At 41.8% G+C, this 57671-nt stretch carries 57 protein-coding genes (1 of these 57 cut by a window edge); 51 read left to right on the plus strand and 6 right to left on the minus strand.

The features are described 5' to 3' along the window. Window positions 1-497 precede the first annotated feature (497 nt). The 5 genes from H9631_RS05020 to H9631_RS05040 all read left to right on the plus strand — a co-directional run bounded on the left by H9631_RS05020 (window position 498) and on the right by H9631_RS05040 (window position 7701). Window positions 498-1145, plus strand: coding sequence for a TetR/AcrR family transcriptional regulator (locus H9631_RS05020; RefSeq protein WP_191810538.1), 648 nt, complete (start codon window positions 498-500; stop codon window positions 1143-1145). Next, entirely contained in the window at window positions 1142-4405 is a 3264-nt protein-coding gene (gene icmF / locus H9631_RS05025) for a fused isobutyryl-CoA mutase/GTPase IcmF (protein ID WP_225220871.1), read from the plus strand. Before H9631_RS05020 ends, icmF begins: the two co-directional genes overlap by 4 nt. Window positions 4406-4477: 72 nt before the next feature. Further along, on the plus strand, window positions 4478-4657 hold the full coding sequence (locus H9631_RS05030) for a hypothetical protein (RefSeq protein WP_160707025.1): 180 nt from the start codon (window positions 4478-4480) through the stop codon (window positions 4655-4657). A gap of 622 nt (window positions 4658-5279) precedes the next feature. Beyond that, a complete protein-coding gene (gene rpoE, locus H9631_RS05035; RefSeq protein WP_318246773.1) occupies window positions 5280-5831 on the plus strand; it encodes a DNA-directed RNA polymerase subunit delta in 552 nt (183 codons plus the stop codon). Between the two features lie 268 nt (window positions 5832-6099). Then, a complete protein-coding gene (locus H9631_RS05040; RefSeq protein WP_191810542.1) occupies window positions 6100-7701 on the plus strand; it encodes a CTP synthase in 1602 nt (533 codons plus the stop codon). 67 nt (window positions 7702-7768) lie between these two features. Here the strand turns inward: H9631_RS05040 and H9631_RS05045 are convergent, their stop codons facing one another. After that, entirely contained in the window at window positions 7769-8290 is a 522-nt protein-coding gene (locus H9631_RS05045) for a DUF2529 domain-containing protein (protein WP_191810544.1), read from the minus strand. Window positions 8291-8512: 222 nt separating this feature from the next. Here H9631_RS05045 and H9631_RS05050 point away from each other — a divergent pair, with 222 nt between their 5' ends. The 41 genes from H9631_RS05050 to H9631_RS05250 all read left to right on the plus strand — a co-directional run bounded on the left by H9631_RS05050 (window position 8513) and on the right by H9631_RS05250 (window position 45950). Next, the gene (locus tag H9631_RS05050; RefSeq protein ID WP_191810546.1) at window positions 8513-8896 is read left to right on the plus strand and encodes a response regulator; all 384 of its coding nucleotides are present in this window, start codon (window positions 8513-8515) and stop codon (window positions 8894-8896) included. 122 nt (window positions 8897-9018) lie between these two features. Next, window positions 9019-9882: a class II fructose-1,6-bisphosphate aldolase gene (fba, locus tag H9631_RS05055; RefSeq protein WP_191810548.1), complete on the plus strand. Its 864-nt coding sequence runs from the start codon at window positions 9019-9021 to the stop codon at window positions 9880-9882. A gap of 134 nt (window positions 9883-10016) precedes the next feature. Beyond that, window positions 10017-10664 carry a fructose-6-phosphate aldolase gene (gene fsa / locus H9631_RS05060; RefSeq protein ID WP_191810550.1) on the plus strand — a complete coding sequence of 216 codons (648 nt, stop codon included), beginning with the start codon at window positions 10017-10019 and terminating at the stop codon, window positions 10662-10664. Between the two features lie 119 nt (window positions 10665-10783). After that, window positions 10784-12070 (plus strand): UDP-N-acetylglucosamine 1-carboxyvinyltransferase, encoded by a 1287-nt coding sequence (locus H9631_RS05065; RefSeq protein ID WP_191810552.1) that lies wholly within the window; start codon window positions 10784-10786, stop codon window positions 12068-12070. A gap of 129 nt (window positions 12071-12199) precedes the next feature. After that, window positions 12200-13165 (plus strand): class II fructose-bisphosphatase, encoded by a 966-nt coding sequence (gene glpX / locus H9631_RS05070; RefSeq protein WP_191810554.1) that lies wholly within the window; start codon window positions 12200-12202, stop codon window positions 13163-13165. Between the two features lie 247 nt (window positions 13166-13412). Next, on the plus strand, window positions 13413-14663 hold the full coding sequence (gene rho, locus H9631_RS05075; protein ID WP_191810572.1) for a transcription termination factor Rho: 1251 nt from the start codon (window positions 13413-13415) through the stop codon (window positions 14661-14663). Between the two features lie 329 nt (window positions 14664-14992). Further along, complete coding sequence (rpmE, locus tag H9631_RS05080; protein WP_018708415.1) at window positions 14993-15193, plus strand: 50S ribosomal protein L31; 201 nt, start codon at window positions 14993-14995, stop codon at window positions 15191-15193. A 116-nt stretch (window positions 15194-15309) separates the two neighbouring features. After that, window positions 15310-15927: a thymidine kinase gene (locus H9631_RS05085; RefSeq protein WP_191810574.1), complete on the plus strand. Its 618-nt coding sequence runs from the start codon at window positions 15310-15312 to the stop codon at window positions 15925-15927. Between the two features lie 351 nt (window positions 15928-16278). Continuing rightward, entirely contained in the window at window positions 16279-17349 is a 1071-nt protein-coding gene (gene prfA / locus H9631_RS05090; RefSeq protein ID WP_191810576.1) for a peptide chain release factor 1, read from the plus strand. Beyond that, window positions 17350-18207, plus strand: coding sequence for a peptide chain release factor N(5)-glutamine methyltransferase (gene prmC / locus H9631_RS05095; protein WP_191810578.1), 858 nt, complete (start codon window positions 17350-17352; stop codon window positions 18205-18207). It begins immediately after the preceding gene. A 72-nt stretch (window positions 18208-18279) separates the two neighbouring features. Continuing rightward, window positions 18280-18999, plus strand: coding sequence for a stage II sporulation protein R (spoIIR, locus tag H9631_RS05100; protein WP_191810580.1), 720 nt, complete (start codon window positions 18280-18282; stop codon window positions 18997-18999). A gap of 470 nt (window positions 19000-19469) precedes the next feature. Further along, complete coding sequence (locus H9631_RS05105) at window positions 19470-20528, plus strand: L-threonylcarbamoyladenylate synthase (protein WP_191810582.1); 1059 nt, start codon at window positions 19470-19472, stop codon at window positions 20526-20528. A gap of 555 nt (window positions 20529-21083) precedes the next feature. Further along, window positions 21084-21632, plus strand: a complete 549-nt coding sequence (locus H9631_RS05110; protein WP_191810584.1) for a manganese efflux pump MntP — start codon at window positions 21084-21086, stop codon at window positions 21630-21632. 250 nt (window positions 21633-21882) lie between these two features. After that, window positions 21883-22317, plus strand: coding sequence for a low molecular weight protein arginine phosphatase (locus H9631_RS05115; RefSeq protein ID WP_191810586.1), 435 nt, complete (start codon window positions 21883-21885; stop codon window positions 22315-22317). Window positions 22318-22409: 92 nt separating this feature from the next. Then, complete coding sequence (rpiB, locus tag H9631_RS05120; protein WP_191810588.1) at window positions 22410-22856, plus strand: ribose 5-phosphate isomerase B; 447 nt, start codon at window positions 22410-22412, stop codon at window positions 22854-22856. Window positions 22857-22883: 27 nt separating this feature from the next. Next, window positions 22884-23456 carry a TIGR01440 family protein gene (locus H9631_RS05125; protein ID WP_191810590.1) on the plus strand — a complete coding sequence of 191 codons (573 nt, stop codon included), beginning with the start codon at window positions 22884-22886 and terminating at the stop codon, window positions 23454-23456. Window positions 23457-23566: 110 nt separating this feature from the next. Further along, on the plus strand, window positions 23567-24829 hold the full coding sequence (locus H9631_RS05130) for a serine hydroxymethyltransferase (RefSeq protein WP_191810592.1): 1263 nt from the start codon (window positions 23567-23569) through the stop codon (window positions 24827-24829). An 810-nt stretch (window positions 24830-25639) separates the two neighbouring features. Further along, window positions 25640-26269 carry a uracil phosphoribosyltransferase gene (gene upp, locus H9631_RS05135; protein WP_191810595.1) on the plus strand — a complete coding sequence of 210 codons (630 nt, stop codon included), beginning with the start codon at window positions 25640-25642 and terminating at the stop codon, window positions 26267-26269. Window positions 26270-26309: 40 nt separating this feature from the next. Then, the gene (gene wecB, locus H9631_RS05140; RefSeq protein ID WP_191810597.1) at window positions 26310-27461 is read left to right on the plus strand and encodes a non-hydrolyzing UDP-N-acetylglucosamine 2-epimerase; all 1152 of its coding nucleotides are present in this window, start codon (window positions 26310-26312) and stop codon (window positions 27459-27461) included. A 311-nt stretch (window positions 27462-27772) separates the two neighbouring features. Next, window positions 27773-27988 carry an AtpZ/AtpI family protein gene (locus H9631_RS05145; protein ID WP_191810599.1) on the plus strand — a complete coding sequence of 72 codons (216 nt, stop codon included), beginning with the start codon at window positions 27773-27775 and terminating at the stop codon, window positions 27986-27988. A gap of 6 nt (window positions 27989-27994) precedes the next feature. Continuing rightward, window positions 27995-28387, plus strand: coding sequence for an ATP synthase subunit I (locus tag H9631_RS05150; protein ID WP_191810601.1), 393 nt, complete (start codon window positions 27995-27997; stop codon window positions 28385-28387). A gap of 7 nt (window positions 28388-28394) precedes the next feature. After that, window positions 28395-29108: a F0F1 ATP synthase subunit A gene (gene atpB / locus H9631_RS05155; RefSeq protein WP_191810603.1), complete on the plus strand. Its 714-nt coding sequence runs from the start codon at window positions 28395-28397 to the stop codon at window positions 29106-29108. A gap of 76 nt (window positions 29109-29184) precedes the next feature. Continuing rightward, on the plus strand, window positions 29185-29397 hold the full coding sequence (gene atpE, locus H9631_RS05160) for a F0F1 ATP synthase subunit C (protein ID WP_018708433.1): 213 nt from the start codon (window positions 29185-29187) through the stop codon (window positions 29395-29397). Between the two features lie 324 nt (window positions 29398-29721). Further along, complete coding sequence (gene atpF, locus H9631_RS05165; protein WP_191810744.1) at window positions 29722-30249, plus strand: F0F1 ATP synthase subunit B; 528 nt, start codon at window positions 29722-29724, stop codon at window positions 30247-30249. Next, window positions 30246-30782, plus strand: coding sequence for a F0F1 ATP synthase subunit delta (locus tag H9631_RS05170; RefSeq protein WP_191810605.1), 537 nt, complete (start codon window positions 30246-30248; stop codon window positions 30780-30782). The genes atpF and H9631_RS05170 overlap by 4 nt, the downstream gene beginning before the upstream one ends. Before the next feature lie 29 nt (window positions 30783-30811). Then, window positions 30812-32323: a F0F1 ATP synthase subunit alpha gene (gene atpA, locus H9631_RS05175; RefSeq protein WP_191810607.1), complete on the plus strand. Its 1512-nt coding sequence runs from the start codon at window positions 30812-30814 to the stop codon at window positions 32321-32323. Between the two features lie 90 nt (window positions 32324-32413). Beyond that, complete coding sequence (locus H9631_RS05180) at window positions 32414-33271, plus strand: F0F1 ATP synthase subunit gamma (RefSeq protein ID WP_191810609.1); 858 nt, start codon at window positions 32414-32416, stop codon at window positions 33269-33271. Window positions 33272-33320: 49 nt separating this feature from the next. Beyond that, on the plus strand, window positions 33321-34742 hold the full coding sequence (atpD, locus tag H9631_RS05185; protein ID WP_191810611.1) for a F0F1 ATP synthase subunit beta: 1422 nt from the start codon (window positions 33321-33323) through the stop codon (window positions 34740-34742). Between the two features lie 22 nt (window positions 34743-34764). Further along, entirely contained in the window at window positions 34765-35166 is a 402-nt protein-coding gene (locus H9631_RS05190) for a F0F1 ATP synthase subunit epsilon (protein WP_191810613.1), read from the plus strand. A 101-nt stretch (window positions 35167-35267) separates the two neighbouring features. Beyond that, on the plus strand, window positions 35268-35510 hold the full coding sequence (locus tag H9631_RS05195; protein WP_191810615.1) for a DUF1146 family protein: 243 nt from the start codon (window positions 35268-35270) through the stop codon (window positions 35508-35510). 169 nt (window positions 35511-35679) lie between these two features. Continuing rightward, window positions 35680-36414: a YwmB family TATA-box binding protein gene (locus H9631_RS05200; protein ID WP_191810617.1), complete on the plus strand. Its 735-nt coding sequence runs from the start codon at window positions 35680-35682 to the stop codon at window positions 36412-36414. A 33-nt stretch (window positions 36415-36447) separates the two neighbouring features. Further along, entirely contained in the window at window positions 36448-37758 is a 1311-nt protein-coding gene (gene murA / locus H9631_RS05205; RefSeq protein WP_191810619.1) for a UDP-N-acetylglucosamine 1-carboxyvinyltransferase, read from the plus strand. 334 nt (window positions 37759-38092) lie between these two features. Next, entirely contained in the window at window positions 38093-39124 is a 1032-nt protein-coding gene (gene spoIID / locus H9631_RS05210; RefSeq protein WP_191810622.1) for a stage II sporulation protein D, read from the plus strand. Window positions 39125-39654: 530 nt separating this feature from the next. Beyond that, window positions 39655-40476 (plus strand): M23 family metallopeptidase, encoded by an 822-nt coding sequence (locus H9631_RS05215; RefSeq protein WP_225220872.1) that lies wholly within the window; start codon window positions 39655-39657, stop codon window positions 40474-40476. Window positions 40477-40874: 398 nt separating this feature from the next. Further along, window positions 40875-41135: a sporulation transcriptional regulator SpoIIID gene (gene spoIIID / locus H9631_RS05220; protein WP_120114817.1), complete on the plus strand. Its 261-nt coding sequence runs from the start codon at window positions 40875-40877 to the stop codon at window positions 41133-41135. Window positions 41136-41485: 350 nt separating this feature from the next. Continuing rightward, entirely contained in the window at window positions 41486-42487 is a 1002-nt protein-coding gene (mreB, locus tag H9631_RS05225) for a rod shape-determining protein (protein WP_191810624.1), read from the plus strand. A gap of 206 nt (window positions 42488-42693) precedes the next feature. Then, window positions 42694-43464 carry a flagellar hook-basal body protein gene (locus H9631_RS05230; RefSeq protein ID WP_191810625.1) on the plus strand — a complete coding sequence of 257 codons (771 nt, stop codon included), beginning with the start codon at window positions 42694-42696 and terminating at the stop codon, window positions 43462-43464. A gap of 13 nt (window positions 43465-43477) precedes the next feature. Continuing rightward, window positions 43478-44308, plus strand: coding sequence for a flagellar hook-basal body protein (locus tag H9631_RS05235; RefSeq protein WP_191810627.1), 831 nt, complete (start codon window positions 43478-43480; stop codon window positions 44306-44308). Between the two features lie 231 nt (window positions 44309-44539). Next, window positions 44540-44818 (plus strand): DNA-directed RNA polymerase subunit beta, encoded by a 279-nt coding sequence (locus H9631_RS05240; RefSeq protein ID WP_191810629.1) that lies wholly within the window; start codon window positions 44540-44542, stop codon window positions 44816-44818. Between the two features lie 259 nt (window positions 44819-45077). Then, complete coding sequence (gene fabZ / locus H9631_RS05245) at window positions 45078-45503, plus strand: 3-hydroxyacyl-ACP dehydratase FabZ (protein WP_120114812.1); 426 nt, start codon at window positions 45078-45080, stop codon at window positions 45501-45503. A gap of 180 nt (window positions 45504-45683) precedes the next feature. Further along, complete coding sequence (locus H9631_RS05250) at window positions 45684-45950, plus strand: hypothetical protein (protein WP_191810631.1); 267 nt, start codon at window positions 45684-45686, stop codon at window positions 45948-45950. A gap of 23 nt (window positions 45951-45973) precedes the next feature. Here H9631_RS05250 and H9631_RS05255 read toward each other — a convergent pair whose 3' ends face one another. Then, a complete protein-coding gene (locus tag H9631_RS05255) occupies window positions 45974-46402 on the minus strand; it encodes a YwpF family protein (protein ID WP_191810633.1) in 429 nt (142 codons plus the stop codon). Window positions 46403-46687: 285 nt separating this feature from the next. Between H9631_RS05255 and ssb the strand changes: the two genes are divergently transcribed. Further along, on the plus strand, window positions 46688-47050 hold the full coding sequence (gene ssb, locus H9631_RS05260) for a single-stranded DNA-binding protein (RefSeq protein ID WP_191810635.1): 363 nt from the start codon (window positions 46688-46690) through the stop codon (window positions 47048-47050). Between the two features lie 732 nt (window positions 47051-47782). On the opposite strand, the gene H9631_RS05265 is transcribed toward ssb, so the two are convergent. Beyond that, window positions 47783-49312 carry an alkaline phosphatase gene (locus H9631_RS05265; protein WP_318246774.1) on the minus strand — a complete coding sequence of 510 codons (1530 nt, stop codon included), beginning with the start codon at window positions 49310-49312 and terminating at the stop codon, window positions 47783-47785. Between the two features lie 108 nt (window positions 49313-49420). Then, entirely contained in the window at window positions 49421-50500 is a 1080-nt protein-coding gene (locus tag H9631_RS05270) for a C40 family peptidase (protein WP_191810639.1), read from the minus strand. 197 nt (window positions 50501-50697) lie between these two features. On the opposite strand from H9631_RS05270, the gene megL reads away from it, so the two are divergent. Both megL and nagB read left to right on the plus strand, forming a co-directional pair. After that, window positions 50698-51882 (plus strand): methionine gamma-lyase, encoded by a 1185-nt coding sequence (gene megL, locus H9631_RS05275; protein WP_191810641.1) that lies wholly within the window; start codon window positions 50698-50700, stop codon window positions 51880-51882. 505 nt (window positions 51883-52387) lie between these two features. Beyond that, the gene (gene nagB / locus H9631_RS05280; RefSeq protein WP_191810643.1) at window positions 52388-53101 is read left to right on the plus strand and encodes a glucosamine-6-phosphate deaminase; all 714 of its coding nucleotides are present in this window, start codon (window positions 52388-52390) and stop codon (window positions 53099-53101) included. A gap of 44 nt (window positions 53102-53145) precedes the next feature. On the opposite strand, the gene H9631_RS05285 is transcribed toward nagB, so the two are convergent. Both H9631_RS05285 and H9631_RS05290 read right to left on the minus strand, forming a co-directional pair. Next, window positions 53146-54405, minus strand: a complete 1260-nt coding sequence (locus H9631_RS05285; protein ID WP_191810645.1) for an efflux RND transporter periplasmic adaptor subunit — start codon at window positions 54403-54405, stop codon at window positions 53146-53148. A gap of 18 nt (window positions 54406-54423) precedes the next feature. Then, window positions 54424-55086: a hypothetical protein gene (locus H9631_RS05290; RefSeq protein WP_191810647.1), complete on the minus strand. Its 663-nt coding sequence runs from the start codon at window positions 55084-55086 to the stop codon at window positions 54424-54426. A 335-nt stretch (window positions 55087-55421) separates the two neighbouring features. Here H9631_RS05290 and ilvE point away from each other — a divergent pair, with 335 nt between their 5' ends. Both ilvE and ilvD read left to right on the plus strand, forming a co-directional pair. Next, window positions 55422-56321, plus strand: coding sequence for a branched-chain-amino-acid transaminase (gene ilvE / locus H9631_RS05295; protein WP_191810649.1), 900 nt, complete (start codon window positions 55422-55424; stop codon window positions 56319-56321). Window positions 56322-56339: 18 nt separating this feature from the next. Then, window positions 56340-57671 carry the 5' portion of a dihydroxy-acid dehydratase gene (gene ilvD / locus H9631_RS05300; protein ID WP_191810651.1) on the plus strand. 333 nt of this gene lie beyond the right edge of the window, so the window shows 1332 of its 1665 coding nt (coding positions 1-1332); the start codon lies at window positions 56340-56342; its stop codon lies off the right edge, out of view.

Genomic DNA, 57671 nt, shown 5'->3' on the forward strand with positions numbered 1-57671 from the left:
CAATCCAGTGAAGTCGTTCTTTGACTTCATAGGATTGACCGAAGCGACCTCGAGCCCCTGCCGTCTGCAACTAGACAGGAGCGTCTTCGACGAGATAAAGGAAATACGGCGACGCAGAAGCCGATGTTGACTTATCGTAGGAGGAGGCGGGAAGTCTGCTAGTCGCTGGAGCCCGTAGCTGGACAATAGAAAAGCGAAGGGCGACGTTTAGCGACGTACAAACTGAGCTGAAATGTGGAAGACGGCTGTTTAGGGGCGACAAGCGCTGGAGGGCAATCCAGTGAAGTCGTTCTTTGACTTCATAGGATTGACCGAAGCGACCTCGAGCCCCTGCCGTCTGCAACTAGACAAGAGCGTCTTCGATGAGATAAAGGAAACACGGCGACGAAGCAGGCTCAGGACGCGACGTACAGACTTGGAGCGTCTGAACAATAGAAAATGAAGGGTGACATTGCCCTGGAATTAGTAACTGGATAAATGAAAGAAGGTGAGTCATATTGACCATTAAAAGGGAGATTCAGGCATCAGTCAAAGACGAACAACTTGTAGAAAAACGCAGGAATCAAATGATCCGCGGAGCGGTGTCCCTTTTTAAAGAGAAAGGTTTCCATCGGACGACTACAAGGGAAATTGCGCGAGCTGCTGGTTTTAGCATTGGTACTTTATATGAATATATTAGGACGAAAGAGGATGTGCTTTTCCTCGTATGCGATAGCATTTATGAGCAGGTCAGGAACAGGCTCAGCAGTATGGACCTTGAAAGAGGAACGTTGGAAAGCTTGAGGCTTGGAATCGATCATTATTTTAGGATTATTGATGAGATGCAGGATGAAGTGCTTGTAATGTATCAGGAAGCGAAGGTTTTATCTAATGAAGCTTTACCTTATGTGTTAAAAAAAGAATTGGAAATGGTCGGCATGTTTGAAAAGCTAATCCGGCGCTGTGTGGAAAATGGCGAGCTTGATATCAGCAACGAGCACCAGCAGTTATTAGCGCATAATATTTTTGTACAGGGACAAATGTGGGGTTTCCGGAGATGGGCTCTGCAAAAGACATGCTCTATTGATGATTATATCTGCCTCCAGACGGATTTGCTTTTTTCAGGAATCCAAGGTTTTAAGAAACAAATGGAAGTAGGAGGATGAAAAAGGTGAATGAAATCTACATGCCTAAACACCATGTCCGCTTTATAACGGCCTCCAGTCTGTTTGACGGGCATGATGCTTCTATCAATATTATGCGAAGAATATTGCAAGCCAGTGGTGCAGAAGTGATTCATCTTGGACATAACCGATCGGTGGAGGAAGTGGTCAATGCGGCAATTCAGGAGGATGTGCAGGGAATTGCCATCTCCTCTTATCAAGGCGGACATGTAGAATATTTTAAATACATGCATGACTTGTTGAAGGAGAAGGGAGCGGCAAATATACGTCTTTATGGGGGAGGCGGAGGGGTAATTATCCCCCGTGAAATCAAGGAACTCCATCAATATGGGATTGCTCGCATTTTTTCTCCTGAGGATGGCCGAACGCTCGGGCTGCAAGGCATGATCAACCTGATGCTAGAGGAATGTGATTTTTCAACTGTTGGTCATTCTATCAACGAAGAAGTCGAGAGATTAAAAGAAGGCAATTTTTCAGCCGCCGCTAAATTGATCTCTTTAGCTGAAAACAGAGCAGGGGAAAGGGACAATAATCAATATTCGAAGGTTTTCGCTGAAATTCAGGAAATAAACAAAAAGGTACCGGTTTTGGGAATCACTGGAACAGGTGGAGCGGGTAAAAGTTCGTTAACTGATGAACTGATCCGCCGTTTTATCCATGAGATCCCGGAAAAGAAAGTGGCCATATTGTCAGTGGATCCGACTAAGCAAAAGACTGGTGGAGCGTTATTGGGAGACAGGATCCGGATGAATGCCATTTTTTCACCGCGTGTGTATATGAGAAGCTTGGCAACCAGAGGATCCAGAAACGAGCTTTCCGAAGCTATTCATGATGCTATCCAAATTGTCAAAGCAATGGGTGTTGACCTAGTGATTGTTGAAACAAGTGGAATCGGCCAGGGCGATGCTGAAATAAGGGAAGTAAGCGATGTTTCTATGTATGTGATGACAAGTGAATTCGGCGCTCCTACTCAATTGGAAAAAATCGATATGATCGATTTTGCTGATATTATCGCTATCAACAAGTTTGAGAAAAAAGGATCTGAGGATGCAAGGGACCAGGTCAGGAAGCAATACCAAAGAAGCCATGTGCTCTTTGATAAGGATTTGGAAAAAATGCCGGTGTACGGAACGATTGCCAGCCAGTTCAACGATCCTGGAACGAATACCTTATTTGCGTCCCTAATTGATCTATTGGATGAAAAATGCGGTACAGACTGGAGTGTTTCTTTTTCTAAGGATATAGGAGAAGGAAAGCAGAGTGTGATTATACCGGCTTCGCGTCAGCATTATTTGCGTGAAATTGCCGATACTGTCAAAAGGTACCATAAGCAGGCAGAGGAACAGGTTTACGTCGCAAGGCAGCTCTTTCAAATTGAAGGGACAATCAAAGTGGTGAAAAATAGAGGGGAACACGATCATATATTGACGACCCTCGAAGAATTGAAAAAAGAAACAGAAGAAAAGCTCACTCCCTATTCGAAGAAAGTATTGGCGGATTGGGAGGAAACGAAAAAGTCTTACGCAGAGGACCGGTTTGTTACAAGAATAAGAGGAAAAGAAATTGTAACAGAACTAAAGACAAAAAGCTTATCAGGCCTTGCCATCCCGAAAGTGTCTCTTCCATCATATAAAGATTATGGAGAAGTTTTAAATTGGATATATAAGGAGAACGTTCCGGGTTCCTACCCTTATACAGCAGGCGTATTTCCTTTTAAACGACAGGGTGAGGATCCGAAACGTCAGTTTGCTGGAGAGGGGACGCCTGAAAGAACGAATCGCCGATTCCATTATTTATCGAAAGATGATGAGGCTAAACGGTTAAGTACCGCATTTGACTCAGTTACATTGTATGGTGAGGACCCTGATTACCGTCCTGATATATATGGTAAAGTGGGGGAAAGCGGCGTTAGTATCTGTACACTTGATGATATGAACAAACTGTATGATGGTTTTGACCTCTGCGCACCGTCAACCTCTGTTTCGATGACAATTAATGGTCCCGCTCCAATCATTCTCGCAATGTATATGAATACGGCTATTGATCAGCAAATGCAGAAAAAAAGGGCGGAGCTAGGACGCGAATTGACTGAAACTGAATATGAAGAAGTGAAGAGGCATACATTGAAAACAGTTAGGGGGACAGTTCAAGCTGATATTTTAAAAGAAGATCAAGGCCAGAATACATGCATATTTTCAACAGAGTTTGCCTTAAGGATGATGGGTGACATTCAGCAGTATTTCATTGACCATCAGATTAGAAACTATTACTCTGTTTCGATTTCTGGCTACCATATTGCGGAAGCAGGAGCCAACCCGATTTCACAACTGGCCTTTACCTTGGCTAATGGATTTACGTATGTTGAATACTATTTAAGCCGAGGAATGAATATTGACGATTTCGCTCCGAATCTGTCGTTCTTTTTTTCAAATGGACTTGATCCAGAGTATACAGTTATTGGCCGGGTGGCCAGAAGGATTTGGGCAATTGTCATGCGGGAGAAATACGGCGCTAATGAACGCAGCCAAAAGTTGAAATATCATATTCAAACGTCAGGCAGATCTCTTCACGCACAAGAAATTGATTTCAATGATATCCGGACAACACTCCAAGCGTTGATGGCCTTACAGGATAATTGCAATTCACTTCATACGAATGCGTATGATGAAGCTATCACGACTCCAACGGAAGAATCGGTCAGAAGGGCAATGGCTATTCAGATGATTATTACAAAAGAACACGGTCTTTCAAAAAATGAAAATCCTCTGCAAGGTTCATTTATCGTAGAAGAGCTCACAGACCTCGTTGAAGAATCCGTACTCAATGAGTTTGAAAGACTGAATGATCGCGGGGGAGTGCTCGGCTCCATGGAGACGCAGTATCAGCGTGGGAAAATACAAGAAGAGTCTATGTATTATGAAACACTTAAGCATTCCGGGAAATTGCCAATTATCGGGGTGAATACGTATCTGAATCCGGATCCACCTTCCGAAGAAGAATTGGATAATATTGAATTGGCGCGAGCAACAACAGAGGAAAAAGAAACGCAAATCCGAAACCTTCAAGGTTTCCAAGCAAAACATTCAAATGAAGCCGAAGAAGCATTAAAGCGATTGAAAAAAATTGCCATCAGTGGAGGCAATATCTTTGCAGAGTTGATGGAGACAACCAAAACAGCAAGTCTCGGACAGATTACCCATGCCTTATATGAGGTAGGGGGGCAATATAGACGCAATATGTGACTGCTATCTTGGATTTTTACTATCTATCTGGTTAAAATAAGTAATAACTTCTATATGACTGGATGTGGGTACATGAAATTCGGGCTCAAGATCATAGGCTTTTTTCTTGCTGCGGCAATCGGCTATTTTCTGTATCAAAGCGGTCTTGGAGCAATTCCGTTTCTAGTTACCTCAGTCGTATTATTTTACTTTGGTTATCGTCTTACTCTCGGATCTGATAATAATCGGCCGGAGGGGCGGCCGCCTAAATAGAAATGGATGATCATAGTATCCCACAATCGCTCAGAGCCAGCTGATATACTGGAAATATAGTGCAGGCGCAGCGACAGGATGTCACACTTTAAGTCATCCGGTTCGAAGTCAGGGGCTGTCAGACAGTCTATTTATGAATTTGATTGAGGGTAAGCGGATGATAGGACGGGCTTAGTGCCCGTTCTTTACTGCTTTTAGTAAAAAAATTACTAACCAGTAATGTTAGGTGCCAAGTATAAGAGTTTCGAAAAAAATGGTCAATAATAGCGCGTTAACTTCAAAGATGAAACTTTGCCCCGTATTCTTTCACCTTAAATTGACATGACAGTTTCTTCGATAGCTATCGAGAAAATCGTTTTCCGCTGATTTTTTCGACAGCCTCGCTCGCCTGTCTTTATGGGTCTTATCGAGGTTCATCAAAGCGTCTTTTTTGCATTTCACCTTTGATTGAACGTTGATGAATAGGTGCTGGTGCTTTTATTCTCCTACCCCGGGGCATTCAAATGAAAAATTAATGAATAAAAAGGTAGCATATTGGAAAGATATTTGTTTATAATGTTGAGTATCTATATTTTAGCATTAAAGGCAACGGGCGGGCCTTTTATCAATAGGCGGAAAGGTTGTGCAGGGATTGAAACTTGAGCAATTAACTATGGATGAACGTAAAGAGATGTCTTTTATTGAAATTGCGCAAAGCATATTGGAAGAAAGAAAGCAGGGAATGCAATTTCAGGAGCTTACTGCAGAAATTGGAAATTTTTTGGAATTGCCTGAAGAAGAGCTGCGTTCAAGAATGCTTCAATTTTACACTGACTTGAATGTTGATGGCAGTTTCCTAGCATTGGGAGAAAACCAGTGGGGGCTGCGCGAATGGTATCCATTTGACCAAGTGGATGAAGAAGTTATTGCTCCAATACCGACGAAGAAGAAAAAGAAAAAGTCGAAAGCTGCAGTGGAGGAAGAAGACCTGCTGCTTGAAGTCGAGGATGACGAGGTAGATTTTGACGATGATTTAGATGATGACCTCGAAGAAGATGAGAGCCTTGAAGCCCTTCGTGAAGAAGAAGCTGAATTTGACGATGAAGATGAGGAATTACTTGACGACGACGATTATGAATTGGAAGATGATGATGATGAACTAGATCTGGAAGAAGAGGAAGAAGAGGAAGAATAGTTCTTGACTTCTTATCTCTCAATATGTAGAATTTTACTTGGGCTCCTTGAAAAAGGACTGACTCACAATACTCAACGCTCCCTTACTTTTGTAGCGGGGCGTTTTTTTATGTTTTTGACATGATGGATACCAGGAATAATAAGCGGGCGTACCGTGGCTGAGGCTATCTAGCTTCTTCAGGCTGAACGGGCGCTTGCATTTTTGCTTTTTTTTGGTTATCCGGTTCAAAGATGTGGAAATATAGGGACAGGATGAAGGAGGAAAAATTGTGTCAAAATATATTTTTGTAACCGGTGGTGTAGTTTCCTCACTTGGGAAGGGTATAACTGCTGCATCACTTGGACGATTACTTAAAAACCGTGGCTTGAATGTAACTATTCAAAAGTTCGATCCCTATCTTAATGTGGATCCAGGAACAATGAGCCCGTATCAGCATGGTGAAGTGTTTGTAACGGAGGATGGTGCTGAAACCGATTTGGATCTTGGCCACTACGAACGTTTCATCGACATCAATCTTAATAAGTTCAGCAATATTACCACAGGAAAGATATATTCAGAAGTAATCAGGAAAGAACGCCGAGGCGATTATAATGGAGGCACTGTCCAGGTTATTCCTCATATTACAAATCAAATCAAGGATCGCATTTATCGTGCAGCAGAAAAAACGGATGCTGATGTCGTCATTACAGAAATTGGTGGTACTGTTGGTGATATAGAGTCACTTCCTTTTCTTGAAGCTATCAGACAGATGAAAAATGATGTTGGCCGTGACAATGTCATGTATATCCACTGCACTCTTGTACCATATATTAAAGCTGCTGGTGAAATGAAAACAAAGCCGACACAGCATAGTGTAAAAGAGCTTAGAAGCCTGGGAATCCAACCAAATGTTATCGTCGTTCGTACAGAAATGCCGATTTCCCAAGATATGAAAGACAAAATTGCCTTATTTTGTGATATCGAAAAAAATGCAGTTATTGAATGCTTGGATGCAAGTACATTGTACTCTGTTCCACTATCTCTTCAAGAGCAGCATTTGGATCAAATCGTCTGTGATCATTTGAAGCTTGTTTGTTATGAAGCCGATATGGCTGATTGGAGAGGATTGGTAGATAAAGTCCAAAACTTGTCTAAAACTACCAAAATTGCCTTGGTTGGAAAGTATGTGGAACTACCAGATGCCTATATCTCAGTGGTGGAGGCGTTGAAACACGCAGGTTATGCTTTTGATTCAGATGTTGAAGTCAAATGGCTGAACGCGGAACTTGTGACATCAGAAAATGCGGCAGAATTGTTGTCTGACTGCGATGGAATCCTTGTACCAGGCGGATTTGGAGACCGGGGCATTGACGGTAAGCTCTCCGCAATCAAATATGCTAGAGAAAACAAAGTTCCATTTTTGGGAATCTGCCTAGGAATGCAATTGGCTTCCATCGAGTATGCTCGAAATGTACTTGGAATTGAAACAGCCCATTCATCCGAAATCAATCCTGCCACTGATCATCCTATTATTGATCTTCTTCCGGAACAGGAACAGCTGATGGATTTGGGAGGAACACTGCGTTTGGGTCTTTATCCTTGCAAGCTTAAGCCGGGAACAAAAGCGCATGAAATGTATCAGGAGGATTTAGTAAACGAGCGTCATCGTCATCGCTATGAGTTCAATAATGAATACCGCCAGCAGATGGAAGAGGCTGGATTCGTATTCTCTGGGACAAGCCCTGATGGAGAACTGGTCGAGATTGTAGAAATAATGGATCATCCATGGTTTATCGGAAGCCAGTTCCATCCTGAATTTACATCCCGCCCAACAAAACCGCAGCCGCTTTTTAAAGGGTTCATCGGAGCTGCCTTGGGAAAATTGGACTAATACCTTTTCATAACCAAAAAGATATTCGAATCATTTAGAATAAAACTGCCCAAAGGACTGGGCAGTTTTATTCATTTTCCAAAAGAATTTCATCTATAGTTAATTTCAATGCGTGATAAATATAGAGGCCGGCGATTAAGGATGGGAAAACCACTCTTTTTCCATCGTCAGCTGGAAGGATGGGTCTGATCACATGTGTATCAATATGGATATCGGCTAAATCAGTCAAATCCTCTTTATCCTCATTTTTTGCTGCCGAGATGGAAACAAACGGAATGCCTTTTTCCATGAGGTCTTGCCCGAGAGAGACTGCTTCCGGAGTATCAGAAAAACGGGAAAAGACAATGACTCGGTCTGTATGAGTCAACATATTCGTTTGTTCCAGTACTTCCGCATGTGCCATAGGTTCGGCCCCTTCTATGGCCTCATGAATAATTCCTTCCATTTCGTTGAAACCTTTGAAATATATTTTACCCTCACCCGCAGTGGCTTGGGCTAATAGTCTTGCCCCATCTTCCAAGGCTAATTCTTCTTTTTCTTTTAGTTTCAAAAACAGCCCGGTCAGTTGGGTTGATAACATTTTTAACATGGAATAACTCCCTTTCATTAAGCGTCTATAACTATATTATAGAGGTCTGGACTTGGGAAAAAAAGAAAGAGACGTGGGAGAAGGTGGAAATGATATATATCTTTAGAAGGAAATAAGGCATTGGACAGCGAAAGGATATAACGACAAACAAAATTGAAAAATTAAAACTGAGAATTTTTGAAGTGGTTATTAAAATAGCGATTTAATAAAGGGGGGGTAGCAATGAGAGAAAAAGTGTTAATAGTCGATGACCAATTTGGGATCCGGACTTTATTAAATGAGGTTTTACAAAAAGAGGGCTATGAAATTTTTCAAGCTGCAAATGGGTTGCAGGCGCTGAGTGTGACAGAGCAGTACGCTCCTGATCTCGTTTTATTGGATATGAAGATTCCGGGAATGGATGGCCTTGAAATATTGAAAAGAATGAAAGAGATCAATTCTGATATCAAAGTCATTATCATGACAGCATACGGCGAACTGGATCTCATTGAACAAACGAAAAAATTGGGAGCGCTCGCGCATTTTTCAAAGCCGTTTGATATTGAAGAGATTCGTTCAGCTGTAAAGAATTATTTAATGGTTAATTCAGATCAGGCGACTACATAAAAGATGAACTTCAAAAATACTCCATCGTTGGTATTGTAGTAAATAATTTGATATGATGATACTGCAAAAAAACGACTGAGGTTTCTTATTGGGGCAGCCCAATTTTAAAGGAGGAAAAGATTGTGCCTTTAGTATCAATGAGAGAGATGTTACATAAAGCAAATGAAGGAAAATATGCGGTTGGACAATTTAATTTGAACAATCTGGAATTTACACAGGCCATTTTACAGGCGGCACAGGAAGAGAACTCACCTGTTATTTTGGGAGTTTCGGAAGGTGCGGCACGTTATATGGGCGGTTTCAAGTTCACAGTGCGAATGGTTGAAGCACTTATGGAAGAATACGGGGTAACAGTCCCAGTAGCGATCCACCTTGATCATGGATCCAGCTTCGAAATGTGCGCGAAGGCGATACATGCAGGCTTTACTTCTGTCATGATTGATGGTTCCCATTTCCCGCTTGAGGAAAACATCGAATTGACAAAGAAAGTGGTCGAACTTGCTCATATGTTTGGCGTTTCAGTAGAAGCAGAACTGGGAAGAATCGGTGGCCAGGAAGATGACCTGACAGTTGATGATGCTGAAGCTTCCTATGCAATCCCCGAGGAATGTGACCGCCTCGTAAGAGAAACGAATGTTGACTGCTTTGCTCCTGCTCTGGGTTCAGTGCATGGTCCTTACAAAGGAGAACCTAAACTAGGCTTTGACCGTATGGAAGAGGTTATGAAATTAACAGGTGTTCCTCTTGTACTTCATGGCGGGACAGGTATTCCGCTTAAGGATATCCAAAGGGCTATTTCCTTAGGTACAGCAAAAATCAACGTGAATACTGAAAACCAGATTTCTTCTTCAAAGCGTGTGCGGGAAGTGTTGGCTGAAAATCCTGAAATGTACGATCCACGTAAATACCTGGGACCTGCACGTGAAGCGATTAAAGAAACTGTTATGGGTAAAATGCGTGATTTTGGTTCATCAGGAAAAGCATAATAAATATTTTTTTATGAAAAATATAGATACAGAGAACAATGAAACCGCCTGGCTTACTTGGCGGTTTCCATGTTATATACAGGAAAACGGGAGGCGCCTGGAGCTAGACAATACTAAAAAAGGAGTTGTACCCATTGAAGTTTTTTCTAGATACTGCAAATATTGATGAAATAGAAAAGGCAAATGAGTTTGGGATTATAGACGGAGTTACAACAAATCCTTCGTTGGTTGCTAAGGAGGATGTTTCTTTTCATGCTCGGCTGAGAGATATCACTAGCATCATTCCCGGTTCTGTCAGTGCTGAGGTCATAGCGCTTGATGCGGAAGGAATGATTAACGAAGGCAGGGAACTAGCTGCTATCGCCCCAAATATCACGGTGAAAATACCTATGACTCCTGACGGAATGAAAGCAGTCAGCATACTGTCCAAAGAAAATATTAAAACAAATGTTACGCTTATTTTCAATTCCAATCAGGCTCTCGTTGCAGCAAGAGCTGGGGCTACATATGTTTCTCCATTTATTGGCCGCCTTGATGATATTGGACATAGCGGAGCGGAGATTATATCAGAGATCGCCGATATTTTCTCTATCCATCAGCTTAATACACAAATCATTGCCGCTTCCATCCGTCATCCACAGCATGTGACAGAAGCTGCTTTAAATGGTGCCCACATCGCAACATTGCCATATAAAGTACTCGTCCAGCTATTTAAACATCCATTGACGGACCGGGGGATAGAATCTTTTATAAATGATTGGGAAGCGAGAAAAAATAAGTAACAATTTTTGTGATTTAAGATCTCGAAGTCTACATGTTTCGCCAATATTTGTTTATAATAGGGGGTATAATGCCTTTTTTGAAAAAATGATACCTTAACAGGCCTGAAAGGAAGTCAAAAATGGAGAAGCTAAAGATTGCTGGCGGTTATCCGTTAAAAGGAACAATAAAAGTGAGCGGTGCAAAGAATAGTGCTGTCGCCCTCATACCGGCTACCATTCTGGCAGATTCCCCTGTAAAGATTGAGGGTCTACCTGATATTTCAGATGTTGATACGTTGAGCGGCTTATTGGAGGAAATCGGAGGAAAGGTCACACTGGATAATGATGTTATGCATGTAGACCCTACAGAAATGATTTCTATGCCTTTGCCGAACGGAAAAGTGAAGAAACTGAGAGCATCCTATTATTTGATGGGCGCTATGCTGGGGCGCTTTAAAAAGGCTGTGATCGGATTGCCTGGGGGCTGTCACTTGGGGCCGCGCCCAATTGACCAGCACATTAAAGGGTTTGAAGCTCTTGGTGCAAAGGTGACTAACGAACAGGGAGCTTTATACCTAAGGGCAGATGAATTGAAAGGCGCTAGAATCTACCTGGATGTTGTTAGTGTCGGCGCTACAATCAATATCATGTTGGCGGCTGTAATGGCAGAAGGGCGAACAGTCATTGAGAATGCTGCCAAGGAGCCGGAAATCATTGATGTAGCGACCTTACTGACAAACATGGGAGCGAAAATTAAAGGGGCAGGCACTGATGTGATCCGAATAGATGGGGTAGAACGGTTGCACGGATGTCAGCACACTATTATTCCCGACAGGATTGAAGCAGGAACGTTTATGATTTTAGGATCGGCCATCGGAGAAGGTGTATTGATCGATAATGTCATTCCACATCATTTGGAATCTCTTACAGCGAAATTAAGAGAGATGGGGATCCCAGTCGAAGCAAGTGATGAACAGGTTTTTATCGGAAAAAGTGACAAATTGAAGCCGGTGGATGTCAAAACGCTTGTATATCCAGGATTTCCAACGGACCTGCAACAGCCTTTTACTTCTTTGCTGACAAGGGCAGAAGGATCTTCTATCGTCACTGATACTATCTATTCCGCTCGTTTTAAACATATTGATGAATTGCGGAGAATGAATGCCAATATTAAGGTAGAGGGAAGCTCTGCAATTGTGAATGGTCCATCTGTCCTTCAAGGAGCGAGAGTCAAAGCATCCGACCTTAGAGCAGGAGCTGCGCTCGTTATTGCTGGATTAATGGCCGAAGGAATTACAGAAGTGACCGGCCTTGAACACATTGACAGAGGCTACAGCGGATTAGTGGATAAATTAAATGGTCTCGGCGCTACTATTTGGCGTGAAAAAATGACGGATAAAGAGATTGAACAGCTAAAAAGCTCTTAAACCCCAATGTAGAGCCTTATACTTTTCTTAATTGGCAGTTATATGCAATACAGAAAATGGCAGAAATATGATATACTTTTACTTCAGGGCAATCTAGTAAGATTGCTGCCAATGACGGGAGGAAAGTCAATGGAAAGAAGTTTAACTATGGAGCTCGTAAGGGTGACAGAAGCAGCTGCGCTCAAATCTGCAAGATGGATGGGACGCGGCATGAAAAATGAAGCAGATGATGCTGCTACCACTGCAATGCGCAATGTTTTTGATACGATCCCAATGCAAGGGACAGTGGTAATTGGCGAAGGAGAAATGGACGAGGCTCCAATGCTTTATATCGGTGAAAAGCTTGGAACTGGGCAAGGACCAAAAGTCGACGTAGCCGTTGACCCACTAGAAGGCACAACGATAGTGGCTTCCGGGGGATGGAATGCTCTGTCCGTTATTGCTATTGCTGATGCAGGAAATCTTCTTCATGCTCCGGATATGTATATGGAAAAGATTGCTGTTGGTCCAGAAGCAGTAGGGAAAATCGACTTAAATGCCTCAGTTACAGATAATTTGAAAGCAGTGGCGAAGGCAAAAAATAAAAATATCGAAGATGTCGTGGCAACTGTATTGAACCGCCCGCGTCATGAAAAAATCATTGCTGAATTGCGGGAGGCCGGCGCCCGAATCAAATTGATTGATAATGGCGACGTAGCTGGTGCAATCAATACAGCCTTTGACCAAACAGGTGTTGATATTTTGTTTGGTACAGGAGGAGCTCCTGAAGGTGTTATTGCCGCAGCGGCGCTCAAATGTCTTGGTGGAGAACTGCAAGGCAGGCTTGTACCTTCCAATGATGCTGAATTGGAACGATGCAAGAAAATGAATATTGATGTCAATCAAGTATTCCGAATGGAAGATCTGGTGAAGGGTGATGACGCCATATTTGCTGCTACTGGGGTAACAGACGGCGAATTGCTAAAAGGTGTTCAATTTAAAGGCTCTTTCGGGTCTACTCATTCAATTGTTTTGCGTGCTAAATCGGGTACAATTCGTTTTATTGAAGGTCGACACAGTCTAAGTAAAAAACCTAATATGGTCGTGGAATCTTAATTTTAGGAGGGATGTATTCCCTCCTTCATGACTTTTAAGTTGTGTAACACAACGCCATGGTCTCATTCTTCCTATTCTTCATGTGAAATGCACTCAAAAAAATCCTTCCACTTTCTCAACATAATGTTATATTACAATCAACGACTTCAAGAGGATTAACAGACAAGAAGATTAAAGCAGGATGAAAACAAAGTGTGTGTGAATTTAGTATAAAAACAATAAAATATAGAAAAAGTGTGGTGTAGAAATGGCTGGTTTAACCATCTCTTCATTAGAAGATATGAAACTGAAAGAATTATATGAACTTGCCCGCGAATATAAAGTTTCCTATTACAGCAAACTTACAAAAAAAGAATTGATATTTGCCATTTTAAAAGCTCGTGCGGAGCAGGAAGGCTTCTTTTTCATGGAAGGAGTCTTGGAAATCATTCAATCTGAAGGATTTGGTTTCTTAAGGCCAATTAACTATACGGCAAGTTCTGAGGATATTTATATCTCAGCATCACAGATTCGCCGTTTTGATTTGCGCAATGGCGATAAGGTTTCCGGAAAAGTGCGTCCGCCTAAGGAAAACGAACGGTACTATGGATTGCTTCATGTGGAGGCGGTCAATGGAGATGATCCAGAAAGTGCTAAAGAGCGTGTCCATTTCCCGGCATTGACTCCGTTGTATCCGGATAGACAGATTAAATTGGAGACAACCCCTTCAAACTTATCTACTAGAATCATGGATCTTATTTCCCCGGTTGGTTTTGGGCAGCGTGGCTTGATTGTAGCTCCTCCGAAAGCCGGTAAAACAATGCTGTTAAAATCGATCGCCAATTCAATTACGACAAATCATCCCGAAGCAGAATTGATTGTATTGTTAATTGATGAAAGGCCTGAGGAAGTTACAGACATTGAACGCTCAGTAGGTGCGGAAGTTGTAAGCTCCACATTCGATGAGGTTCCGGAAAATCATATTAAAGTGGCTGAACTTGTGCTTGAACGTGCGATGAGACTTGTGGAGCACAAACGAGATGTGATCATTTTGATGGATAGTATCACTAGACTTGCCCGCGCTTATAATCTAGTCATTCCTCCAAGTGGAAGAACGCTTTCTGGTGGTATTGACCCTGCGGCATTCCACCGTCCAAAGCGATTTTTTGGTGCGGCTAGAAATATTGAAGAGGGCGGAAGCTTGACTATTTTGGCGACAGCTCTTGTGGATACAGGTTCACGTATGGATGATGTGATTTACGAGGAGTTCAAGGGAACTGGGAACTTGGAACTGCATTTGGATCGTTCTTTGGCCGAAAGAAGAATTTTCCCTGCCATCGATATTCGCCGTTCCGGTACAAGGAAGGAAGAGCTTCTTATACCGAAAGATCAGCTTGAAAAAATGTGGAAATTGCGTAAAGCGATGTCGGACACTCCTGATTTTGCGGAGAAATTTCTGCGTAAGCTGAAGCAAACAAAGACGAACGAAGAGTTTTTTGAAGCCTTGACGACAAAGTAGATTTAACTTTTTCGGTAGAATCTCCCACTTCTGTAAGTAGTGAGATGAATGCATAGTATTTCATTCCATTCAATAAGGGGTTCAAACCTCGGCTGAATAAAGTTAAAGCTTTCGACGGATGCCATAGATTTTCGGAAAAAACTTATCAGCTAGCTTGATAAAATCCGGGCGCATTTAATAAATATTTCGTGTAGCTTGAATTGCATTTTTACTGTCATCTTGTTATAATAAAAAATGTGCTTTTTTGAATTACTGTAGATTTATGTCTGCATCGTAATATAGAACTCTGTTTCAGCAAATGATTCAGGGCATTGAGGAGATGAAATGTAATGAAAGCAGGAATCCATCCAGAATATAAAAAAGCGACTGTAAAATGTGCATGTGGTAACGAATTTGAAAGCGGCTCTGTTAAAGAGAATATCCGTGTGGAAATTTGCTCAGCTTGCCATCCTTTTTACACTGGACGTCAAAAATTCGCATCCGCGGACGGACGTGTTGATCGCTTTAACAAAAAATACGGACTTAAATAATCATACGTTGAAAAACGGGCAAGGCGACTTGCCTGTTTTTTTATGCCTTGGCTCATTTATGAACTTGTGGACAAATGAGCAGCAGCTTATGAAAAAATGGATAGAGGTGTGGATAAGTGGAAATCACCAGCCAAAAGGGCTCAATCGAAGTAATTTGCGGCAGTATGTTTTCTGGAAAAACAGAAGAGTTAATCCGAAGGATCAGAAGGGTGCAATATGCCAGGCAAAATTTGTTGATATTCAAGCCGAAATTAGATGACCGTTACAGTGTCAATGAAGTTGTTTCCCACAACGGGCTATCTGCTATGGCACAACCAGTGGATAACTCTATTGATATTTTTCAATGGGTTCATGCTGATATAGATGTTATCGCAGTTGATGAAGCACAATTTTTTGATGAGAAAATTGTAGAGGTTGTCAATCAGTTGGCTGACTCAGGTCATAGAGTCATTATAGCAGGGCTGGATCAAGATTTCCGTGGAGAGCCCTTTGGATCCATGCCGGAGTTGTTATCTATGGCAGAGTACGTGACAAAGCTGCAAGCGGTATGTGTTGTCTGTGGTGCACCTGCTAGTCGGACTCAGCGTCTCATTAACGGTGAACCTGCTTGTTTTGATGATCCAATTATTTTAGTGGGAGCTTCTGAAGCATATGAGGCAAGATGTCGCTGCCATCATGAAGTGCCTGCGGGAGTGAGCAAGCATTTTCCACAGCCTGTAAAAGGTGAGGAATAACTGATCTCAAAAAAATCCAGATGAAACGCTGGGTTTTTTATTTTGAATTAAATTGTGTAGAAAATATTTTTCAAAGGGAGCCTTTATCTTGGGACAACTGCGTCGTACAGGATATCGTGTACTTAATCTGCTTACGAAATCACAATACTGCTGCTTTCCTTTGGCGGCTGAGGCATCCCCGCCTGACAATTCGCCTTGTGCTGTGTTTCATTAAATCATCTTGTCCACATGTTAATAACCGAAGAGTTGTAAAAATAAAACGAAGCGCTTTTTCAAAAAAGTTTGCTTTGCAGAAAGTGGACAGTGTACTATAAAAAGAGCATATAAGGAAAAACTTTGAGGTGAAGACTTGTGTTCGATAGATTACAATCGGTGGAAGACCGTTACGAGAAATTAAATGAGTTGTTGAGCGACCCTGAAGTTGTCAACAATTCGGAAAAACTCCGGGAATATTCGAAAGAACAATCTTCCATAGCAGAGACGGTTGAAGTATACAGGGAATATAAAGAGGCTAAATCAGAATACGACGATGCCAAAGAAATGCTGGATGATAAGCTCGATCCCGAAATGCGCGAAATGGTTAAGGAAGAGATTGATGAATTGGAAGTCAGGATCAAGGATTTTGAAGAAAGATTGAAAATTCTTTTGATCCCGAAAGACCCTAACGATGATAAAAACGTCATTATGGAGATTCGGGGTGCTGCTGGAGGAGATGAGGCGGCATTGTTCGCTGGCAACCTTTACAGGATGTACAGCAGATATGCTGAAACCCACGGATGGAAGACGGAAGTGATTGAGGAACATTCCACAGGTCTGGGCGGTTTCAAAGAAATTATTTTCATTATCAACGGAAATGGAGCTTTTTCAAGGTTGAAATACGAGAATGGTGCACATAGGGTGCAGCGTGTACCAGAGACAGAATCAGGCGGCCGTATTCATACATCAACAGCAACGGTGGCTGTCCTTCCTGAAGCTGAGGAAGTAGAAGTAGATATACATGAAAAAGATATTCGTGTCGATACGTTCGCTTCCAGTGGACCTGGGGGACAAAGCGTCAACACGACAATGTCTGCCGTACGTTTAACTCATATTCCGACCGGAATAGTCGTTTCCTGTCAGGATGAAAAGTCTCAGATTAAGAATAAAGATAAAGCTATGAAGGTTCTGCGTGCTCGGGTTTATGATAAATTCCAGCAAGAGGCCCAAGAAGAGTATGATGCAAACCGTAAGTCCGCTGTAGGAACTGGTGACCGTTCTGAAAGGATCCGGACATATAATTTTCCGCAGAATCGTGTGACTGACCATCGCATCGGTTTGACTATCCAGAAGCTGGATCAAATCCTGGAAGGTAAACTCGATGAAGTTATTGATTCACTGATCGTTGAAGACCAATCCAAAAAGCTTGAAAGTGTGGAAGATTAATTGTCCAATGAACGAACCATATTCAAAGCCCTATCCTGGGCTTCTTCTTTTTTGATAGAAAATGGAAGAGACGCTAATGCCGGTGAAATTTTATTGAGAGCTCAACTAAACATGAGCCGATCTAAACTATTTGCTGAACAAAGAACGCCTCTTGCCGATCAAGAATGGTATCGCTTTGAAGAATCAGTCAAGGAACATGCAGCAGGTAAGCCTGTTCAACATATCATCGGATACGAAGAATTTTACGGAAGAAAATTTTTTGTGAATGAAGATGTACTGATCCCGCGTCCAGAGACGGAAGAGCTGATTGAGGCTACATTAAAAAAGCTGGGTGCAGCATTTAAATCTGTATCCGGTTTAAAAGTGGCGGATATTGGAACAGGAAGCGGTGCTATTGCTATAACATTAAAGCTAGAATTGCCTGTTCTGGATGTTTTTGCATCTGATTTATCTGAAAAGGCACTTCAGACGGCTAAAAAAAATGCGGAATGCCTAAACGCTGAGGTTCAATTTTTACAGGGAGATTTGCTCCAGCCGTTTATTGATAATGGACTGAAGTTGGATATCGTTGTGTCGAATCCTCCGTATATTCCTATCCATGATGAATTATCAGATGTTGTTTCTGAACATGAACCACATTCGGCATTGTTCGGAGGCAAAGATGGACTGGATTTCTATCGTCGTTTTGCATCTGAATTGCCCGGGGTTTTAAAGGAACAAGCACTTGTTCTTTTTGAAATCGGTGATGGACAGGGTGAGGATGTAAAACGGCTGTTGGCGAAAAGTTTTTCAGCCGCAGAGATCGACGTTGTAAGAGATATTAACGGCAAGGAGCGTATAGTCACTATGGCAATATAGAAAATATTATTTGATTGATTATAAGATTTAAAAATTGTCCATACTGTCCTAGTGAAGGGACGGGTGGGGAATATGAGAAAAAATAGTAAACAAAAATTCTATCAAAAATACATTGCAAGTGCATATATAGTGATTCTCTCGCTAGCAGCTGTCATGAGCTTTTATTTTCCGGATCAAGAGAGCTCCGCAGCAGAGAATGTGCAGGTTATTCCAGAAGAGGCGATCCGGCTTCGGATTCTTGCCAACAGTGACAGTGAAAAAGATCAGGAAGTTAAACGGGCTGTCCGGGATGCTGTGAATAAGCAAATTAATGAGTGGGTGGAACAATTAACTTCTATTGAGGAAGCCCGGCATGTGATTTCTTCAAGGCTTCCGGAGCTCGAAAAAACTGCGAAAAACGAACTTGCAAAGCATGGTCTTCAATATTCAGTCAGCATCGATTTGGGGGATGTTCAGTTTCCGACAAAATTATATGGGCAATATCTTTATCCTGCTGGAACATATGAAGCTGTCTTAATCACTCTTGGTGAAGGAAAAGGAGCCAACTGGTGGTGTGTACTTTTTCCGCCGCTTTGTTTTCTGGATTTTTCCAACAGTGCGGCAGTAAGTCAAGGGATTGAAGAAGATGTGGATAACACTGTTGATATGGAAATGGAGCAGGATGAAAGTTTATCGTACCTAGAGGATGAACAGACTGAGGTGCCTGTTCCAGTATTCGTAGGAGAACAGGAAGAGAAAGAGGAAGTAGAAGTCAAATTTTTTCTGAAAGAACTGTTTGATAAGCTGCTTTAACTTCATTCAGCAGAAGTCTCCCACTTCTGTAAGTGGTGAGATGAATGCATAGTGGTATTCCATTCAGTGAGGGTTCAAACCCTGGCTGAATAAAGTCAAAGCCTCTGGCGGATGCCAAAGATTTTCATAGGAAATTTATCGAGCAGAGCTCGATAAAATCTGGGCGCAAATACGCCAAGGCGCATTTGATTACACAATGAATCTCTCGAAGGGGAGATTTTTTGTTTTATATGATAAAAATAAAGTAGGAAAGTTAAGCTTAATTGAGAAATCGGAATGCTGTACTTGGGGCTAATTTAATGTGGGTAATTTTAAGGTTATTCACAATGGCACTCAAAGTTACCCACAATTTACCCAATTTTATCCACAAGTTGTTAATAACTTGCGAATCAAACATGAGATTTGAAGTAGAAAATGGAAGAAATGCCCCTATTTAAAGACGGATTTTTAGGTAAAAAGAGGTGGGAAATATGAAGACGAATTATTGGTCTGTGGATATTAATGTGGATATAAAAAATAATTATCCCCAGGTTGTGGAAGCTGCGCAATATTTAAAAGAAGGAGAAGTTGTGGCATTCCCAACAGAAACAGTTTATGGCTTAGGTGCTAACGCGTTGTCGGACAAGGCTGTTGCAAAAATATTTAAAGCAAAAGGAAGGCCAGCAGATAATCCGCTGATTGTCCACATTGCAAATGTGAACCAGCTCGATTTATTAACAAAAGAAATCCCGGAAACGGCTATCAAGCTCATGAATGAATTTTGGCCGGGCCCGTTGACCTTAATTTTTAAAAGTAAACCGGATGCTGTTTCATCATTAGTAACGGCTGGACTCAAAACAGTCGCAGTGAGAATGCCAGATCATCCGGTGGCATTGGCACTCATCAACGCTGCTGGCGTGCCTATTGCTGCTCCAAGTGCTAATAAATCTGGAAAACCAAGTCCCACCATGGCCAGGCATGTGTTGGCTGACTTGGAGGGCTTGATAGCTGGTGTAGTGGATGGCGGTCCTACGGGTGTAGGATTGGAATCTACAGTGCTCGATTGCACTCCGGAGGTTCCGATTATTTTACGTCCAGGCGGTTTGTCTAAAGAAGAGATTGAAAGAGTCATTGGACAGGTGGATCAGGATCCCGCTCTGAAACATTCAGAGTCTTCCCCTAAATCTCCTGGGATGAAATATCGACATTATGCTCCGTCCGCGCCGTTATTTTTAGTAGATGGAGATAAGGCGTGGATTCAAGAACTGATTGATCAAAAGAGGAGTTCCGGTGTAAAGGTCGGTGTGCTTGCTCCTGAAGAATCAGCTTCCTTTTATAAAGCAGATGCGGTAGTCGTTTCTGGAAGACGGTCGGATTTAAAGAGTGTGGCGCATACCCTTTATCAGGCGTTAAGAAGCTTTGATGAAAAGAATCTTGATTTGATATATGCCGAGGTTTATCCGCTTCAAGGGGTGGGAGAAGCGGTAATGAACCGACTTGAAAAAGCGGCAGCTCATAGAAGGATCACGCAGGTGGAAAGCGAAAAATAGTTTTGTAAAAGCCGGACAAATAAATCCAGCTTTTATTAAAAGCAAAGAAAGTATACAATTTTTTTATCGTTAGCCACAGAATGAGGCAGCTTGAGGCGGCATTCCTCGCCATGTTCTCTGGTTGTGAGTAAATGGACTTGAGGTCATAAGCCAATCAGCGGTGAAGAAGGCAACCTACGCCTTCTTCACCGCTTGTCTTATGCTTGGTCGCCGATAAGCAAGCAATCTCGTACTTCGTTTTCCTTTATCTAAAGGATCGTCGACTAAGTTCACCACTTCCTGTGGCAACGTCGACACCAACATTCTGTTGGCCGCAGTTTGTAGTCGCCTTGACTTTTCCTATTATTGACAAAAGGCTTGCACTCATGACTTCTAAACTAAGGGACTACGGGGATAGCCAAATCAATACCTAGTGGTTGTGCTGGTGTCCCACTTCAAACAGCTCATAAGAGCCTAGTTCAACGTACATTAATAGTCCCATACAGGATGTCTACTCTCTCACCTCGGCGCATATGATTTTTTATAGGCACGTCCGAGGTGAAAGGAGATTTATCCATGATAGTTCCTGAATTGGTGACATTAGTAATCATGGCATTTGCGGTGGGAATGGATGCTTTTTCTGTTTCCCTTGGCATGGGAATTTTTAAACTAAGATTACGTCAAATATTTTCAATCGGGATAACAATTGGTCTGTTTCATATGGCGATGCCCCTTTTGGGGATTATGACGGGGCATCTATTGTCTGCGACTTTCGGGAAAATTACGGGTTATATTGGTGGTATGCTTCTTGTTGTTATGGGGATTTTGATGATTGTTTCATGTTTTCGTAACAACGAGCAAACGATTGTTACACCTGTTGGGTGGGGCTTGATTTTTTTTAGTATGGTCGTAAGCCTAGACAGTTTCTCCGCAGGGTTAAGCTTGGGAATGTTTGGAGCAAGAGCAATTGCAGCGATGATTATTTTTGGAGCCGTTTCTACTATATTAACGTGGAGCGGGCTTATTTTGGGAAGGAAAGTGCAAAATTGGCTCGGTTTTTACGGAGAACTGCTTGGTGGCTTTATTTTAATCGTTTTTGGTGTCAAGTTAGTTTTTATTGGCTAAAAAAGTGTTTATTAAGATTGAAACTACTGAAGCTGTCTCATTACAGCTTTTTTTTAATTGGGATAGACTGTATCATTATTATGTGCTGCCTTCCAATAGGTTAGGCCTTGTGATGACGCGAAATAGATAACATAGTGATGCTTGTATAAATGCTGAAGTGGCAGGTTGTGTGACCTCTATCGCCTAATTCTAGGTTAGGTAGTGAAACATAATGATATAATATATAGAAAACTGTATGAGGGGGGCAGCTATGAAAAACATACTGTTTGTTTGCACTGGCAATACATGCCGCAGCCCAATGGCTGAAGCGATTTTTAACCATCTCCAAAACGGGAATGCATTTGCTAGATCAGCAGGCTTATTTTCTGCTGAAGGCAGCCGAGCGGCAGAAAATGCATTGAGAGTTTTGGATGAAAACAAGATGCAGCTTGATCATAGGTCTAAACAGTTGGTTGAGGAAGACTTACATTGGGCTTCATATGTATTTACTATGACAAGAGCACATAAAGAAATGCTGATGGACAAGTATCCAGCAGCTGCCGATAAAATCTTCACTTTGAAGGAATATGTCGTGGGGCCCGAAGGCAACATTGATATTGCAGATCCTTTTGGGGGAGATATTTCTATATATCGTGAGACATTTAAAGAGATGAAAAGTTTGATTGAAAAGCTTTCGCTTGAGTAGCCAAAATCTCAGCGCTCCAAAATGGCAACTGGACTGCTCTTCTTTTATAATGAAGGAAATGTGTAACGAACAATAAGGAGGAAAAAACTTTCATGAAAGTCGCAATTGCATCGGATCATGGTGGTGTCAACATCCGAAAGGAGCTTCTCCAGTTAATGGATGAAATGGGTATTGAATATGTAGATTTAGGCTGTGAAGGTAGTGGTTCTGTAGATTATCCTGACTATGCAGTTCCTGTGGCGGAAAAAGTAGTAAGTGGGGAATGTGATCGGGGAATTTTAGTTTGTGGAACTGGTATTGGTATGAGCATAGCTGCCAATAAGGTGAAGGGAATTCGTTGCGCGCTTGTGCATGATGTGTTTAGTGCAAAAGCAACCAGGCTGCATAATGACAGCAATATTTTAGCAATGGGTGAGCGTGTGATTGGTCCGGGCTTAGCTCGTGAAATTGCTAAAACTTGGCTGGAGACAGAATTTGAAGGTGGCCGTCATGAAAAACGGGTGCAAAAAATAACAGATTATGAATTGGATAAACGATAATTAAAAATCAACAAGGGGGAGTTCTACATGGCAATTGAACAATGGCAGGAAGAAGTGCGTACCCTTCTTGACGAATGCAGAGAAAATCTACCTATCGGAGAGGGAAAAGTGTTGGTTATCGGCTGCTCTACATCTGAAATTGCCGGGCAAAAAATTGGTACTTCCGGAACAATAGAACCGGCAACTATATTATATGAAGAGTTGAAAAAGTTTGCGGATGATAAAAAGATTCATCTTGCTTTTCAATGCTGTGAACATTTAAATCGTGCTTTGGTCGTTGAAAGGGAAACTGCCTCAGAAAATGGCTGGGAAGAAGTGACGGTTATTCCAGTCCGTAAAGCGGGCGGTTCCATGGCTACATGTGCATACTCACAAATGAAGGATCCGGTTGTTGTTGAGTTTATCAAGGCAGATGCGGGTATTGATATAGGTGATACATTTATCGGAATGCATTTAAAACATGTAGCCGTACCTATAAGAGTCAACCAAAAATCAATAGGCGATGCCCATGTAACGATTGCAACAACTCGTCCGAAGTTAATTGGTGGAGTGAGAGCTGTATATGAGATGCAGAAACTGAACGATCAGTGCAAATCTTGAAGATAATGTTCCGTTTTTGATAAAATAGGTTTGGAATATTCACATCTTCATGTTAAAATATAAGCGATTAACGAATACAAGCGAAACTCGAAAGGATGAGGGGGAGCAATATGAGCAAACTGAGTGAAAATAGTACTTTAAGTGCTATTGCCCAGGAAGATCCGCAAATTTATGAAGCTATTCAAAAGGAATTGAACCGGCAACAGACCAAAATCGAATTGATTGCATCCGAGAACTTTGTTAGCAAAGCAGTAATGGAAGCGCAAGGATCAGTTTTGACAAATAAATATGCTGAAGGCTATCCTGGCCGCCGTTATTACGGGGGATGTGAGTTTGTCGATATAGCTGAGGACCTAGCACGCGACCGTGCGAAACAAATTTTTGGTGCTGAGCATGTAAACGTACAGCCGCATTCCGGAGCTCAAGCAAACATGGCAGTATATTTTACTATTCTTGAGCATGGCGACACTGTGCTTGGCATGAACTTGTCACACGGCGGGCACCTTACTCATGGAAGCCCAGTTAACTTTAGCGGGGTACAATATAACTTTGTCGAGTATGGTGTCGATAAAGAAAGCCATCGCATCAATTACGAAGATGTACGCCAAAAAGCTCTTGAGCATAAGCCGAAGCTGATTGTTGCGGGTGCAAGTGCTTATCCAAGAGTCATTGATTTCAAGAAATTCCGCGAAATTGCCGACGAAGTCGGAGCTTATTTTATGGTGGATATGGCTCATATTGCGGGTCTTGTAGCAGCTGGCCTTCATCCTAATCCAGTACCATATGCTGATTTTGTTACTACAACTACACATAAAACATTGCGTGGTCCACGCGGTGGAATGATTCTCTGTAAAGAAGAATTTGCAAAAGCGATTGACAAGTCTGTTTTCCCGGGGTTACAAGGTGGACCGCTTATGCACGTCATTGCGGCAAAAGCTGTTGCATTCGGAGAAGCTTTACGTGCTGATTTCAAAGATTATGCCAAACTCATTATTGAAAATGCAAACAGACTTGCTGAAAGTCTTAAAAAAGAAGGCGTCAACCTTGTATCTGACGGAACAGACAACCATTTGCTTTTATTGGACGTACGTTCTTTAGGATTAACTGGGAAAGATGCAGAAAAAGTTCTTGATGATGTTGGGATCACTGCAAACAAAAACACCATCCCATATGACCCAGAAGGCCCATTCGTAACAAGCGGTGTCCGTATTGGAACAGCAGCTGTTACATCACGTGGATTTGGAATGAAAGAAATGGATGAAATTGCATCTTTAATTGCTTTTGTCCTAAAAAATCACGATGATAACGAGAAACTGGAAGAAGCTAGCAAAAAGGTTGAGGCAATCACATCTCGTTTTCCTCTATATGAATAATTTTGATGAACAGTCTGTCTAAAAGATAGACTGTTCTTTTGTGTATTGAATATACAGGCGCTTAAGCTTTTGTTCACTGTCTAGCTCCAGTGCCTATCGACTAGTGGACTTCCCGCCTTCTCCTACGATAAGTCAACATCGGCTCCGACGTACAGGAAGTACTAGTGCAGGCGAGGCGACAGGACGTCGCTGCTTGAGCCTGCCGACGTACAGGAAGTACTAGTGCAGGCGAGGCGACAGGACGTCGCTGCTTGAGCCTGCCGACGTACAGGACGTCCTAGTGCAAGCGAAGCGACAGGATGTCGCGATTTGAGCCTGCCTTCGTCTCCGTGTTGTCTGGCTGCGAGTGCCATCGGCTCGAGGTCATAAGCCAATCGCTGGTGAAGGCAAACTACGCCTTCCTCAGCACTCGTCTTATGCTTGTCGCCGATAAGAAGGCACTCTCGCACTTCATTTTTCCTTTATCACGTCGAAATCACTGTCCAGCTACAACGCTCAGCGACTAGCAGACTTCCTCTTCCTTCCTACGATAAGTCAACATCGATTCGCCTTCGGCTCATCGTGTTTCCTTTATCTCGTCAGGAGCCGTCCAGTCTGTACGTCACTAAACGAGCGTTTTCGCAATTCGCCTCAGTCTGTACGTCGATGAACAGGCGCTTATACTTTTGTTCTTGCCGAAAGTTTTTCTTTTATGTAAAATGAGCAAGGATATAACGACCAGAGCGAGGGTGAATTGGTTCATCCGAATCACTTCAAATGCTCCCGTCTTGATCGTGAATAAAAAGAATAAAGAATAAAGGAGAGAGCACTATGGGCAACGTTCATGTAATCGACCATCCTCTCATTCAGCACAAAATTACGTATATCCGTGATAAAAATACAGGGACAAAGGAATTTCGTGAGCTTGTTGATGAAGTGGCAACACTGATGGCTTTTGAAATTACTAGGGATATGCCGTTAAAAGAGATCGAGGTAGAAACCCCTGTGAGCAAGGCTACCTCAAAAGTGCTGGCTGGAAAAAAGATAGGCATCGTCCCGATCCTCAGAGCTGGAATTGGAATGGTGGACGGTATATTAAAATTGATTCCTGCTGCAAAAGTGGGACATGTTGGCCTTTACCGTGACCCGGAAACTTTAAAGCCAGTCGAATATTATTTAAAACTGCCGAGTGATGTACAGGAGAGATTTTTCATTGTCGTCGATCCTATGCTTGCTACGGGTGGAACTGCTGTAGAAGCAATCCATTCATTGAAAAAGCGCGGCGCTAAACAAATTAAGCTTATGTGTCTGATTGCTGCTCCAGAGGGAGTCAAAGCGATCCAAGAAGCTCACCCAGATGTGGATATTTATGTTGCGGGCGTAGATGAAAAGCTTGATGAAAAAGGATATATTGTCCCGGGCTTAGGGGACGCAGGGGATCGTTTATTTGGAACAAAGTAATTCTTATCATAAAAATGAAAGAAGAGGGATCTGATTCCAAATGAATAGTCGGATCAAAGTACTATCTGTTTTTGGTACAAGACCTGAGGCCATTAAAATGGCGCCCCTGGTGAAGGAGCTAAAGGCAAGAGACCGTGACTTTGAATCGTTCGTGGCCGTTACCGCCCAGCATCGGCAAATGCTTGATCAGGTACTTGAAGTTTTCAATATCAAGCCAGATTATGACTTAAACATCATGAAGGAAAGCCAAACTCTGACTGATATTACGACGCGCAGCCTCAAGGGACTTAATGGAGTAATAAAGGAACTCCAGCCTGATATTGTCCTTGTTCATGGTGATACGACCACAACATTCTCTGCAAGTCTCGCCGCATTTTATAACCAGTCCGCTGTAGGGCATGTTGAAGCGGGATTAAGGACTTGGAATAAATATTCCCCTTTTCCTGAAGAGTTGAACCGCCAGCTGACAGGGATTATTGCGGATCTGCATTTTTCGCCAACTGATAAAGCTGCTCAGAATCTGATTAATGAAGATAAAGAAGAAAAGGGTATCTTTATTACAGGCAACACAGCGATCGATGCTCTTAAAACGACAGTAAAAAACAAATATGAACATGAAGTACTCGATAAACTGGGTAGTGACCGTTTGCTTCTCCTTACTGCCCACCGCAGGGAAAATTTAGGACAGCCCATGAGGAACATGTTCAGGGCCATTAAACGAATCATCAATGAGCAGTCGGATATCCAGGTTATCTATCCGGTTCATTTAAACCCGGTTGTCCGGAATATTGCGAGTGAAGAATTGGGAGATGACCCGCGAATACACTTAATTGAACCGCTAGGAGTTATTGATTTTCATAACTTTGCGAATCGGGCTTACTTAATCCTTACTGATTCTGGTGGAGTGCAGGAAGAGGCTCCATCGCTCGGTGTTCCAGTCCTTGTTCTCCGTGATACGACAGAGCGTCCAGAGGGTATTGAAGCAGGAACCTTGAAGCTTGCTGGAACGGATGAAGAGACAATTTATCGTCTTGCAACGGAATTAATTACTGATTCCGAAAAATATAAGAAAATGGCCCATGCCATGAATCCTTATGGAGATGGAGAAGCTTCAAAGCGGATTGCGGATGCCATATTATATTATTTTCAAAAGAAAAATGAAAGACCGGAACCGTTTCGGCCAGTTGATTGAACAGGAGGAGAATTTCCTCCTGTTTTTGGTAATGTCGTATCGCCGATTTATCTTTCAGAAATCTTGACAAAAAAAGGTCGAAAAACCACATGTTAGATGAAATTTGATGAAATTGTGACAAACTGAAAAACGCGATTAGTTTGTTTCTAATTTCACATGAAACCCGTTGACTTTGACATGACCCTATTGTATGCTAACAAAGGGTATGAAGAGGAGAGTTTATTCACTTTCTTTCATCCAAAAATCGTTCGGATTTTGTTAAATAAACACGGAATTTGTAGCCTGATTAAAAAATGAGAAAGATGATGCAAATGAGTAGGAAAAATCGTCATCCGCTTCATGGGATGGCCCTTTATTCTGCCGTTTTGGCACAGTTGGCTGGCTCTGTTCTAGTGGGAATTTTCCTTGGAAGATGGTTGGATGAAAAAATCGGACTTGAGCCGCTTTTCTTGATTATCTGTCTTCTTGCCGGTTTGGCAATAGGAGTTTTTGGGGTTATTTTAACAATCCGGCAATCGGGGGATTAGAAAGATATGGATGACCTCCAGCAGTTATTTAATAGACAAAGGAAGTACATACTGTACTTATTGGCAATTCTTGTATTGGGTTGGGGCTTCACTCCTTACCAATCTATTTTTATGGGATTGATTCTTGGGACTTCCATTAGTTTTTTTAACCTGTGGATGATGGTCCGAAGAATGAAAAAATTTGGGGAAGCTGTGTTGGCAGGGCGTAAGATGCGTTCCTTGGGATCATTATCCAGGATGGCAGCCGCTATTTTGGGTGTATTCATCGCCATGCAGTATCCTGAAATCTTCAATCTCATAAGTGTGATCATAGGATTAATGACATCTTACCTTGTCATAGCGATAGATGCTTTAATCTCCATCCTTTTTAGAAAAGACAAGCAGCGGGAAGAGAGGTGAGTTCTAAATGGATCATGGAGCACCGATTAAAGAAATATTTGGATTATATTTCAACCTCGGAAATGTATTGATGATTACTGTTGCTTCACTTATCGTGTTTATTATTGCCGTGATAAGTACACGGACTTTGGCAATGAAGCCGACAGGTATGCAGAATTTTTTGGAGTGGGTATTCGATTTCGTCAAAGGGATCGTTAAAAGTAATATGGACTGGAAAACAGGCGGACATTTCCACGTGCTTGGCGTAACCTTAATATTCTATATATTTGTGTCCAACATGCTGGGTTTACCATTTTCAGTATCTATCAACGACGAATTATGGTGGAAATCACCGACGGCCGATCCGGTCATTACACTTACTTTGGCAACAATGGTAGTGGCTTTATCACATTACTACGGAATCAAGCAAAAAGGTTTTGGCGAATATCTTCGCGGCTATGTCAGCCCAATGTGGTTCTTATTCCCGCTCAAAATTATTGAAGAATTTGCCAATACATTAACACTAGGTCTTCGTCTTTATGGAAACATTTTTGCAGGGGAAATCTTACTTGGCCTATTGGCCGGAAGCCTTGCAGCCATGGGTGCAGGAGGCTGGATTGCAGCGGCAATTCCGACGCTTGCATGGATGGGATTCTCAGTGTTTATTGGAGCAATTCAGGCATTTATTTTTACTATGTTGACAATGGTTTACTTGGCCCACAAAGTCAATGAAGACCATTAATATATACTTGTTCATCAAAATGGACAAAGAATTTTAACCAAAATACTTTTTATATATTTTAAGGAGGAACTTTATAATGGGAATGTTAGCAGCAGCAATTGCAATCGGATTGGCAGCTCTTGGAGCAGGTATTGGTAACGGATTGATCGTTTCCCGCACAGTTGAGGGAATTGCACGTCAACCAGAAGCACGTGGTATGCTACAAACTACAATGTTCATTGGGGTAGCGTTGGTAGAGGCTATTCCTATCATCGCAGTTGTTATCGCGTTTATGGTTCAAGGCAGATAACATTTATTGAATAATCAGAACATGTTTGAAAATGGCGAAGAAGAAAACACTTCGCCATTTTTTAAGAAAAGCGGAGGCGCCTTGTCTAGCCCCGACCAGCACAAGACGATTCCCGAGGAGGCAGTACTTCAGCCACCACAGGGAAGTGGCTTGTGACCTCGAGGGGCTAGGTGCCGCAGCTAAACAAAGAAAAGCGGAGGCCGCTTGTTTAGTAGTTTTTACCGCTGATTAGCAGTAAAAACCATTTGAATAATTGACATGCCACCGGCAGAAGGCCGGTTGATTCAAAACCGATACGAAAAGTCCGAAAGGAGTGGAGCAAGCTTGTTAACGAGCAGCTTTGTATTAGGGGCAGAAATTGCTGGCGTACGTTTTAATGGCGGCGACATCATTTTCCAGCTTCTAATGTTTATTATACTAATGGCGCTGTTAAAGAAATTTGCCTGGGGACCATTAATGGGCATCATGAAGCAGCGTGAAGAGCATATTGCAGGTGAAATCGAATCGGCTGAAAACAGTCGCGTTGAAGCAAATAAATTGCTTGAAGAGCAAAAAGCTTTATTGAAAGAAGCGCGTCAAGAAGCACAAAACATGATTGAAAACTCCAAGAAACATGGCGAAAACCAAAAGCAAGAAATTATGGAAACAGCTCGTCAGGAAGCGGAACGTTTGAAAGAAACTGCACGCTTAGAAATCGCACAGGAGAAAGAAAATGCTGTTGCGGCTTTACGTGAGCAAGTTGCATCATTATCTGTAATGATTGCTTCTAAAGTGATTGAAAAAGAATTGACAGCTGAAGACCAAGAAAAGCTGATCAATGAATATATCGAAAGAGCAGGCGAGGAGCAATGAGTAATCCTGTAGTTGCTGAACGCTACGCTTTGGCTCTTTATCAAGTAGCAAAAGAACAAAACTCATCTGATAAGATTGATGAAGAGCTGAGGGCTATTAAAAAGGTTCTAGTTCAAAACCCAGGCTTTATCAGTCTTTTGCAATCTCCAAGGCTTTCTGTGGTGCAAAAAAGAAATCTGATTGAACAGTCTTTTCCAAACGTATCTGCGCCTGTTATTAACACTTTTATGATATTGGCAGATCGACATAGAGAAGATATCTTAGTTGAAGTGGCAGAATCCTATATTAATCATTTGAACGAAGAACGTGGTATTGCTGAAGCAACTGTTTACTCAGTCAGAGCTTTGACTGCAGATGAATCTAATGCCGTTTCTGCTGTGTTTGCTCCAAAAGTAGGCAAACAGACCTTGAATATTGAAAATATTGTTGATCCGAACATGCTCGGTGGTGTCAAAGTACGTATTGGTAACCGAATCTTTGACGGAAGTCTTCGTGGAAAACTCGACCGACTCGGACGAAAACTGACTAGTTAAGACGATTTGAATAATGTGGGGTGAAATTCATGAGCATCAATGCTGAAGAAATCAGTGGGCTGATAAAAAAGCAAATTGAAAACTATCAAGCTGAATTAGAAGTAAGTGATGTTGGAACAGTTATTCAAGTAGGGGACGGTGTTGCCCGTGCTTATGGCTTGGACAATGTCATGTCTGGAGAACTTGTCGAGTTCTCAAATGGTGTCATGGGAATGGCGCAAAACCTTGAGGAAAGCAACGTCGGTATCGTTATCCTTGGGCCATATACAGAAATTCGTGAAGGTGATGAGGTTCGCCGTACAGGACGTATCATGGAGGTTCCAGTTGGTGAAGAACTCATTGGGCGTGTTGTGAACCCATTAGGACAACCTGTCGACGGTATGGGACCAATTAATACAACAAAAACTCGTCCAATCGAAGGACCTGCACCTGGCGTTATGGATCGTAAATCAGTTCACGAGCCATTACAAACAGGGATTAAAGCGATTGACGCTCTTGTTCCAATCGGACGCGGACAGCGTGAGTTGATCATTGGAGATAGACAAACAGGTAAGACAACAGTAGCTATTGATACAATCCTGAACCAACGCGAAGAGGACATGATTTGTGTTTATGTTGCTATCGGACAAAAGGAATCTACAGTTCGTAATGCGGTAGAAACACTTCGCAAACACGGTGCAATGGATTATACAATCGTTGTTACAGCTTCTGCAGCTCAGCCTGCACCACTCTTGTACTTGGCTCCTTATGCTGGAGTTACGATGGGTGAAGAGTTTATGTACAACGGCAAACATGTACTTGTTGTATATGATGACTTGTCCAAACAAGCGACTGCTTACCGTGAACTTTCCTTGCTTCTTCGCCGTCCTCCAGGACGTGAAGCATTCCCAGGGGATGTCTTCTACTTGCACTCCCGCTTATTGGAACGTGCAGCGAAGCTTAGTGATGCAAAAGGTGGCGGTTCTCTAACTGCGCTTCCGTTCGTTGAAACACAAGCAGGAGATATCTCTGCTTATATTCCTACGAACGTTATCTCTATCACAGACGGACAAATCTTCTTGCAATCCGATCTATTCTTCTCTGGTGTTCGTCCAGCAATCAACGCGGGTCTTTCTGTATCTCGGGTAGGTGGATCTGCACAAATCAGTGCGATGAAAAAAGTTGCTGGTACTTTGCGTCTTGACCTTGCAGCGTTCCGTGAACTTGAGTCATTTGCTCAATTTGGTTCTGATCTGGACAAAGCGACACAAGCAAAACTTGCTCGTGGTCAACGAACTGTTGAAGTGCTGAAGCAAGATTTGAACAAGCCGATCAGAGTTGATAAGCAAGTAGTGATTCTTTACGCCCTAACACGCGGATACTTAGATGATATTGCTATACAGGATATCCTCAGGTTTGAAGAAGAATTATATTCATGGCTCGATCACAACCGTGCAGACTTATTAGAGTCTATTCGCACAACAGGAAAACTTCCTGCGGACGACGATATGGCAGATGCATTGAAAACATTCAAGAAAACATTTGCTAAAAGCGACTCTTAAGATAAATGACGGCTGAAGGTGCCAAGGTTCTGAGTCCCTGGCGCCTTTTTAAAGACTATGATTACTTCAAATACAGGGTGGTGAGAACCAGTGGCATCATTGCGTGATATCCAGAATCGTATAAACTCAACGAAAAAAACAAGTCAAATAACGAAAGCCATGCAAATGGTTTCTGCAGCAAAGTTAAACCGTGCTGAAACAAATGCAAAGTCGTTTGTTCCCTATATGGAGAAAATCCAGGAAGTGGCTGCAAGCATTGCTCTGGGAAGCAAAGACGCATCCCATCCGATGCTAGTATCTCGTCCAGTTAAAAAAACAGGATATCTTGTTATTACGGCTGACCGTGGCCTTGCCGGACCATATAACAGCAGTATTTTGCGGGCGGTCAATGCGAAAATCCAACAGCGCCACAAAAGCAAAGATGAATATGTAATCATTGCTATCGGGCGAATGGGACGCGACTTCTTTATAAAAAGAGGCGTGAATGTTGTACTTGACATTACCGGTCTTCCAGATCAACCATCATTCGTTGATATCATGGACATCACTCGAAATACTGTCGGAATGTTCTCCGATGGGACCTTCGATGAACTGTACATGTACTATAATCACTTCGTAAGTGCATTGACACAGGAAGTGACCGAGAAAAAAGTGCTGCCTTTGACGGATTTAGGCACATCAACTAAGCTTATGTCTTATGAATATGAGCCTTCTGCTGAAGCCATTCTTGAAGTGTTGCTTCCACAATATGCAGAAAGCTTAATATACGGGGCACTGCTTGATGGAAAAGCAAGTGAGCATGCTGCAAGGATGACAGCTATGAAGAGTGCAACGGATAATGCCTCCGAGCTTATCGACAGCCTTACATTGTCCTTTAACCGTGCTCGTCAGGCAGCTATTACACAAGAAATTACTGAAATTGTCGGCGGTGCAGCCGCATTAGAATAGATGTATAAAAATAATTATTAATATTTGATCCCAGGTAGGAGGGAAAAAAATGAGCAAAGGACAGGTTTTGCAAGTAATGGGACCGGTTGTCGACGTAAAGTTTCCTGATGGCCATCTCCCTGAGATTTATAATGCGCTGAAAGTAACGTACAATGCTCAATCAGAAACAGAAGTAAATATCGACCTTACATTGGAAGTTGCCCTTCATCTTGGCGATGATACAGTTCGTACTATTGCCATGGCGTCAACAGACGGCGTTCAAAGGGACATGGAAGTTATCGACACAGGTGCTCCAATTTCGGTACCAGTTGGTGACGTCACACTTGGACGTGTATTCAATGTATTGGGTGACAATATTGACCTCGATGAAAAAATCGATGATAGTGCAAGACGCGATTCCATTCACCGTGAAGCACCTAAGTTCGACCAACTTTCTACAGAAGTAGAAATCCTTGAAACAGGAATTAAAGTGGTTGACTTGCTTGCTCCTTATATCAAAGGTGGAAAAATTGGTCTTTTTGGAGGGGCGGGTGTAGGAAAAACCGTATTAATCCAGGAATTGATCAATAACATCGCTCAAGAGCATGGTGGTATCTCAGTATTTGCTGGTGTTGGTGAGCGTACTCGTGAAGGAAACGACCTTTACTACGAGATGAAAGACTCTGGCGTTATTGAGAAAACTGCGATGGTATTCGGACAAATGAACGAGCCACCTGGGGCACGTATGCGTGTTGCTTTGACTGGCTTGACAATGGCTGAATATTTCCGTGATGAACAAGGACAAGACGTTCTTTTCTTCATCGACAATATTTTCCGTTTTACGCAAGCAGGTTCAGAGGTTTCTGCCCTTCTTGGACGTATGCCTTCTGCGGTTGGTTATCAACCAACGCTTGCAACTGAAATGGGTCAATTGCAAGAGCGGATTACATCCACTAATGTTGGATCAGTAACATCCATTCAGGCAATTTATGTACCTGCGGATGACTATACTGACCCAGCTCCAGCTACTACATTCGCTCACTTGGATGCTACAACAAACCTTGAGCGTAAATTATCTGAAATGGGTATCTACCCAGCGGTTGACCCGCTTGCTTCTACTTCCCGGGCACTTTCTCCTGAAATTGTCGGTGAAGAGCATTACGAGGTTGCGCGTCAAGTACAACAAACTCTTCAAAGGTACAAAGAGTTGCAAGATATTATTGCGATTCTCGGTATGGATGAGCTTTCTGATGAAGATAAACTAACTGTTGCTCGTGCTCGTCGTATTCAATTCTTCTTGTCCCAAAACTTCCACGTGGCTGAGCAATTTACAGGACAGCCTGGATCTTATGTTCCAGTACAGGAAACTGTTCGTGGCTTTAAAGAGATCCTTGAAGGTAAATACGACCATCTTCCTGAAGATGCTTTCCGTCTTGTCGGTCCAATCGAAGAAGTTGTGAAAAAAGCAGAAGAAATGGGCGTAGAAGCATAAATAGGGACGAGGAGGCGATCAAATGAACACTTTAAAAGTAAGTATTGTCACTCCAGACGGCCCAGTCTATAATTCAGAAGTTGAAATGGTAAGCACTAAAGCTGAATCAGGTGAGTTGGGGATACTTCCAGGACATATTCCATTGGTTGCTCCCTTGCAAATCGGTGCAGTCCGCTTAAAGAATGGAAGCAAAACAGAATATGTTGCTGTAAGCGGCGGATTTTTAGAAGTTCGTCCTGAAGAAGTCACCATTCTTGCTCAGGCTGCTGAAACAGCGGATAGTATTGATTTCGCTCGTGCCGAAGCAGCTAAAGCTCGTGCAGAGCAGCTTCTGCAAAGTAAACGGGATGACATAGATTTCAAAAGAGCGGAGCTCGCATTGAAACGTGCGATGAACCGGATTGATGTGTCACAACACAGATAAAACACTTCATATAACACCTTCTGGTCTTGCTTGATCGGAAGGTGTTATTTATGAAAGTCAACTGGAACTTTTCCTCTGATTTCGAACAAGGAGGTACTCCAATGATCGATGGTATGGATTTTGGTCAACAGGCTCTTATCAGCATTATTTCGCATTTGATATTTATAGGTTTCACTTTCTGGGCCCTTCAGGCATTGCATTTCGATAAACTTCTAAGTGCTGGTCGGGTTTTACAGGCCAGAATTCTATATATTATTTTAACGATTGCTATCGGGTCTACCGTAAGTAACTTCTTTTTAGATTATTTACAATGGTCTCGTCAGCTGCAGTATTTTTTTAAATAGGTCTTTTGGCCCGTTTTCAAACGACATCTTTTTGTTTATGATTTGAGTTGTGAGTGTGGAATTTAAGAAATTTGTCGAAAAGACATAGATAATTTGTCTATAAATGCAGTTATTCTTAAAGTATGTACTCCTTAGCAGTGGAAACACTTATGTTAAGGGGGAGAGTACAATGAAAGAACGCTGCAGGAAATATTTAATTCCATTTATGCTTTTCACTTGTTTGATTGCAGTTCTTATTGGGAATAAAACAAGTGTTGCAGGACAAAGCGAGCTGGATATTGAAAAGTTAGCATATGCAGTTCAAAACCAACACGGAACCATCATTGAATGGTCTCTACATACAAGAGAATTGGGTAAACAACCACAGGAATGGACTGTCACCAGACTGGAGAAAGCATTTCCTGATTGGGAATGGTCTTTGTCTGCCATTTCAGAGAAAGAAACGGTGACAGGAATCAAACGGCATGGCGATATAGAAGAGGAAATAAAAGCTGTAACTGCCGACAACAAGGCCAATCTCGTTTCTTACGTTTCCTATGAAGTCACAGGTTTAGCGTGGGATAAGAGTTCGGTCAAAAGAGCATGGAAGTTATTACAATCCAGGACAGAACTGATTTTTAATCAAAAACCTGTTGTTTTCTCTTGTATCAAAGGCGTATTCAATGATGAAGATGAGTTTGGACGGTCTCACGCAAGCGAAATATTAACATCTCTTCAAGCGAAGGAAAAAGAGGCACTCAGTGAGGAGGATTTTGTATCAATTTCAGCGTATTCTTCTCTTTTTTCACAATCTCTATCACTTCTCGATGAAGAAATGAACCTGCAGATTGGTCTGCGTAAAAACAATGCAGGACATGGTACATACTTCACGGTAGGCACACCCATCCTGACAAATGAATACTAATATAAAAGAAAATAGACGCGGAGGGGAATACTCTTGGAAAAGATCATCGTCCGCGGCGGGAAAAGGCTCAGCGGCACAGTCAAGGTTGAAGGTGCAAAAAATGCTGTTTTGCCTGTTATCGCTGCATCATTATTGGCAAGCGAAGGAAAAAGCGTCATTCGCGAAGTACCAACTCTCTCCGATGTATACACTATTGGTGAAGTGTTGCGTCACTTGAATACTGAAGTGAATTTTGAAAATAAAACGGTTTATGTGGATGCTTCAAAAGAACTCAATATCGAAGCTCCATTTGAATATGTTCGGAAAATGAGGGCATCAGTGCTTGTTATGGGGCCATTACTAGCAAGACAGGGTAAAGCTCGAGTGGCTCTTCCAGGCGGATGCGCAATCGGTTCACGGCCAATTGATTTACATTTAAAAGGCTTTGAGGCAATGGGAGCAAAAGTATCTGTAGGAAATGGATACATTGAAGCAGCTGCCGAACAATTGACAGGTGCTAAAATTTACTTGGATTTCCCAAGTGTTGGTGCTACACAAAATATTATGATGGCAGCTGTACTGGCTAAAGGTACAAGTGTGATTGAGAATTGTGCGAAGGAACCCGAAATCGCGGATCTGGCTGCTTATTTAAATAAAATGGGAGCTAGTGTAAGAGGGGCTGGCACTGAAACGATTGTCATCGAAGGTGTTGATCGTTTGTATGGTGCAGACCACACGATTATGCCAGATAGAATTGAGGCTGGGAGCTTTATGGTTGCAGCGGCGATAACCGGAGGGGACGTGCTCATCGAAGGAGCAATCGCAGACCATATGGCTTCTGTCGTAGCTAAGCTTGAGGAAATGAATGTGAAGATCATTCAGGAAGAAAATGGCCTTCGTGTGATTGGCCCGGAAAAACTGAAGCCGGTAGATATTAAAACAATGCCGCATCCAGGGTTTCCAACGGATATGCAATCTCAAATGATGGCTTTGCTGCTTTGTGCAGAAGGAACCAGCGTCATTACAGAAACGGTATTCGAAAACCGTTTTATGCACGTAGAAGAATTCCGTAGAATGAACAGCGATATTAAAATTGAGGGACGTTCAGTCATTATCCAAGGGCCCTGTGAGCTTCAAGGAGCTGAAGTGGCTGCAACCGACTTGCGTGCAGCAGCAGCTCTGATCATCGCCGGTTTGAAGGCAGACGGGTATACTCGGGTAACCGAGCTGAAACACTTAGACCGCGGTTATCTAGACTTCCACAAGAAACTGCAAGGGCTTGGAGCCGATATAGAACGAATAACGGAAGTCTCAAGCGAAATCAACCACGAAGAAACCAATATTGTGACTGACATGAATGCATGATATGATAAACCCGCTAAGGCGGGTTTTTTTAATTAGTGAAGAAAGTATAAAATTAGATGAAATAATTTTATCCGAATTAATTTTTTATATGTCTAGCTATGACCCACAGAAAGCGACAGGGACTCCGCATTTTGGGCCTGCGGCTCTAGCGCCACCGAATCCATAGGATGTGGCGTTTTGCCTCCTTGAGGTGCCTTATTTGTCTGCGCTGACCAAGGAGCTTGCGCTTTTCTTAATTCCCGCTCTTAAATAGCATAAATGCTTGTCCTTCTGAATAAATTGGATCGAGGTGATTTTTCAAGTCACCTTAATTTTTATATTGGAGGCATCAGGCATGAAGCAACTAAAACCGCTGCTTTTTACGTCCGCACTCTTAATCGCCGTTTCTTTTCTCGTTCCATCCCTACTCGTTCTACCTTTTTCTAAAGAAAAAACTATGGTTGAACTAGATGAAAAGCCAGCCAAATTGCCGCCAAAAAAGGCCACTCAGCCACCCGCCCAACCATCTGCTGAAGTTGCAGTTTATCGTACCACTGCAAAAACGGTGGAAAAACTCCCACTAGAGGAATATGTGGTAGGGGTGGTAGCGTCAGAAATGCCGGCTGATTTTGAAGAGGAAGCATTAAAAGCCCAGGCACTTACAGCAAGAACCTATATTGTAAATCAACTGGTTAATCCCGAAAACTCTCAGGTTCCTGAAAACGCAAATGTGACGGATACTGTTCTTCATCAAGTTTTTAAAAATAAGAAGGAACTGAAGCTTCAGTGGGGCGAAGATTTCGAATGGAAGATGGAAAAAATCGTGAAAGCTGTGAAGGCGACGGAAGGTAAAGTTCTTACTTATCATGACAAGCCGATTACCGCGTCTTTTTTCTCCACAAGTAATGGATATACGGAAAGTGCAGAGGATTATTGGGATAAGCCAGTACCTTATTTAAAAAGTGTAGAAAGCCCTTGGGACAGTCAGTCTCCGAAATTCAATGACCAGAAAGTGATTAGTGTAAAAGAGTTTCAGCAAAGGCTTAATGTTAACATTGAGAAATCGGGAGATGTTGGAACGGTTACAGCACGAACACCAGGAAAAAAGGTAGCTGAAGTCTCCATCGGCGGCAAGAGTTTTACAGGCAGAGAGGTTCGTGAGAAGCTTGATCTGAAATCGACCGATTTCAAATGGGAGAGGAAAGGAAACTCCATAATTATAAATACAAAAGGCTACGGGCATGGCGTGGGAATGAGTCAGTACGGTGCGAACGGAATGGCGAAGGAAGGTAAAAAATTTGATGATATCGTCACCCATTATTATCAGGGTGTCAACATTTCAAATGCTAGTCAGTTTTTTGATAAAACAGTTGCGTCGACCCAATGACAAGCGGGTTTGCCTAAAAGTCCCTTACGCAATCAGTCGGACGTATTCGTCTGGCTGATTTTGCATTTGGAAAGCTCTTTACGCCAAACGTTGTTATTTCTGTAATTGGTGAGATGAAAGCCATCCGGTGGGTTCAATAATAAGTTAAAGCCTCCGGCGGATGCACAGATTTTCATACAAAATTATCGAGTGGAGCTCAATAAAATAAGGACGCAAATACGCTAAGCGCATTTGATTGGAAGTCTAAAAGATGGGTATCTATCTCCATCAACCGTACGAGATCGTCGCCCTTCGCCAGGAATAGTACTGTTTTACGAAAAAGCAATGCTCCTTACTATTAGAAGCAGCGAAGACTAAGCCAACTCTAACTTGTTCTGGTATTCCTGTCTTTCAATTAAATCAGGTGAAAACGGGGAAATATTGATTTGTTGAATAAAAAATACATAATATCAGAAAATAAGAAGTGTTTTTCTCATTTTCAAGTATATAATTCTGTCTTTCTGTTCAAAATGATGGCAGAGGTGATGAAAATGAGAGAGGAAGAAAAGAAGCGATCTTCTCTAAAAAACTTTTTTAGAAAGCGGTGGGTGTTTCCGGCAATCTATCTTGCTAGCGCTGCATTGCTCATTTCCATGATATTCTGGTATCAGACGGCCGGTCAAAATACGGCTGAAAAGCCAAACTTGACTGAGGACAGCAAAGAACTGACTGGTATGAACAACGACACAGTCGTTGAGGTGAATCAGTCCTTTGAAAATGTCTCAGTTCCGGTCAAAGACGAAAATGAAGTGGAATATATTAAGCGTTTCTTTGATGCCAATGCCGCACCGGATGAGCAGGAAGCAGCACTCATTGTAGATGGAAATAAATATCGCACAAACATGGGAATCGATATTGCTATGAAGGACGGCTCTGAGTTTGATGTAACAGCAGCTCTTAGCGGTAAGGTAACAGCAGTTCGCGATGATTCCCTGCTTGGCAACGTCATTGAGGTAGAACATGAAAATGGCGTAAAGACGATTTATCAATCAGTCCAAGACATGAAGGTTAAATCAGGAGATACTGTCAAGCAAGGGCAAGTGCTTGCTACATCAGGTACAAGCCAGTTGGATAAGGAAGCGAAAAACCATCTACATTTTGAAATCCGTAAAGACAATGCGGCACTTAACCCGACTGACTTTTTCGGACAGCCATTCACTGCTTTGGAAAATGCAGGTAATGAAGAAGCTGACATGGACAAGCAGGAGGAAGCAGCCAGTGAAACGGACCAAGATCCTACATCAGGAGATTCTGAGCCGCAAGAGACTGATGCTGAAGAAGATGGTCAGTCCCCTCAAATGACAGATGAATAATGGATATATTGAGACAGGCAGGTTTTTATCCAACCTGTCTTTTTTTGTTTTTTTAAAACTATTCTTCTCCATATGTTTTTTATCATAAAAATATTTGTCCTTCGCCTTGTCCTTATTGCCTTTTTCGAGCATATATCTTCACTTGGACAAATAAGATGATACCAACACGATAAAAACAGAGAGTGCTTGAGGTGAGTAATCGTTTAAATAGAGCCTACGTTCATTTGATATTTGTTTATTTCCTGTAAAATGAGCTTGATTTGCAAAAAGTGATTTCCTATCCGCACAGTATGCTGTGGAACAGATGGAAGGTTCCAATAAAGCAGACCCAGTATGTATATACAAAAGACGAGTCTCATTTCACATTCCTCACATCCAATTCAGGGAGGGCGAGTGGTGTGCACGATTACATCAAAGAGCGAACGATCAAGATTGGAAAGTATATCGTGGAGACGAGAAAAACGGTTCGCATGATTGCGAAAGAGTTTGGCGTATCCAAAAGTACTGTCCATAAAGATTTGACGGAAAGGCTCCCGGAATTAAATCCGGAGCTTGCCAATCAGGTGAAAAGCATTTTGGAATACCATAAATCAATCAGGCATCTCAGGGGGGGAGAAGCGACCAAACAAAAGTACAAAAAGGCTGAGCTTCAAAAATAATCTTTTTTGGAAGAAGGCATGAAGTGATGAGCCTTCTTCTTTGATGTTTTTAACGAAGTGTTTCACTTTTGTAAATGGTGAGATGAAAGCATATTGATATTCAGATCAGAGAGGCGGGTGGGAGCCACAGATTTGCTGAAGGAACTTTATCAAGGTAAGCTCGATAAAAATCTGGGCACAAATACACCGAGGCGCATATAATGCTTTCTCTAATTCAAAAAAATTAGAGTTTGTCAATCCTTCATTCCTTTTTGAGGTTCAAGTATGATAAAATATACAATAGCGATATGTGTGTGTTCTGCGGAAGTGTACATAATAAGTTCTAATATATGAAGGTAGGGATAGAAAAAATGTTTGCAAAGGATATCGGCATTGACTTAGGGACGGCTAATGTTCTGATTCACGTAAAGGGGCAAGGAATCGTTTTGAACGAGCCATCGGTCGTGGCTATTGATAAAAATACGAACAAAGTTCTTGCAGTTGGTGAAGAGGCCAGACGTATGGTTGGACGGACACCGGGAAATATCGTAGCCATTCGTCCTTTAAGGGATGGAGTCATCGCCGATTTTGATGTTACGGAATCAATGTTGAAGCATTTTATCAATAAATTGAATGTAAAAGGATTCTTATCAAAACCTCGCATTCTGATTTGCTGCCCGACAAACATTACGAGTGTTGAACAGAAAGCGATTAGGGAAGCTGCAGAAAAAAGCGGAGGAAAGAAAGTTTATCTTGAGGAAGAGCCGAAGGTTGCCGCGATCGGTGCAGGAATGGACATCTTTCAGCCGAGTGGAAATATGGTTATTGATATTGGCGGCGGTACTACAGACGTTGCTGTGCTTTCCATGGGAGATATTGTTACCTCGGCTTCCATTAAGATGGCCGGCGACAGTTTTGACAACGAAATCTTAAACTATGTAAAAAAAGAATACAAGCTGTTGATCGGCGAAAGAACAGCTGAAAACATTAAAATTAATATTGGGACAGTTTTCCCTGATGCCCGTGATGAGGAAATGGAAATACGCGGACGAGATCTGGTTAACGGACTTCCGCGTACAATCACTGTTAACTCGAAGGAAATTGAAGGGGCTTTAAGAGAATCGGTTGGTGTTATTGTTCAGGCTGCTAAAACCGTATTGGAAAAGACTCCGCCGGAGCTTTCCGCTGATATTATTGACAGAGGAGTTATTTTAACTGGCGGAGGAGCGCTTCTTCATGGTATTGATCAATTGCTCATAGAAGAACTGCGTGTACCGGTTTTAGTAGCAGAAGAGCCAATGGATGCTGTAGCAATCGGGACGGGCATCATGCTCGAAAATATTGATAAAATTGACAGGCGCAGTATTGTTTAACTTCATTCAGCAGAAATCTCCCATTTCTGTAAGCGTTGAGATGAATGCATAATGGCAAACCATTATGTGGGGGTTCAAGCCCCGGTTGAATAAAGTTAGAGCCTCCGGCGGATGCCACAGATTTTCAGAGGGAATTTATCTGAGCTAAGCTTGATAAAATCTGGGCGCAAATACGCCAAGGCGCATTTGATAAGGGGGCATGACTAATGTTAAGAGGTCTTTTTACAGCTGCATCAGGAATGTATGCTTCACAACGAAAGACGGAAATGTTAACAAACAATATGGCTAATGCACAGACACCGGGATATAAAGCAGACAATTCCCATGTACGGGCTTTTCCGGAAATGCTTATTGAACGGTTCAATGCCGGGAAGAGTCGAACGAATCAGGTTGGGACCTTGCATACAGGTGTATACGTTCAGGAGGTTACTCCGCGTTTTATCCAAGGGGATACGATTCAAACGGAGCGCCCGACCGACCTCGCATTGTTAGATAGGACGGATGGGACTGCTTTTTTTTCAGTGGAACAGAACGGTCAGGTGAAATATACACGAAACGGCAGATTTACAGTTGATCCATCAGGAATATTAACAACGGAAAATGGCTGGCCTGCCCTTGATGTGAATGGGAATCAGATTCGAGTAGCTAGCGATGAGTTTGAAGTTGATGAAACCGGCAGAGTTACAGAAAATGGAGAACAAGTTGCTCTTTTAGGAATTGTTCTTACAGATAATCCAGAGAATCTTGCAAAAGATGGAGACGGGCTTTTCCAGGCGGATGCACAGCTGCCGTTTGCCCAAAATACTGATTTTACCGTTTCTCAGGGATTCGTTGAGAAATCGAATGTTGATATTACGCGCTCGATGACGGACATGATTACTGCTTACAGAACATTTGAAGCAAATCAAAAGGTTGTTCAGGCCTACGACCGCAGCCTGGAAAAAGCAGTCAATGAAGTCGGAAGGGTCAACGGATAGAGGATGATGAAGAGTGAATAGAACAATGGTAGCGGCTGTTAATACACTTGGACAGTTACACAAACAAGTGGATTTGATCGGCCATAACTTGGCAAATGCTGAGACTGCTGGTTATAAATCAAGAGAAGCTTCTTTTGCGGACTTAATGGCTCAACAGATTAATAATTATTCTTCTGCCCGCTCGGAAGTCGGCAGACAATCACCCTTGGGGATTCGTCAAAGCCCTGGTGCTAGGATTTCCCAAACAGCGATGCTTTCCAAGCAGGGCTCATTGAAAACAACCGGACGTCCTCTTGATGTTGCTTTTACCGCAGAGAACCAGTATTTAAAAGTAAGAGTTCAGGAAGGCGGCACATCCCAAATCCGGTTTACCCGAAATGGGGAGCTGGATATTGTCAGCGCAGGGGATCAGTGGGTTCTTGCAACAAAGGATGGGCATCTAGTCTTAGATGAAAATGACCAAGTGATTACTTTTTCTGGGAAAGCTGAAGAGGTTAAAATGATTGAGCCTGGTACCTTGGAAGCAACAATGGATAGTGGCCAAAATGTCGCATTTCAATTAGGAGTCGTTGCTATAAATAAGCCCCAATATTTGGAACAGATGGGAAATACATTTTTAGGGCTGCCTGATGGTGCGAACAATAATGCAGACCAAATTTATTCGGAGTTGAATGGTGCCCGAAGGCAGGAAATCTCCCTTCAACAAGGTGTATTAGAAGCTTCCAATGTTGATATTGGAAAGGAAATGACTGATTTGATGACGGCGCAACGCTCGATTCAGTTTCAATCTAGATCCATTACTTTTGCAGACCAAATGATGGGTCTGATTAATGGAATACGTTAACTTCATTCAGCAGAAGTCTCCCACTTCAGTAAGTGGTGAGATGAAAGCCTATTGGTATTCCATTCAGTAGGGGGCAAACCCCAGCTGAATGAAGTCAAAGCCTCTGGCGGATGCCACAGATTTTCAGAGGGAATTTATCAAGCAAGCTCGATAAAAATCTGGGGCGCAAATACGTTAAGGCGCATTTGATTTTTCTTCGTTCATTCAAACGGCCAAAAGGAGTTCTTTTCTATGTCAGCTAAATTTATCAGCAAAGATCAATCCAAGACAAATGAGCAAATGGATAAAAAGCGAAACAAAGAAAAAAATACGGAAGAGTCTTCAAGTAAGATTAAAGTCAGACTCATCCCCATTTGGCTGAGGGTTTTGATTGTTATTTTTTTAACCGCCATCAGTTTAATCGCTGGCGTCGTGACAGGATATGCTGTTATCGGTAGTGGAAAACCGCAAGATGCTTTGAAAAAGGAAACATGGACTCATATTATTGATCTTGTAAATAAAGAAAAGTAAAGGCTGTTTCAGCTTTTTTTAAAAGAAAGTATAAGTTTTTTAGGTTTAACATTTTGAACAAAGTACAGTTGTCCAGCTCCAACGGAAAGGACCCTAGTGCAAGCGAAGCGACAAGATGCCGCCTACAGCGCCTGGCGGCGAAAGGATCAAGACGATTTCCTGTGTGGCTGAAGAACTGCCTTCTCAGGAATCGTCTTGTTTGCCCGCGCTGACCAAGGAGCTTGCACTTTTTCTTATTATTGTTCTGGGGGAATAAATCATGATGGATATTCAACAAATTAAAGAAATTATACCGCATCGCTACCCTTTTTTACTCGTTGACCGGATCCTTGAAATCGAAGAAGGCAAGCGGGCTGTTGGGTTGAAAAATGTGACAGCAAATGAAGAATTTTTCAATGGACATTTTCCAGATTACCCAGTTATGCCTGGAGTTTTGATTGTTGAAGCACTTGCACAAGTGGGAGCAGTGGCTATGCTCAAAAGAGAAGAAAATCGTGGAAAGCTTGCTTTTTTTGCTGGAATTGATAAATGTCGTTTCAAGCGGCAGGTTAAGCCAGGCGACCAACTTCATTTAGAAGTAGAAATCGTTCGCGTGAAAGGCCCAATGGGTAAAGGAAAAGGAATCGCCCGTGTGGGTGAGGAGATTGTGTGTGAAACAGAAATCATGTTTGCAATTGGAGAATAATGGATAAAGATTGCTTGTAAAAATAGCTGGATTAAAAACATCGAAAAAATTTTGAAGAATTTTGGAGGATTTGGGAAAGCTAAGCTCAGACCAATAAAGGTCCAATACAAACGGAAGTTGGCAATAGCCGATTTTACCCACATGAAGTGGGCCTAACAAAATCTGAAAGGAGCTTACCAAATGAATCTAAAATTGGGAAAAGTCATTGGAGCTGCGGCCCTGTCATCTTTACTTTTTGCAGGATGCGCAAATAATAACCCAGAGCCACCACCGCCAAATGACAATAACGGTGTTCAGGACAACAATGATGTCAATGATAATAATGGCATCAATGATAACAATGATGTGAATAACGATAATAATCTGGACACCAATGACGGAGTCAATACAGATAACAATGATTTGAACAACAACAATAATCGTATGGATGAAGATGATAATAAATAAAAAGCGGGGCTTCCCGCTTTTTTTTATTCCTTGGTAACAAGCTGCTTCATTCTCATTCTTGCCTTAAATTCGTGTAAAAGTTTTTCTCCGCTAAATCCTTCTTTTATCAAATCGTCCAACAACAATTCCAAATATTCATTTCGGCGTTTGCTTAGGCGACCAGTAAATAAAATGCTAATGTGATCTTTCACCGGTCTGATGGAATGAATTGAAACGGTGAAAGGGGCAGGGTCGTTGGCTGCATGGGTAATAATCACTCGAATTTCAAAAGGTTCTTTTCTTTCATAAATAGATTTAAAATACGATTGATACTTATTATCGACATAAGCCTCAATAACCCAGCTTCCTTCTTCATTTTCTTTATTGATAATCAATCCGTCTGCCAGCGGAACATCTTTTGCCTCATGTTGATCACCGAGTATTTGCAGGGCTACGATTTTAAATGTTTTCAAATCGAGTCTCCTCCATTTGTTCTTTTTTAAAGTATATCATTTTCTTAATTCTTCTTCATAGCTATAAGAGAAACCTTTATTCGACATGCTTTTTCAAAGTTTGATCTTTTTTTAATCACTTTTAAGATTCTTTTATAAACACAAAAAAACATCAAAAATTAAAATTTAATTAACGAACTGTTTATTTTTTTTAAGTATTCATTGAGGAAAACTGATTTTTGTAGATTTTACATCATAAAGCTTCGCTTATAGAATATAGATACTAACCAAAAAAGGAGTGATCAATTGATAAATCAGGTAACGTTGGTTGGGAGGCTGACGAAAGATCCGGAGCTTCGTTACACAGTAGAAGGGAAGGCGGTATTGAATATTACACTTGCACTTAACCGTCACTACCGAAATGCCCAAGGTGAATTTGATGCAGACTTTGTACTTTGTACACTTTGGAATAAAGTTGCTGAAAATACTGCCAAGTATTGCGACAAAGGTTCCATAGTCGGAATTATGGGAAAGATACAAACCAGAAATTATGAAAATCAAGATGGAAAAAGAGTTTATGTTACCGAAGTCGTTGCAGACTCTGTGAAATTCATGGGAGGGCGAACACAAGATGAAAGGCCTGCTGCTTCCAGTCAGCCCGCAGGCTAAAGGAGGTGAATATTTGAGAAGAGCTGGTCATCTAGCTGATTCACTGGAAATTCTAGTCAGTGACCTCATTTTCAAGCTCGGAAAAACAAATCAGCAAATCCACACTTTATCCCGACGGGTCCATCAACTTGAACTTCTTTTAAACCAACAGATACCCAAACATATTTCTTCAACTAAAAGGTACAATCTTCTAGAGAAACATTAATCCATTCAATAATCAGCCTCAAAAAATCGAATTGATCGCATCCTCGTTAGGCCCCCTTCTAAATGGAGCACCAGCCATGATTTGGCTGGTCTTTTTTATTTAGCTTATTGAAAAGGATATGCTCGATGAGGTGCAGCGGAATCATTTCAAGTAGAAACAGCGGAAGAAATTACAGTGCATAAAGAACGGTCAGAGAGAGAAAGATTTTTTTGTCTGTGATGAAATGGTTACAACTTGTAGCTATACGGTACAAGATAATTATCGGATAACGGATCGGACGGAAATGAGTGTTCTTTTTTACAAAATCAGATAGTGAGGTCAGTAAAATTGATGATACGGCTTGCTGTGTGGGTTACCACAACGGGGCCAAGGATGATGGAAAAGCAACGAAAAAAAGTGACAGTTGCAAAGCTAAATTGGTAGGCAACTGTCACAAAAGTCATTAGTTTTTCTGCCTTCTAATGTAAGGTCAAGCGACCCTTGACTTCGTTTTCGTTAACTTACATTGCCTCAAAAAATAATGCTCCTTAGGGTAGTGGAATCCAGAAATCCTTGCCATTATAGATGACGATTCCGGGTAAGGTCTCTTTTTGTCCATTAACTATTCGGATATTTTGATTGGTGGGATATTCAATGGTCTTTCCGTTTTTTTCTGCTATGAAGCTGGCTTGTTTATTTTTATTTAAGTTTATTTTTGTTTTATATCCCATCTTCACAAAATGCTCTTGAGCAGGTACAAATTTTTTGTTCGTAAGTTCAGAAAGTGGGGTGAGGTTCAGATGTTTGATGACATATTCAGGCAGATCCGTATTATTAATAAGGCCCTGCGGTTTATGCAAAACTCCTTTCCCACCATAGCTGTATAGAAAGACGTCTTCACCTGAATGACCGCGAGTGGTAAAGCCTAAATGGGCTCGATCAGCCATTAACTGAACCATCGCTTTTTCTATATCCTTCTCTTTTTTTATTTTTTGGATCTGCTTTTCTGAAAGATCATCCAGACCGTAGCTTTTTAAGACTTCTTGAATATTTGATCTGTTTTTCTTTAATTGAGACAGGGCGCCTGTCACAGTAAGAGATGCTTTTTTTAAAGGCTCTGTGAACTGCTCAGACGGTGTTTGCGGATATGTTTTATCCGTTTGCCTATTTCCCATTGTCAACCCGCTATTACCATGGTCTGTGACAGCGATCAAAAGGGTGTTTTGATCTGTCTTTGCAAATTGTAAAGCTTCTTTAACAGCATCATCAAATGCCAGAACCTCGCTGACCATTCCTACTGGGTCATTTTTATGACCTGCAAAATCAACTTTACTCCCTTCAATAAAGAGAAGAAAACCATTGGGATTTTGATTGAGAGTTTGTAAAGCTTTTTTGGTCATTTCGGCAAGGGCGGGCTGTTCAGGATGCAGTTTTTTTCTATCGAAATCATACGCCATATCTTCTTCAGAAAAAAATCCGCGAAGCTGCAATCCATATGAATTCATCATGCCTTTTTTTGTGGAAATAGAGCTTGGGGTAAATGAATACTTTTTTCCGCCGCCAAGCATGACGTCAATATTTTGGTGAGCCTGTTGAAAGCCAATTTCTTTCATTTGATGCCGGCTATTGGAGTGCGCTGAAAAAGCGGCAGGTGTGGCATGTTGAACAGGGGCTGTCGCGATGATTCCTGTTGCTAACCCATTCTCTTTTGCAGCTTCCAAAACGTTTGCGACGGGACGGCCTCTGCGTTCTCCTTCTTTATCATTAACAGGAACCATTCCAATAAAATCAACGGTTGTTTTATGTCCAGTGGCCATGGCTGTTGCCGCAGCTGCCGAATCTGTTATAGCTGAACGCAAGGAATAGGTATGGACTCCACCTGTCAGAATTTGATCCAGTGCAAGCGGCTTGCCTTTGTAATGTCTAGCTAACGTAACAACGTCTGAATTTGTCCCATCCATCACCATGAAGATTACATTCTTCCGGTTGCCTTCGCCAAAAGCGACTTCGGTATTATGTGGAGCTATAAAAGTAAAAGAATATATAAGAACCGCTATAATCATCTTTTTCAACATCATTTACCTCCAAGTTAGACTGAATGCTCTTATTATTGGAAGGAAAAATGAATTTATTCGAAGCTCAAAATAAAAAACCGCAACGCATATTTCTGCGTTGCGGTTTTCTGTTCAATAGAACTTTTTGAATCCGTCAAATTTACTTTTCCAGTAGGAATTATTGAGGCTCGAAACCTCAACCCCGTTGTTTCCTGCATGGATGAATTGGTTGCTTCCAAGATAGATTCCCATATGAGAAATACCACTGCGGTATGTATTCTTGAAAAAGACTAAATCACCAGCTTGAGGGCTTTTTGTATAATATGAGCGATTGTAGTAACCGTCTGTACCTAATCTACTGATGCTGTGGCCGGCTTGTTTAAATGCATAATAGATGAATCCGCTGCAATCAAATCCTGCAGGGGTTGTCCCACCCCATGCATATTTTACTCCAATATGCTGTTTGGCAGCTTGTACAACGTTGCCCACTTTTCCCTGAGTTGGCCTTGATACTGATGAAGCAGCTGAGTTCTGGGTATTTCCAGAGGAAACTGAGGATGAAGCACTACCGTTTAGGCGAAGGACTTGACCGACATAAATTATGTCTGACCTTAATCCGTTTGCCTGTTTTAATCCGGCTACGGTTGTTCCGTATTTTGCGGCTATCCGACCAAGTGTATCTCCAGAAACGACTTTATATGTAGTAGTATTGCCGTTATTGCTATTTGCTGACGGCCTCGGACTTGAAGAAGCTGATGATGCTGGAGCAGATGAACTGCTGCCTTGTACTTTTAATACCTGTCCTGGTCTAATCATATCAGATGTCAGACCGTTCCATTGTTTTAGTTGGCTGAGGGTGATACCATGTGCATTTGCAATTCTAATTAGGTAATCACCTGATTTAACTGTGTATGTATTCCCCGATTTTGAGGAAGTGACCGGACCTTGTGTTGAGGTGTTGGAAGTTGTTGAGATAGTCGGCTTATTGGTTGTGCTGCTATTTCCATCTATTTTAAGAACTTGCTTTGGATAGATGATATCATTACTTAAGCCATTCAACTTTTTAATATTGCTTATAGTCGTTTTGTATTGGTTTGCAATTTTCCATAGACTGTCGCCAGGCTTAACTTCGTGGCTTGCTGCAGAAGCTTTACCAGAAAAAGTTGCCACTAATGCTACTGTAGCCACGCCGCCTACTAACTTTTTCCGCACTATTTATTCCCCCTAAACATATAGCCTTTTAGCCAGTCTAGCATAAATTTTTCACAGTTCATGTTAATAATACAAAATGTTACATGATTTTAATAATGTAACCATTTTTTTCCAAAATAGAAAGAAAGGATTTCCTTTTCATCTGTGGGCCAATATCATAGAATGAGTAATAAGAAGGATTTCAGGGGGTTTTTGACTTGGTAAAAAAGAATCGATTTGAAACGGATGTTATCCATGCGGGGTACAGACCAGCTGATTATCAAGGCAGTCTTGTTCCGCCTATTTTTCAGACTTCGACATATACATTTCCTTCCGCAGAAGAAGGAGAAAGGCGATTCGCAGGAGAATCAGAAGGACATATATACTCTAGGCTGGGCAATCCTACTGTGACCGCTCTTGAGGAAAGAATGACAGCGCTTGAACAGGGGGAAGCTGCGCTTGCTTTTGCTTCAGGAATGGGGGCGGTTAGTGCCACTCTTTTCCATTTGACAAATACAGGGGATCATATTTTATGCTCTGGTGGTATTTATGGATGTACATTCGGCCTTTTACAAATAATGAAGAAAAAATATAATATTGACCATGATTTAATTGGTATGGACAGCGAAGAAGCGATCAAAGCAGCGATTCGTGACAATACAAAGGTGATCTATGTTGAGACGCCTATTAATCCAACGATGAAACTGGTTGATCTTGAAATGATTGTACGGATCGCCAAGGACCATGACATTCGTGTTGTTGTTGACAACACATTTTGTTCACCCTATTTGCAAAGGCCGCTATCCTTGGGATGTGACTACGTGGTTCATAGCGCGACCAAATATATTGGTGGCCATGGTGATGTAGTTGCAGGTATAGTCGTTGGTGCGGACAAAGACGAGATGGCGGAAATGGGCGTGACAATGAGAAAGGACATCGGGGCGATTATGTCTCCATTAGATGCTTGGCTACTGCTGCGTGGTTTGAAGACATTAGCAGTGAGACTTGACCGCCACTGTGAGAATGCTGAAAAAATTGCTGAAAAGTTAAAGGTACACCCAAAGGTTGGACGAATGTTCTACCCGGGAGATCCAGACTTTCCTCAATACGAACTTGCTAAACGTCAAATGAGGCTGCCGGGTGGCATGATTAGCTTTGAAGTCAAAGGAAATAAAGAGGATGCGCAGGCAATTTTAAATCGGGTGAAACTCATTTGCCTCGCCGTCAGTCTAGGTGATACTGAGACATTGATTCAGCATCCGGCGACAATGACCCACGCAGTTGTCCCTGAAGAAGAGCGGAAAAAAATGGGGATTTCTGATACGCTAATCAGAATGTCTGTCGGTATTGAGTCATGGGAAGATGTTTGGGAAGACTTGAAGCAGGCACTAGACGGAATTTGATAGATAATGAACCTTGCCACTTTCGTTTGAAATCAGGCAAGGTTTTTTGTTGATTCCAGTACAATCAATTAGCAACCATAAGCTTTCTACGATATTCATGTTGAGATTCTGCCGTGTGCGAGGGGAGGGTTCATGAACTCAGGGCATCAAAAGTGTCCGTTTAGTTTTGCGCCGATAAACAGGGCCTCTCGTACTTCTGAATCTTTCATTACATCGAAGGCATTTCGTTCTATACATTGAGACTCTTATACAAAGATGAGTAGCGCATTCTAGGCTCCTGAGTAAAATATTGGGAAGTGAAGCAACATTTTTGTAACTTTTTTTTCATTGTAACTGGAAAAAAGGAGCTTTATAATTAATACGTGTTTAGTCAGATGGTTGGGCTAACTCTGTATAAGCAAGGGGTTAATTTTTTGAGAAAGGGTTACTGTCAAAAGTGCAGGAATCCTGGAAAACTATTTGAGTTTAGCTGTTTTGTGCCTGTATATTGTTAGGAGGAAAAAATATGAATGTCTTGATTTTCGAAAGTCCCGACGAAGCTACAAAAGCCGCTTTTGACATTGTTATGCAACGCCTTGAAACAGGAATGCAAACAATGGGGCTAGCAACAGGAAGCACCCCTTTGAAGCTCTATGAAAAACTCCGGAATACGGATACGGATGTATCTCATGTGACAACTGTTAATTTGGATGAATATGTTGGTTTGGAGCCAACTGATCCTCAAAGCTATAATTATTATATGAACGAAGAATTATTCAAATATATGAATTTTTCCGCAACGTATGTTCCTAATGGTGCGGTTGAGGATCCTGAGAAAGAGTGTGAACGTTACGAAGAAATTCTCAAAAAGCATCCTGTTGATCTCCAAATTTTAGGCATGGGACCAAATGGACATATCGGCTTTAATGAGCCGGGTACCTCCTTTGACTCAGTGACTCATATTGCCGAATTAACTGAATCTACAAGAGAGGCTAATAAACGATTTTTTGAAAAAGAAGAACAGGTTCCAACAAAAGCTATTACGATGGGGATTGCCTCCATCATGTCAGCTAAAGAGGTTTTGATGCTGGCTTTTGGGGAAGGCAAAGCAGAGGCAGTAAGAAGCATGGTCGATGAGCCGGTCACAGTGGACTGCCCAGCCTCTGTTCTACAGAATCATTCAAATGCTATCATTGTTCTCGATAAAGAGGCAGCAAGCAAATTAGAGAGAAGTAAATAAGAAAAAGGCCGGCCCTCTTGTTGAGGCGTCCGGCCTTTGATATTTCATTGCTGCAATATTCCAATGAATATGTATTTAATTGCTTTCTTTCGAGAGATGTCTGTTGTTGCAGCACTTTTGCTCAATTTATGAACGTGTAAAGGTGTGATGAACGGAGCCTGCCTGATTACTTCTCGTTGATCCGTTATGTAAACCTCTTCTGCTTCTGCTCCTTCTGTAATGGAATAAAGATTTCCTACTTCTAAACCCGTGGTGATTTTTCGCTTTTCAACCAGTCCTTTTTCGTTCAATATCCAAATATAAGATTTTTTTCCATTCCGCTTGATGCTTTTTCCTGGAACGGCAGGAACGTCGTTTTCTTCTTCCAAAATAATATTTGCAGTGACATGATAGCCGATGTATACTTCTTCATCTTCTTGCTCAAAGATAACTGTAAAAGGGTACTGGCTTTTGTTTTTCTGCTCCGTTTTGTTAGAAGGGAGCTTAACGATTTGACTGATCTCACCAGTTAACCGGCTTTTAAATAAATGTGAGAGGATATCCACTTTCATCCCTTCCTCCACTTGGGTCATCTGTTCCTCGCTAAGTTTCCCCTTCATTATTATTTCATCAGAAACAATAGTCATGACTTTATTAGAATCTGGATTTATTTCTTTTATGATTCCTGTGGTGGGGCTGGTTATTGACAGATTGTCCTTATCGCTTAAATACGAGTCCCTTTGCTGTTCCAGTTTTTTTATATCAGCTTCAATCTTTTCCATTTCCAAGATTTTATCGCCAATTTCTCTTTCAATGTTTTGTTTCCATTCCGCTTCATTATAGCTGTCCTGATTAGTTTCAGGGACAGGCAGTGAATCATCAGTGTTATTGTTATAGGGATCAGTATAAGGCACTGCAGGTGTAACAGGAGGAGGCATAGACCTTAAATTATTGATCAGGGTTTGGATGCTATTTCTCTTTGATTGCAGACTTTCTATCTCCCCATCCAATATGGCAGTTTGTCGGTCAATGTCATCACTTTGATAGTTAAAAAGGGGGGTTCCTTCTTCAACGATATCACCTTCGCTCACATAGAATTCCTCTATGCTTTCACCCTTTTCTGCCATAATATTGTACATCTCCGCCTCAGCAATGATGCCATCAACAGGGAATGAATCGACCATATCCACTTCTTTTATTCGGGACCAGTCTGTAAGATGATTCACGCGGCTGACTTTACTCTTTTCTTTGCTGATCAGCGCAATATTCACTATTAGAAAAAGAATGATTCCCATAACAACTATAAAACGAAGCCACTTATTCATCGCCACAGCACACTTTCATTATAAGATCTTTTTAAAATCAAGAAATGCAAGAAATGTCGTACCGAGCCAAAATATAATATGGATACTAATAATGATAATAAATGATGGCAGACGGCGTCGGGTGCTTAAAATTCGCATACCGTAGAGCTGTATTGAAATCACCCACAGTTTAAATAAAGAGATAGAGCCGAGAAAATAGATTAAAAATCGTTTGTCAGTTATGTAATGAGCAACTGGCCCAAGAGAAAAAGCGGAAGAGAACCAAGGCAGGTCCATTTGAACGGCCAGTACAATGTTGATGATCTGTTCCAATAATAAGATAGGAAATATGAAAGTTTGTAAAACTATGAGTTTGGTATATGGGATATCTGTAAGTGTCCAGAACCAAAGAGCCTGAAAGAAAATGATTAAGACGGCATAAACGAGTCCATGAATAAACCGTCCCAAGCCAAAATAGTTTTTCAGCCACTCAAAAGTGCTGTCGGGAACTGCCGTTAGCTCAGATGACATGACATGTGTACCAATGCCAGCGAAACCCGAGGCGTAAAAGACGAGGGCACTTATGAAAAATAAAATCAATATATTGGCACGAAGCCCGTAAACAGTTTCTGCTTTCTCCAATTGGAAGAAGCTTCTTTTTGAATAAAGCAGTCCTTTTAATATCCTCAGTTGGTAAATCAACTTAAAATCACCTGTCTCAAAACCATTGAATTTCCTCTATTTTACCTCATAATCTCTGATTTTGTAATCCGAAATATGAAAATTTGATTTAATCCGACGAATCGCTAAAAAATTCAGATATGAAACCCCTTCATTTTTGGAATGAGATTTCTTCAAAAAAAGTCGAAAATAGATAACGTTGATAGAATCAATATGTAAACGGATACAGTATTTGCGGGGGTTTTTGAACAGCTAAAGATTCTGAAAAATGGTTGACGAAAGAAGGAATCAGCGTTATGATAAGGTACTATATAATACATCCACAAACGACAAATGTGCGAGAGGGGCGAACAAAGGTGAGTGAACAGTGGATATTCCTCAACGGCAACTATGTTAATAAAGAAGAGGCCGTTATTTCGGTATATGACCATGGATTTTTGTACGGGGATGGTGTTTTTGAAGGTATCCGTTCTTATGGAGGAAACATATTCCGACTAAATGAGCACCTAGTCCGCCTGTATGAATCAGCGAAATCCATTATGATCGACATACCGTATACACAGGAGGAAATGACACAAATTCTTGTGGAAACTCTCCGTAGAAATAATCTGAAAGATGGGTATATTCGCCTTGTTGTCTCTCGTGGGGTCGGAGATCTTGGGTTGGATCCAGCAAATTGCAGCAAACCTTCTGTGATTGTGATTGCTGAACCACTTCGGATTTTCCCTAAAGAGCTATACGATTCAGGAATTGAAATTGCCACAGTGGCCACCCGGCGTAACCGCTCGGATGTCCTTAACCCGATGATTAAATCTTTGAACTATTTAAATAATATTCTTGTGAAAATAGAGGCGAACCTTGCTGGTGTGCAAGAGGCATTAATGCTGAATGACCAAGGATATGTTGCTGAAGGTTCTGCCGATAATATATTTGTAGTAAAAGGTAATAAGATATTGACTCCTCCAGGGTATGTCGGAGCGCTTGTGGGAGTAACGAGAAATACAATCATCGAGATTGCGAGAGATAAAGGCTACGAGGTTGAAGAAGCTATGTTCACCAGACATGAAGTCTATACAGCGGATGAAGTTTTCCTAACAGGAACGGCAGCGGAAGTCATCGCCGTTGTAAAAGTAGATGGCCGTGTTATTGGTGAAGGCAAGCCAGGTTCTGTCACAAAAGAACTGCTTGAAAGTTTCAGAAAAGTGACTTTAACAGACGGAGTAAAAGTTTACGACGAACCATTACATGTTGGCTAAGATTAGAGGAGGATGACGATGCGCAGTGATATGATAAAGAAGGGGATCGATCGTGCTCCTCACCGAAGCTTGCTTTATGCTACGGGTATTAAAACACAAGATCTGGACAAACCGTTTATTGGTGTCTGTAATTCATATATTGATATTATTCCAGGACACAAACATTTGAATGAATTTGCAGAAATTGTCAAAGAAGCTATTTGGGAAGCTGGCGGAGTACCTTTTGAATTTAACACAATCGGAGTAGATGATGGCATTGCGATGGGACACATCGGGATGCGCTATTCTCTCCCAAGCCGTGAATTGATTGCAGATGCTGCTGAAACAGTCATCAATGCTCACTGGTTTGACGGAGTATTCTACATTCCAAACTGTGATAAAATCACACCTGGTATGTTAATGTCCGCATTCAGAACAAACGTCCCTTCCATTTTTGTGTCCGGTGGACCTATGGAAGGCGGTGTCTCTTCCGAGGGAGAGCCACTAACATTGACTTCTGTATTCGAAGGCGTTGGCGCATATCATGCAGGCAAAATGACTGCAGAGAAGCTTCTCGACATTGAGCAAAGTGCATGTCCGACATGTGGCTCCTGTTCTGGAATGTTTACAGCCAATTCCATGAACTCTTTAATGGAAATGCTAGGTATGACAATTCCAGGAAATGGAACGATTGTTGCGACTTCAAAGGAACGTCACCGTTTAATCAAAGAGGCTGCACGCCATTTGATTAGAATGGTAAAAGAAGACATTAAGCCAAGAGACCTTGTCTCCGAACGCACGATTGATGATGCTTTCGCGCTTGATATGGCGATGGGTGGATCAACTAATACAGTTTTACACACATTGGCTATTGCACATGAAGCAGAAATAGATTACGATTTATCTAGAATCAATAAAGTGGCTGAAAGAGTTCCGTATTTAGCGAAAATTGCTCCGGCCTCAGACTACACCATGCAAGATATCCATGATGCTGGTGGAATCAGCGCCATCATCCGCGAACTCTGTGAGATGGAAGCAGTTGAAGCAGATCGTCTGACAGTCACAGGCAAAACGGTTTATGAAAATGTAAAAGACAGCGTGATTAAAAATCCAGCAGTCATAAGACCAAGGGAAAATGCATATAGTCCAGTTGGAGGATTATCCATCCTCTACGGAAACATTGCTCCAAATGGCGGGGTCATCAAAGTGGGAGCGGTCGATCCTTCAATCAAGACATTTCTTGGCAAGGCTATCGTATTCGACTCTCAGGAAGACGCGCAAAATGGTATCAATGACGGGACTGTCCAAGCGGGTCATGTAGTGGTTATTCGTTATGAAGGACCAAAAGGCGGACCTGGCATGCCAGAAATG

Origin of the sequence: Bacillus norwichensis, assembly GCF_014836955.1 — a bacterium.
GTDB lineage: Bacteria > Bacillota > Bacilli > Bacillales > Bacillaceae_C > Siminovitchia > Siminovitchia norwichensis.

Excerpts from the sequence above, each read along its gene's own strand:
- rpmE (WP_018708415.1), top strand. The coding sequence starts at position 14,993 with ATGAAAGCAGGAATCCATCCAGAATATAAAAAAGCGACTGTAAAATGT.
- H9631_RS05050 (WP_191810546.1), top strand. The coding sequence starts at position 8,513 with ATGAGAGAAAAAGTGTTAATAGTCGATGACCAATTTGGGATCCGGACT.
- atpE (WP_018708433.1), top strand. The coding sequence starts at position 29,185 with ATGGGAATGTTAGCAGCAGCAATTGCAATCGGATTGGCAGCTCTTGGA.
- atpD (WP_191810611.1), top strand. The coding sequence starts at position 33,321 with ATGAGCAAAGGACAGGTTTTGCAAGTAATGGGACCGGTTGTCGACGTA.
- H9631_RS05195 (WP_191810615.1), top strand. The coding sequence starts at position 35,268 with ATGATCGATGGTATGGATTTTGGTCAACAGGCTCTTATCAGCATTATT.
- H9631_RS05115 (WP_191810586.1), top strand. The coding sequence starts at position 21,883 with ATGAAAAACATACTGTTTGTTTGCACTGGCAATACATGCCGCAGCCCA.
- H9631_RS05285 (WP_191810645.1), bottom strand. The coding sequence starts at position 54,405 with ATGAATAAGTGGCTTCGTTTTATAGTTGTTATGGGAATCATTCTTTTT.
- atpB (WP_191810603.1), top strand. The coding sequence starts at position 28,395 with ATGGATCATGGAGCACCGATTAAAGAAATATTTGGATTATATTTCAAC.
- H9631_RS05190 (WP_191810613.1), top strand. The coding sequence starts at position 34,765 with ATGAACACTTTAAAAGTAAGTATTGTCACTCCAGACGGCCCAGTCTAT.
- H9631_RS05065 (WP_191810552.1), top strand. The coding sequence starts at position 10,784 with ATGGAGAAGCTAAAGATTGCTGGCGGTTATCCGTTAAAAGGAACAATA.
- glpX (WP_191810554.1), top strand. The coding sequence starts at position 12,200 with ATGGAAAGAAGTTTAACTATGGAGCTCGTAAGGGTGACAGAAGCAGCT.
- H9631_RS05125 (WP_191810590.1), top strand. The coding sequence starts at position 22,884 with ATGGCAATTGAACAATGGCAGGAAGAAGTGCGTACCCTTCTTGACGAA.
- H9631_RS05030 (WP_160707025.1), top strand. The coding sequence starts at position 4,478 with ATGAAATTCGGGCTCAAGATCATAGGCTTTTTTCTTGCTGCGGCAATC.
- fabZ (WP_120114812.1), top strand. The coding sequence starts at position 45,078 with ATGATGGATATTCAACAAATTAAAGAAATTATACCGCATCGCTACCCT.
- rho (WP_191810572.1), top strand. The coding sequence starts at position 13,413 with ATGGCTGGTTTAACCATCTCTTCATTAGAAGATATGAAACTGAAAGAA.
- wecB (WP_191810597.1), top strand. The coding sequence starts at position 26,310 with ATGAATAGTCGGATCAAAGTACTATCTGTTTTTGGTACAAGACCTGAG.
- H9631_RS05230 (WP_191810625.1), top strand. The coding sequence starts at position 42,694 with ATGTTAAGAGGTCTTTTTACAGCTGCATCAGGAATGTATGCTTCACAA.
- spoIID (WP_191810622.1), top strand. The coding sequence starts at position 38,093 with ATGAAGCAACTAAAACCGCTGCTTTTTACGTCCGCACTCTTAATCGCC.
- rpiB (WP_191810588.1), top strand. The coding sequence starts at position 22,410 with ATGAAAGTCGCAATTGCATCGGATCATGGTGGTGTCAACATCCGAAAG.
- atpA (WP_191810607.1), top strand. The coding sequence starts at position 30,812 with ATGAGCATCAATGCTGAAGAAATCAGTGGGCTGATAAAAAAGCAAATT.
- H9631_RS05200 (WP_191810617.1), top strand. The coding sequence starts at position 35,680 with ATGAAAGAACGCTGCAGGAAATATTTAATTCCATTTATGCTTTTCACT.
- H9631_RS05250 (WP_191810631.1), top strand. The coding sequence starts at position 45,684 with ATGAATCTAAAATTGGGAAAAGTCATTGGAGCTGCGGCCCTGTCATCT.
- H9631_RS05145 (WP_191810599.1), top strand. The coding sequence starts at position 27,773 with ATGAGTAGGAAAAATCGTCATCCGCTTCATGGGATGGCCCTTTATTCT.
- H9631_RS05170 (WP_191810605.1), top strand. The coding sequence starts at position 30,246 with ATGAGTAATCCTGTAGTTGCTGAACGCTACGCTTTGGCTCTTTATCAA.
- H9631_RS05045 (WP_191810544.1), bottom strand. The coding sequence starts at position 8,290 with ATGTTAAAAATGTTATCAACCCAACTGACCGGGCTGTTTTTGAAACTA.
- icmF (WP_225220871.1), top strand. The coding sequence starts at position 1,142 with ATGAAAAAGGTGAATGAAATCTACATGCCTAAACACCATGTCCGCTTT.
- H9631_RS05150 (WP_191810601.1), top strand. The coding sequence starts at position 27,995 with ATGGATGACCTCCAGCAGTTATTTAATAGACAAAGGAAGTACATACTG.
- upp (WP_191810595.1), top strand. The coding sequence starts at position 25,640 with ATGGGCAACGTTCATGTAATCGACCATCCTCTCATTCAGCACAAAATT.
- nagB (WP_191810643.1), top strand. The coding sequence starts at position 52,388 with ATGAATGTCTTGATTTTCGAAAGTCCCGACGAAGCTACAAAAGCCGCT.
- H9631_RS05215 (WP_225220872.1), top strand. The coding sequence starts at position 39,655 with ATGAGAGAGGAAGAAAAGAAGCGATCTTCTCTAAAAAACTTTTTTAGA.
- H9631_RS05110 (WP_191810584.1), top strand. The coding sequence starts at position 21,084 with ATGATAGTTCCTGAATTGGTGACATTAGTAATCATGGCATTTGCGGTG.
- mreB (WP_191810624.1), top strand. The coding sequence starts at position 41,486 with ATGTTTGCAAAGGATATCGGCATTGACTTAGGGACGGCTAATGTTCTG.
- H9631_RS05105 (WP_191810582.1), top strand. The coding sequence starts at position 19,470 with ATGAAGACGAATTATTGGTCTGTGGATATTAATGTGGATATAAAAAAT.
- H9631_RS05265 (WP_318246774.1), bottom strand. The coding sequence starts at position 49,312 with ATGATGTTGAAAAAGATGATTATAGCGGTTCTTATATATTCTTTTACT.
- H9631_RS05240 (WP_191810629.1), top strand. The coding sequence starts at position 44,540 with ATGTCAGCTAAATTTATCAGCAAAGATCAATCCAAGACAAATGAGCAA.
- spoIIR (WP_191810580.1), top strand. The coding sequence starts at position 18,280 with ATGAGAAAAAATAGTAAACAAAAATTCTATCAAAAATACATTGCAAGT.
- H9631_RS05130 (WP_191810592.1), top strand. The coding sequence starts at position 23,567 with ATGAGCAAACTGAGTGAAAATAGTACTTTAAGTGCTATTGCCCAGGAA.